Consider the following 57,671-nt stretch of genomic DNA (forward strand, 5'->3'; position numbering starts at 1 on the left):
AAGACCATGCTACAACCTGCACGCAAACCTCGGTGGGAGGTTAACCACCTTCCATGGCCTAAAGACCATGCTACAAATAAGATGATTTCCCCTACCCTGTAGGCGGTGGCTTTAGCCCCGCATCATCGGAACATAACAACGGGCTGAAGCCCGTCCTACAGTGGTGGATTAAACCGAAAGCGGGACTAATCGACCTAGTGGTTCGTCTAATGATTTAGGGGGTTCGGTGAACCAATGGGCTTGTTTATCCCCCATGTAAAGACAATCCTCTAAACGCACACCAAACTCGCCGGGGATATAAATTCCGGGCTCATTCGACAAGCACATACCTTTATTTAGTGGCGTTGTTTCACCTGTAACAAAGTTGACACTTTCATGACCTTCCATGCCGATGCCGTGCCCTGTTCGGTGTGACAAACCAGGTAGCTTGTAAAGTGGCCCATAACCTTGTTTTTCGTAATACGCTCTCACCTCGTCGTCCACTTTACCCGCAGCAGTGCCAACTAGAGCGGTTTCGTATGCTATTTTTTGGCCTTTTTTGACCGTTTCCCAAACTGCGCGCTGCTTTTTAGATGCTTCGCCAAAAACCAAGGTTCGACTGATATCTGATTGATAACCATAAACACTGCAACCGCTGTCCATTAAAATGACTGAGCCTTGTTTAATAACCTGCGACTGCCCAGTGCCATGTGGATATGCACTTGCTTCATTAAACAGCGCTAAACACCAAATATTTGTGCCGCCAAGCTGCGCTTGGGTAGCGTCCATCAATTGTTTTACATCGTGTTGCGTCATGCCCAGTTGAAGCTGAGAAAACACATGTTCATAGGCCATCAAGGTCACTTCATTGGCTTTATGCATAAGCGTCAATTCATGTGCAGATTTATACATGCGGCAAGCTAAGGTGACCGGTTCGGCGCTGACGTGATTCATATCAGGTAGCAAAGCCATTACGCCATCAAGGACGAAGTATCTAAGCGTAGACTCAAAACCCAACTTGCCTTTTCTTATGCCTCGGTCTTGCAAAACCTGTTTGATTAGCTCAAAGGGACTTTCATGCTCTTGCCAAACTCGAACATCATCACCAAGTTTTAAAGACTCACGAATACTTGGCTCTTCAAAAAAGGGACAAACAACGGCAATATCACCGCTTTGAGGAATGACAACGCCGGTAAGCCTTTCACTTCGCCACCACTGAATTCCAGTAAAGTAATCCATAGCCGCACCAGGCTCTAGAATAATGGCATCTATTTTTTGTTCTGCCATATGCTTCTGCGCCGCAGCAATACGCAGCTTTCTCTCTTGCACTGAAATCGGTTGAACGTTGCCAGTAACCTTTGACAGTTTGGTTGATGTAACAGGTGCTGCCGCGGTCTCCAACGACAAACCATTAAATGCAATAGATGCCATTCCGAAAGAGGATAATTTTAAGAAAGTTCTTTTTTGCACAATAATATAAGCCCAAGACGTTTTTATTTATAATATGTGCAAAAAACACGCAACACAATATTGCTACTCTAGACTTCCTTCAATCTCTATCGCGAAGCCCTGCTATGAAACGTTTAAGGCAAATAACTTATCGAAAAGCATACGGTCTACAATATTTGAAAACGATTCAGTCATGTACAAAGCATAACTTTATCGGCAAACTCAATTAGGTACACCTAAAATTAAAACTAAAAACGTAAAATGGACTTATTTTATGAACACTGATTCAATCTCAAAAACATATGCATTTTTTATTAAAAATACGTTTTTCATTCTTCTGTTAAGCGTATTTTCAAATTTGAGCAACGCCCAACAAATGGGTGGGAACAACGAAAACTCGGTTTTCGCACAACAATCCGCACAGAGCGCCATTAAATTTGCTGAAGCACTGAATAATCACGATATAGATAGTTTAGGAGAAATGACCGACACGAAAAATTTAGGGCAAATTGTTGGCAGTGCGTTATTTTCCAAACAAAGTGAAATAAATGATTTTGTGCGTGGATTTTCGGCGGAACGCACACGGAAAACCTTAATCAATAATCTTTTTGCACAATTTTTCAATGAAGAATCAAACTCTAGCTTTATACGCATGCTTGACGAGCAAGGAGCCCTGCGCCCCCTTGTCCGCATCGACTACGCGACAGGTGGGCATGAATACCTCATTTTATTTCTCAACGAAGAACAAAAAGTTTTTGATTTCCATATCGCCAGCAAAGGCGCTCAATTTAGTGACTCCTTAACCCAAGCAACGGCATTGATGATATCTACTGATGATTCTTTTTTTGGCAAAATGTTTGGTAAAGAAAAAATTAACAAAGATGTGGTGGAGAAATTCCAACGAATTGGCAGCTTACGTCAATCAGGGCAATTTCTAGAAGCTTATAAATTGCTTTTAAGTATGCCGGAAGATATGAAAAAGCAACGAGTCATGATTGATACTGGTGTTGGCCTTGCGCAAAATATTAATGATGAAGAATATCTCGCACAACTTAGTTTGTTAGACAAATACTTTGGTCACCTACCCTCTACCCAATTTATGCTGCTAGATTATTATGTGATGACTGAGAATAACGTCAAAGTCATGCAAGCGATGGAGAACGTCATTAAACGCTTTGGAATGGATGGAGCCCTTGGCGAGCTGAGTGCAAATTTATATTACAACGCGGGAGAAATGAATGAAGCATTAAAATATGCCTACCTAGGTGTCAATGCTGAGCCAAATTTTGAACCTCCCTACTGGACCTTGTTAACCATTTATAATGAACAACAAAACTACCAAGGAGTAGCTGATACATTGAATCTGATCAGTGAACGATTGTATTACGAATTTACTCCTGAGAGTTTGGGAAGTGAACCCGCGTTTGCCGGATTCCTAGCCTCAGAAGAATACCAAGTGTGGTTACAAAACTAACTAAATAACCGATAAAAACAGCAAATTAATAAGTACTAACTTGCTGAATCTAAGCTGGTATCTATATTTGCCAGCTTAGGTAAATTGCCCTCAATTCCAACTGCTTGTTTAATAATATCGTTTTTTAACGGCGATAACTGATTTGTCGCTGATAACCCTATATCTCTGATCAACTTTTTCACCGGGTTGGCACCACTAAAAAGTCGCTTGAAGCTCTCCATGACGGCAATCATTTGCAGTGCTTCTGATTTACGCCAACGCTCAAATGAACGCAGGTTTTTAGCCAAACCTATATCTTTATTTTGCTGTTGCAATTCAACCAGCACTTCGGCTAATGCAGCTGCATCAGCAATACCTAAGTTTGCGCCCTGCCCTGCTAAAGGATGTATGGTATGAGCAGCATCTCCAATCAAAACAATACGGTCACTCACCCACTTGCGACAATAACGCATTTTTAACGGATAACTGGCTCGTTTACTCACAAGCTTCACTTGTCCTAAACGCGTGTCACTGGCGGCACTCAAGGCATGATTAAATGCTCGATCATCCAATTTTAACAGAGACTCTGCCTTTTCGACTCTTTGTGACCAAACAATTGAGCACAAGTTTTTTTCATACAATGGCAACAACGCCAGAGGTCCGTCAGGGGTAAACACTTGTCGCGCCACATTTTCGTGCGCGAATTCTGTTTCAATAGTGGCAACGATAGCAATCTGATCGTAATCCCAAAAAGTCAGCGGTAAATTTGCCACTTTACGCACCAACGAATTCGCGCCATCAGCACCAACCACTAGTTTACTGCTGACATGATTGCCATTTTCTAGACTAATAAAACTTTCTGATTGACCAATGGAAATATTGGCGATTTTGGCACTAGCCGCAATTTCTACATTAGCGACTTGTTTGAGTTGTTGCATCAAACCTAAGCGGATGGCTTGATTTTCAATAATACTCCCTAGGTGTGTTTGCTGAATATCCGATGCCCAAAAATCAATTTTGGCAAAACTATCCTGTTCCCACACTTGCATGTGTTGATAAGCCTGCAATCGTTGCTCGCAAATGCCTTGCCAAGCCCCTAAATTGCAAAAAATGTTCTGACTAGCAAGATTAATTGCACTTACTCGTAACTCTGGATCTTGACTGAGGGGCTGATCCGCCGGCTCAGAATCGATAACCACAACACGCAAATCAGTATTCTGCAACGCCAGTGCAGCCGTTAAGCCAATAATGCCTGCGCCAATAATTGCTACGTCATAATTTTGCATGGAGTTTTCCTGATGTGCCGTGAAAGCCCATGGCATGGTGAGCTAAAATTTGTTTTATCCTAGGATGACAATCTAAAATACCAAGGGCTAGATTACGCCCTAAAACTAACGGAGGATAAAGATTAGAAAAAGTATGAACCAATAAATCCGTTGCACTAATTAAGCGGCCTTGGTCATTTTTGCGATTTTGTTGGTAGCGCTGTAGAGTTCGATATTGACCGATATCCAGAGTTTCTTCAGCTAATATAATATGCACAAGTTCATCAACATCTCTTAGCCCCAAGTTCAATCCTTGCCCTGCAATGGGATGTAAGGTTTGGCAAGCATTTCCCAATAACGCGGTGCGATGGTGAATGTGTTGTAACGCTTTACTTTGAATCAATGGAAAAGCACTGCGCCTGCCGACGGCTTTTATTTTCCCTAATCGATAACCGAACTCATCTTGTAAACGCGCAATAAACTCCTCATCGCTTAACGCCAATACGTCCTCACATTGCTTTTGCGACAACGTCCAGACTAACGAACTTCGATACGAATCGGCTTGTTGCAATGGAGTCGTTAAAGGTAACAAAGCCAAAGGGCCATATTGGGTAAAACGTTCGAATGCAGTGTTGTTATGGTCTTCATACAGCGCAACATTGGCTACGATCGCTGATTGCTGATAATCTTTGAGCTGAATTTCGATGCCTGATTTTTCGCGAGTTGGGGAATTCCCTCCTTCCGCAATTGCCAATAGCGACGCACTCAATCGTTGTTCATCACCTAGAATTACATCTATCTGCCCCGAAGATTTATGAAGCTGTTCAATTGTTTGACCATAAAAAAAGGTAACTTGTTTTGCGTATCGGTGGATTTCGTTTTGCAATAAATTCACCAACACGGGTAATTCAATCACCTGCCCCAAAGCATCCAGTTGGTAATCTTGCGCAGCTAAGGTACTGCTCCCCAAATGACCTTGATCTGACACATGTATATGCGAAATTGGGCAAGCAAATTCAGATAATCCCGTTAAGCCTAACGCGGTTAACATCTGGTTTGACTGGGCAGAAAGAGCAACACTGCGCAAATCTAAATAGCTTGAATCGTCACCGCTAGAATACTCTGAACGGGGCGTCGCCGCTTCAGGGCTCTGATTAGCCTCTATCACGGCAACCTTAAGCTGACTTTGTTTCACAATCGCCAACGCTAAGCTAAGACCCACGGCCCCGCCACCAGCGATCACCAAATCAAATGATTGTTCAGCTTTGTTCATTATTGCTAGTTCGCCATCAAATTTTCAATATCTGCAATGGTCTTTGGCACCTTATCGGTTAACACTTCATACCCATCTTCGGTAATCACAATATTATCTTCAATACGAATACCAATGCCTTTCCATTTAGGATCAACCTCAGCCGTTTCAGACACATACAAACCAGGTTCAACAGTCATAACCATGCCAGGTTCAAACTCCCGATCTGCACCTGCCACTTTATAGTTACCCACATCATGTACATCCAAGCCAAGCCAATGTCCAAGTCCATGCATGAAGAACTGACGGTAATTTTGTTGTTCAATGTTGTCTTCTAAGTCACCACTCAACAATCCCAATTCAATTAGTCCCCTCGTGAGGACTTCAATGGCTTTATCAGATGCGGCTTTGAAGGTACTTCCAGGTTTAAACATGGCAAAAGACGCCAATTGTGCATCCAACACCAGTTGATATAACGCTTTTTGTGGTTCGCTAAATCGACCATTTACCGGAAACGTGCGAGTAATGTCCGCTGCATATCCTTGCAATTCAGCACCGGCATCGATCAGCACTAAGTTATTGTCTTGTAGCTCACAATTATTTTCGGTGTAATGCAAAATACACCCATTGTCGCCGCTACCAACAATAGTTGAGTAAGCAGGTGACTTTGCACCATGCATGGCAAAATGGTGATGAATCGTGGCTTCTAAATGAAATTCATTTTTGCCCACTTCGCTGTATTTCATTGCGGCGATATGCGCATCACAAGAAATTTCGGCAGCTTGGCGCATAATTGAAATTTCAAAGTCAGATTTAAATAGGCGCATTTCATGTAGCAGTAAGCGAATATCGAATTCGCAACTAGGAGCGATTTTCGATTGTTTTGGTGCATTGCGTAAGTTGGCGAGTACTTCATCCATTAACGCATCACTAGGGCCATGATGACCGCGAGCGAAATACAGATTTTCGTGACCATTTAGGTAACTTGTTAAACCTACTAGGATATCGTCTAGGGGGTGAGCAATGTCGACTTCATAATCAGCTGGTGCCGCCTCGGCTCCAATCCGTCTGCCTTGCCAAATTTCTGCTAATTCATCTTTAGGTAAACAAAATAAAGCGCTGAATACATCGCCCATCAATGGACTATTACTAATCACTAAATAGGCATCGGCTTCTGGAAAGCCTGACAAATAATGAAAATCACTGTCTTGGCGAAAAGGAAACTCAGTATCATTGCTGCGGGTTACCATGTTTGCTGCAGGTATGACGGCAATACTGTTTGGCAACATTCGCTCACGTAAAATTTGTCGGCGTTTAGTGCACTCTTTAATTAATTCTGATGACATCAATGTACCGTCTTAGGTTCAGTTTGTGCTTGGTCAGCTGAATGACCCAATTCATTGAAACATAACATGCAAGAAACTCGAACGTATTCGATGACTTCGAACAAGGCTTTTTCTGCTTCCTCATTTTCTGGCATGGTTTCGTCCATACGAGAAATCTCATAGAAATCTTCTAACGCTTCTTTCACGTCGGCAGAACAGGCAGTTAAATCAGCTTGGTGCAAACCAAACCCCAACATAAAACCTTGAATCCAATTGATTAATGCTTTGCCTCTTTCGTTAATTGGAGCTGAGTCATCGGGCATACATAAGGTTAAAGTGAAATCGGTTTCTAATAACTGTTGGCAGGTATCATTGTAAAGCGCGGTTAATTGCACTTGAACCTCATTAGGTAAAGCGTCACCTTGATTTATTGAATCATTAAGCGCAACTGACCATTCCTGACTTTCTAACGCCATTCCACCCGATAACATACCGCAAAAAATGCCATGTACTTCAGATGCATCAGTGAGAATATTGTGCTGTTCCAATAAAGTAGACAACTCTTCATAATTTAAATGCGATGGATTCAATTTTGTTTCCTTTATTTTCCATTAGTGCCATTTCCACTCAAGAACTGACACAAGATAGGGCTTTGAGATCGTATCACTACCAAAGGTGCCTGCCTAGAGCATGATGAGGCTTTAGTAAAGCTTTGTCATTTTGATAGCGGTGACTGTGTTGAAATTTCGCCACTTAGTGCAGTTTATAAGCAACTAAAAATGAATTACCAGTTTTCGATTTTATTTTAGCGCCGCTATGCTAAAATTCGTAATTCTCCTGGGGTGTTTGCCAGTTCAGTTTTGTCCCTGGCCGATGCTATTTAACCTGGAAATTGATTCCACTACTATTGTGCAAGCTTGGCTAGTATCAAGACGCCTACGGTAGTGATGATGTTTCCGCCCTGAACTTTCGGTTCACGGGCCCACACCGAACAGCGGCATTTTGGGAGATTCTAATTTCATAGGGCGAGGTGTCAATTTATTTGACACCTCGCTTTTTTATGCACCCTCCAAAATTCACAACCCATTGTTTTATAAGAATATAAAAGTTGTCGGTTCATAAATTGCAGGTTATTCTAATACTGTTGATTGGACGGAAAACAGGCGTTATACAAAATACTTCAGGCACACAGGGAATTGGCCGATACAGTGCGCTAGCAGTTTCTTAGTGAAAACCACTAAACTTTTAAAATTAACGTTGAAAAGAATAATAATGTGATGAAAGTGCCACCGACTGAACAACAGGCAATGCGTGAAGCTTGTCCTGAATTTTTTGACGACCTAGACCATCAAATCGAATGGAAGTGGGACGAGCATTTTGGCTGTCTTCTCGCTGAGTTTTCCGTGGACCATGCACAGCACGTTTATTCAATAGCCAAAAAACATTTTCCCCATATTTGGGATAAGAAGCAGTTTAAAAAAGCCAATCCGTTTCTCAAACACCGCGCAGGATTTTTCGGCATTCTCGAGAAAAAACAACAATTGCTTACCAAAGATGACAATGGGCAAAATGACTTAATGCTGTCTTGGTGGCCCTGGGGACACGGTGCGACTATATCTGTTCGTTTGTTTCAAGCTAACGAGCAACCATTTGTGGAAACTCAAGGTTTATTCGACAAAATTGCGTCTATCTTTTCTCGATAGCCTAGCAATCTCGAAGTGCAGAAATTTTCAGCAATAAGTTATCAATAGTTAAAAAATAACCTTTAGGCCGTCAAAGCTGACCAAATGGTCAGGTTAAACTGTTCTTTTTAGCGTTAACTTATGGTACAAACGCATTTCTTTGTAATCTCATAGCGCTAAATTGGAACTTTTATGGCTGTTATTAATTTCGGTTCAATCAATATTGATCATGTTTATCAGGTCGATCATTTTGTTCAACCCGGTGAAACCTTATCCTCAACAGATTATCAACAATTATTAGGAGGTAAGGGAGCAAACCAGTCAATCGCGTTAGCGAAAGCGGGTTCCGATGTTAGGCATGTGGGAAAAATTAACGAACATGACGCCCATTTTAAGCAAGCAATGATTAAACAAGGTGTTGACTGCAAATATGTGCAGTGCACCGACTCCCCTACTGGCCATGCAATAATTCAAGTGGCCTCTTCAGGTGAAAATGCCATTGTTTTATTTGGTGGCGCGAACCTTGAAATTGAAAATCAGGATGTTCTCAAAGCCCTTGATGGCGCTGATGAATCTGCTTGGGTACTAACTCAAAATGAAACAAGCTCCATAGACATTGTGTTTCAAGAGGCTAAAAAGTTAGGGTTAAAAGTGGCTTTTAATCCAGCGCCAATGACTGATTCAGTGAAACAGCTCCCCCATGACTGTATCGATCTACTGATTGTTAATGAAGTGGAAGCAGCTGCAATTAGCGGAGTCGACGATATTGATCAAATGGAAGAATATTTCCGTCGCGAATGGTCCCATGCAGAGGTATTAATTACCTTAGGTAAACAAGGAGTGCGATTTGTATTGGCTGAAGAAACCATCACAGTTCCTGCATTCTCGGTTGAAACAGTAGATACGACCGCAGCTGGTGATACCTTTATTGGTTATTTTCTAGCGGCATACAGTCGACGTCATAAACCCAAGGATGCGTTAGTGCGCGCGTGCGCAGCTTCAGCAATAGCAGTGACACGTAGTGGCGCTGCCCAATCAATTCCGAATACTGAAGAGGTTGATCTTTTCCTCAGTCAGCATCAAGCTTAACCACAATTTATCATTAAAGAGAACGATTATATGGCTCATAAAATAATTCTCGATACCGATCCAGGTATTGATGACGCAATGGCAATATTTTTTGCCTTTCAATCTCCTGATATCGAGGTATTGGGATTAACCACAGTATACGGAAACGTACCTGTTACTATGTCGGCTCAAAATGCACTCACGTTATGTGAATTAGCTGATCAAGACATTCCAGTAACCAAGGGTGTGGGTATGCCTTGGGTTGGTCCTGAGTCAGGTTATGCGCATTTTGTGCATGGTGATGATGGTTTTGGCAATATCGATTTTCCATCTTCAAAGCGCGAACTCGATCCTCGCAGCTCAGCCCAATATATTGTCGATATGGCTCGTCAACATCCAGGTGAAATCACCTTAGTGGCAATTGGCCCGCTAGGTAATCTGGCCTTAGCATTGCGTTTAGAACCTGAACTCCCCAACTTGGTAAAAGGAGTGGTCATTATGGGTGGCGCTGCTTTTGTGAAGGGTAATGTGACTCCTGTAGCTGAAGCTAACATATGGAACGATGCGTATGCCGCTGAGATAGTGTTTGCAGCGCCATGGGATCTGAAAATGTTTGGTTTGGATGTGACTAATGATGTGCCTTTCACGTTAGATTTTCTTGATGAATTAGAAATCAAAAACCCTAAGCTGGGTGGATTCGTGAAAAAGTCATCTCAGTTCTACGTGGACTTTTATTCACAAGATAGAGACGACCGTGTTTGTTTCTTCCATGATGCGATGCCACTGGCTTATTTAGTAGACCCCAGTTTATTTGAATTTACTCGCGGTCATGCCAGAGTTTCCACTGATCCACTTAACCGCGGACAGACAACAGTAGCACCAGAAGGTAGTACTGCCAGCCCTCTTTGGTTAGACGCCCAGCAAATCGACGTTGCCACCAAAGTTGATCATGATCGACTGCGTAAATTGTACATCGACACCTACTCGCTGTAATCACAATATCCCCTATCGAAAATGGTAATTAAGGTTACCATTTTCGTTTTAAACGCTTAATTTATCGATCTTAAGCTCTGAATACACAACTTCACCTGTGTCTCATCATTTAACTAAATTTAATCCTAAAATTTACTCACCAAGCTGATAGAAAAGAACCGAGTTATTGGTATACTGAACAGATATTGTTGTGCTTAATCTGTGTTTTCAAAGGTGTCTTTGCGTTGTTAGAAAACAAATCCCATTTACGTAAACAATTTCGTCAATTGCGCCGCAACCTATCTGCAGAGCAACAAAAACTAGCTAGTCGAGACGCGCTTCAGACTGTTATCAAATACCAAATACTGGAGCAAGCCAATCACATTGCACTTTACCTTGACCAAGACGGAGAGTTGTCTTGTACCGACATTATTGATTGGTGTTGGCAAAATGGTAAAACAACCTATTTGCCTGTTTTAGATCCATCCCGTGAGAATTATCTAATATTTATTCGATATGCTGCGGATACTAAAATGCGTAAAAATCGATTTAATATTCCTGAACCAGTTATCTCATCATCACAAGTTAAAGCAGTGCCACAACTCGATTGTATATTTTTGCCTTTAGTCGCGTTTGATGAAACTGGCAATAGGTTGGGTATGGGCGGTGGATTTTATGATAGAACACTTGCTGAAATAACCTCCTCTCCGGTAAAACCGCAGCTTATTGGATACGCCCATGACTGTCAGCAAGCGTCCAATTTAAGCACAGAAAGTTGGGATATTCCGGTCCACAAAATAGTCACCCCCAGTCGCGTTATTTCAACCTAAATAACCTCAAATCAAGATATACAGTGTTTGTAGCCGCGTGGGAGCTAAGTGCGGTATACTCTGCGCAGATTTTTTGAATGTATTTAACATTGCCAATTAATAGGATCAAACATGACTCAAGATGAAAAAAAACGAGCCGCTGCCGAAGCCGCGATCAAATTTGTTACTGACGATAGTGTTATTGGTGTAGGCACGGGATCAACCGTGCATTATTTTATAAGCGCACTGGAAAAAGTAAAACACAAGATTAAAGGTGCGGTTTCTAGCTCTGATGATTCAACGGCAAAACTGAAGGCAATGGGAATCGAAGTGTTTGATCTCAACTCAGTAGACAATTTTGACATTTATGTTGATGGGGCAGATGAAATAACCAAACATAAACATATGATCAAAGGCGGTGGTGCAGCGTTAACAAGAGAAAAAATTGTGGCCGCTGTAGCTAAAAAGTTTGTCTGTATTATTGATGACAGCAAACAAGTGCCGGTTTTAGGTGCCTTTCCATTGCCAGTTGAGGTAATCCCGATGGCACGTTCGTTTGTTGCCCGAGAGTTAGTAAAATTGGGTGGCGATCCTGAATACCGTCAAGGTGTGATTACCGATAATGGTAACGTCATTCTTGATGTGCACAATTTAAAAATTCTTAATCCAGTTGAATTGGAAAAACAAATTAATCAGATTCCAGGGGTTGTCACCAATGGACTGTTCGCCATGCGTGCAGCAGATATCGTATTAGTCGCCACAGACACCGAAGTAATTGAGATTGATTAGACCAAATAAATATAACAGGCTCTTTCTTATTTGAAAAAGTTCTGGTATTTTTCACATTCAAATAGACGTCCAGATGTCTCTTAATTCAGATATCTTTAACTAACGATCATGTACGGGAACATTAATGAGCAAAGTATCACTGCCCAAAGAAAAAATTAAGATATTGTTGCTTGAGGGTTTACACCAAAGTTCAGTGGAAACCCTTGAAGCCAATGGCTATACCAATATTGAATATATTAAGACGTCGTTATCAGAAGAAGAGTTAATCGAAAAGATTGCAGATGTTCACTTTATTGGTATTCGTTCTCGTACACAGCTCACTGCAAATGTTATAGATGCTGCGCAAAAACTCGTAGCGGTTGGTTGTTTTTGTATTGGTACTAATCAAGTCGACCTTAAAGCAACACAAAAACGCGGTATTCCGGTGTTCAATGCGCCCTTCTCTAACACCCGTTCAGTTGCAGAGTTGGCCCTAGGCCAAATCATTTTATTACTTCGTGGTGTACCAAGTAAAAATGCCAAAGCCCATCGCGGTGTATGGGAAAAAAGCGCAGTAGGATCATATGAAGCGCGAGGCAAAACCTTAGGTATTATTGGTTATGGCCACATTGGTACTCAGCTAAGCATCTTGGCAGAGCACTTAGGTATGCGAGTCCAGTTTTTTGATATAGAAGATAAATTGGTTTTGGGTAACTCAACTCAAGTTAAAACCCTTAAGCAATTACTCAGTACTTCAGATGTTGTTTCTTTGCATGTGCCTGAAACTGAACAGACGCAAAATATGATTGGCAAAAAAGAACTGGCGATGATGAAAGATGGCGCTATCTTAATGAATGCTGCCAGAGGCACCGTAATTGATATTGATGCATTGGCAGAAGCCATGGAATCAGGCAAGTTGAACGGCGCTGCTATTGATGTTTTCCCAGTAGAGCCAAAATCAAATGACGAAGAGTTTGTTTCGCCTTTGAGAAAATTTGATAACGTGATTCTTACTCCTCACGTAGGTGGAAGTACCCAAGAAGCACAACAAAATATCGGTATTGAAGTTGCGGGTAAATTGGCCAAATACAGTGACAACGGGTCGACGCTTTCAGCGGTTAACTTCCCTGAAGTATCCTTGCCATCACATATAAATCGTTCTCGTTTGTTACACATCCACGTCAATGCGCCTGGTGTTTTAACTCAGATCAACCAAGCATTTGCAGCTCACAACATTAATATCGCTGCACAATATCTACAAACAAATGAAAATATTGGTTATGTGGTAATTGACGTTGAGACAGACGATGCGAAAGAAGCATTTGAGCAACTCACTAAAATCGACGGGACAATTAAAACTCGTATTTTACACTAATCGTTTAACACTTCCCGATAGCCACTCTATCGGGAAGTGCTGTTTATTTTATGCGCCATTCAACGTCACCTTAAACGGGTTTCATTTGCCCCTCAGAACTGAACAACCAATCAAGCCATCAATTAAAATGTAACCTTGCCCATAACAAGGTATATTAATAAGAAATTTATTGGTTAAAAACTCGTTCTACTGGTATTAATTATAATGCCAACGAGATTTGGGAAGTACTTAGATGCATAAGATATTCTGGGTTTGCACTGTGTTTGTTAGCCTTAAAGCGTTCGCGATACCGGTAACAATTGACGTTGTGAGTCATAACAATACCCCTGTTTTCCAAACTGTCGTTTACCTAGAGCCTGAAGACGATGTTGCCGTTGCCGAAATTAGCAAAGATATTGCGGTCATGGATCAAGTAGACCGTCAATTTATGCCACACATTTTAGCGGTTCAAAAAGGCAGTAAAGTAGTATTTCCTAATTCTGATTCAATCAAACACCATGTTTACTCCTTTTCTCCAACTAAACAATTTGAGTTAAAGTTGTATAAAGGATCAAACGCCGACCCATTGCTGTTTGATAATCAAGGTGAAGTAGAACTCGGTTGTAATGTTCATGATTGGATGCTTGCTTATATTTGGGTGGTAGATACGCCTTATTTTGCAAAAACCACTCAAGATGGAAAAGTAACAATAGACGTTCCTAAAGGTCATTACAAAGTCAAAATTTGGCATCCTAGAATTCAAGATGATTTCGACGCTTTGACCCAAATGATTAATGTTGATGCTCCAACTAGTGCGCGCTTTTCTCTAAAAGAAAAGCTATTACAAGACCTTAGTTTTTATGATCAACAAGCAGATAAACTAACCGATTACGAATAGAGTGTAATGCTAATCAACATGGAACTTTGCTATTGATAGTTAAAAATTACCTTTTGTGCAAAACGTTGATTGCCAACTTTGTGTTTAGCTTGTTGGTATGTATAAGTGTTGTAACACCAGCCGTGGCAAATCAGATTGGCGGCCTAATGCAAATTTACCTTGCTGATGCTGACAGTTGGCAATCGTACCAACATCAAGGTACCGGTATTCTTCGTCACGATGAAAGTAAATTAGGTATTCAACAAGCTCTGTTGCACACAAATTTAGACATAACCTCCAGCGTAAGTGTAGATGCCGTGGCGAATTATTATGCTGACGGTGAACAACATTTCGGGTTTTCTCAAGCGTTTTTAAACTATAAACCTTTAAGCCCTGAAAAAATCAAATTCAAAGGGCGAGCTGGCTTTTTTTACCCACGCTTGTCATTGGAAAATGTCGATGCAGGCTGGCTATCTCCCTACACCTATACCCAATCGGCAATCAATAGCTGGGTAGGAGAAGAAATGCGAACGCTAGGTCTAGAGCTATCATTTTATAGCCCTGGCAGAGCAAGAAGAAGCCCTTGGACGTGGGAGATTGTTGCGGCGACTTTCAAAGGTAATGATCCTCTTGGAACCTTAATAAGTTGGCGCGGCTTTGCGATGCACGACCGACAGTCTCTTAACAATGACAGAGTCAACTTTGCTGCCTACCCGACGGTGATTGATACTGACTTTATATTTCATCCTGACTATGTAGAACCTTTCCATGAACTAGACCGACGTTGGGGGTTTTATACAGGCTTGCATCTGAGCTATTTCAACCAATCAAGCTTTCGTTATTATTATTACGATAATCAAGCTGATCCGTTAGCTGTTAACAGTCAACGACTTTATGGTTGGCGCACTAAATTCCATTCGTTTTCCATGCAACATAAATTAGACGCCAATACACGGCTGATTAGCCAAATTATGACCGGCAGTACTGTAATGGGCGTAAAGTATGTTTACGTGGATTTTGATGCTTGGTATTTAATGCTTAGCCATACAGTATCACAGCACCGAATAAGCCTGCGTTATGACAGGTTTATAGTATCTGAAGATGATGTTTTCCCCACCGACATGAATAACAGTGATGGCTACGGGCTAACTTTAGCTTGGCGCTACGATATTGATGAAAATTGGCAGTTAGGTATAGAGCAGCATTTCAACAAGAATACAGCACAAAACAGAGCCCAATTAGACCTTTCGATAGATGCAAATCAGCAGCAAACTCTATTGGTGGCGCAATTTCGTTGGTAAACGCCTTGCGTAAAACATAAAAAAGCCGGCGTAAAAAGCCGGCTTCAAGCAAATATCAAACAAGCAGGGATTAGAAAAAGGTATAAACCAAAGTGACTGCAGTTTGTGTATCTAGTTTTTCAGTATCATCAGATGCACCAGAGTTATGATCCAAAGTCACACTGAATTTCATAGACAAAGAACCATTTATTGCTGCAGATAACGACGTCACAGATTTAGATTTTGTATTATCTTCACCAACTTCTGTTGATAACAACTGTTTAAAAGTAGCGGTATCTGAGATTTTCCACTGATAATCTAATGCACCACGTACAATCAGACCTTTCTCAGTCTCACCCGCTACAAAATTTCCATCCGCGTCTTCAGTGCTCTGAGTCTTAGAATAAGAATAACCAGGACCGATACTGTATTCAAATGACGACGTTTCGTCTGCCCACAATTTTTGGTTCCAACCTACAGCGACGGTAGATTGATAATCATAACTGCTAAAACGGTCATCTTCGTAAGAACCAAAACCAAATAAACGATGGTCTGGGTTTTCTAGTTTATAGTTAGCCTGACCAGATACGAACCACTTCTGTGCCGTGGTTTGTGTAACAGTTTCTTCATCAACTGTTACTTGGTCTTTTTTGTATAACCCTTCAATAATGAAGTCGTTACTCCATTCTTCTAGTTCTTGATGAGCAGACAACTTACCTTTAACGGAAGTAGTTTCAGTATTACCAGAAGTGACGATTAAGCCAAACTCGCCATCCATGGTAAAAGGTTTAGTTTCTTCTGCGCTTACATTTGCTGCTAGGGCGCAAAATATAACTGAACATAAAACTGATTTTTTCATTCGACTTTCCTGATTTTAATTAAAATAAAAACAGCTGATATTATTATTGTTTTACTGAATATTGGTTGAAACGTTTCAAACCACCAAGATGGTAAACACAAAATGTACCAAGTTGCTGATTCATGGTTATTTTTAGCAATTCAATTAAAAAAACTGATATACCAATGTGACGGAAGTTTGAGTATCTAGTGGTTCGTCCAACTCTTGAGGTGAACGATTATGGGTCATATTAAAAGACAACTTCATAGCCAAAGAACCATTAATTTTTGCCGCCAAAGAAGTTTCCGAAAAAGAGCGTGAAAACTCATCGTCGGTTTCAGTGCTTAAATATTGCCTGAACGTTGCCATATCATTGAATTTTTTCTCGTATTCCATTGCCGCGCGGATTATAACACCAGTTTGATCTAACACATCAGTATTTTCTTTGGCAATCGAGCGCGCATACCCTGGCCCGACACTGTAGGTAAACTCACTCTCTTTATCAGACCATAATTGCTCTGTATAACCCACAGCTAAAGCGGCTTGGTAACGATATGAATTAAATCGATCATCTTCGTATTCACCGTACATGAATAGACGGTTAGTGGGATTTTTTAATTTAAAATCTGATTGCATTGAAACGAAAACATTCTGTGCGCTGGTAACTAATTCACTATTTTCATCAATAACTTGTTCGTTTTGTTTATACAGTACTTTTGCCACGTAACGGTGATGCCATTTAAGCAGATCTTGTTTAGCATTTAACTTACCGGTAACCGTAGTACCTGTGGTATTTCCATCGGCATAGATAACTCCGAACTCACCGTTCATGGTGAAAGAGTCGTGATGTTCAGCAGTCGCATCACCATGAAAAGGTGCATCAGCGAGAAAAAGTGCTCGAATTACATCAGTGCGTGCACTACTGGAAAAACTGATGAAAAGGCAAATGGTGGCGCAAATTAACTTCATATAAACCGATCTAAATTAGAATTTGTTCTATTTTTGCGACATTGTATATAATAACGTAACAATATGCAGCACTAAAATAGATTAAAAATCAAACAAATGCTACTTTCAACCCGTTCCTACATTGCATATCAAAGATATGTCTGCTTTTAGCGACAAGCTTGACGATGTTTAATGCTAGCGAGTTAGTAAGGACTGAAGATAGACATCATTTGGTTTATTTCCTGCTTACTGAAAGTGATAGCATCAACAAGTACTTCAACATCCAAATCTACACTTGCTAAGATCGCTGGATTAATTGTTTCAGGCAGGTTTCCTGGGAAGTTCGTCGCCAGCATATATCCTGCAATGGCAGCCACATGCATAATAGCGACCTCTTTGTTACCCATAGCATAATCTTCATCGGTGATATGCATGATGGGCAATGAAATTTGCGTCGGTAGTTGCCAAAGTTGCAAAATCGTTGAGCTACATTGTGGATAAGTAAATCCGAGTATATTTTTTTGCAGCGCAAATGGCACTGTTGCCTGATCTGCTGGAATACATTTAGCAGCTAACTCAGGACTCTCTTTCGTCACCACCAATTCTGCTAAATTATGCAGTAAACCCAACAAAAAGAACCGATCAGAACCTCTAACTCGCGCTAATTTGGCTAAATGCTTAGCCACTAAACCAGTGAATAAACTCTGTTTCCAAAATCGCTTCAGATCCACATTTTCATCACTCAAAGAGTCGAATGCATCTTTCGCAGTTTCAGCCATAACTAAATTATATAGTGCTTCGCCACCTAGTATGTTTACTGCTTTACCAATGTTATCGACCTGAGAGCGGAATCTAAACAATGGACTATTGGCTAATTTAAGTAATTTGGATGCAAGTGATGGATCTAAGCTAACAAGGTTTCCGATATCTTCGACGTCTGATTGATGATCATCTAACATTTGCCGAATACGCAGACAAATGTCTGGCAGGGCAAATGAGGTGCTAGCTTTTTTTGCGTAATCAATTGCTTGCATAAATACGAATACTTTTGGATGAGATGTGATTGATAGTAGTGGACATTATAGTCATGCTGAACTCAAATTGCGGTTTTTTTTTGTGCATAGTTATGGGTTTTCATATTTAACCAAGGCTTCAGCCGCACTGCTTATCCAACCACAAAAAAAAGTTGATATTTACGTTGTTAGGCGTACGGTATATTTATAACGGTTTGTTAACAGGGAAGCAGGATGGAAGAACTCTCAGGTTTAGATGCAACTTTTCTATTTTTAGAAACTGAAAAAGTCCCGATGCATATAGGTGGCGTATGCATAATGGAAGGATCGATGAAATTCGAAGAGTTTTACGAATTTATGGAAAAACGTATCCATCTAGTTTCAAAGCTCACCGAAAGACTGGTTACCGTTCCCCTAAGCCTAGATAGACCTTACTGGATTGAAGATCCCAATTTCGATTTGAGTTTACATATACGACACATGAAATTACCTGCGCCGGGTTCTTGGAAGGAACTGCGTTATGCTGCATCTCAGCATTTTTCAACATGTCTAGATAGGAGCAGACCGCTTTGGGAATTTATTTTTGTTGAAGGCTTAGACAACGTATCGCAAGTACCGAAAGGATCTGTCGCGATAATAACTAAAGTACACCATTCTGGTTTCGATGGTAAATCAGGTGCAGATTTAATGGCCATGATGTGGGATGTCACTCCCAAACCTCGGCCGGTCCCCGCGAAAGTATCCAAACCCCAAGAAAAGATCCCTGGCGCGATGAACCTTATGGCTCGTAGTGCGTATAACTTAGTTACTATTCCGGGAAAATTGCCGGGATTGTTATGGGATACAGGCAAGGCCACCTTAAAAGCCAGTTATCTGTCCCGTGTACATGGCATTAAAATGCCAACCCTGCCCTTCCGCGCTCCAAAAACGCCATTTAATGGGGTGGTTGAGCAAGAACGTAAATGGAATTCCGCTTTACTCGAAATTGATCGGGTAAAGGCAATACGTAAAGTGGTTGATGGGGCTACCCTAAACGATGTGATATTGGCTATTTGTGGCGGTGCGTTGCGCCAATACCTATTAGCTAAAGGGGAATTGCCTGAGCAACCATTGGTAGCTATGGTGCCTGTCTCTACCCGTTCGAAAGATGAAAAGAACGCGATGGGAAATCAGGTATCAGCCATGTACATCCAATTGGCTACAAATGAGGCAGACCCGATTAAGCGTTTGGAGAAAATCCATGTTAATACCCTAGTTGGTAAGCTGTACCAAGAAGCAATAGACGCTAAAAGTCTAATGGGATACGCAGACTTAATTCCATTCGGTTTAGCTGGTGTAGCTTCACGATTTTATACACGATCAGCGTTAGCCAAGTGGCATAAACCATTTTTCAACTTGGTAATTACAAACGTGCCGGGGCCAAATATTCCGTTGTATCTAGGCGGACACAAGTTACTTACCAATATGGGAACCGGGCCCATTTTTGATGGTATGGGGTTAATTATGCCAGTGCTAAGCTACGACGGGACGATCACAATCAGTCCAACAAGTTCAGCCAATTTGATGCCCGATATAGATGTTTTAACTAAATGCATATTAGATTCCGCTAATGAATTGGAAGCTGCCGTGCAGAAGAAGCAAGCCAACATGGCTGCGTTTAACGCTTTGTTAAATGAAAAATAAAGCACGAAGTATATAACCAAAGAAGTAGAGAGTTTATATGAATAACGAAATAGCGACACTGCCAAACAATCGTCCCAAAAAGCGCCATATGCTCTCGGAGGGCAGATCGCTTTTCGAATTCGGTACAACCAGTTTATTGATGCCTTTATTGCTGCAAGCTCCTCGTGGTGACAAACATCCTGTGATGGTTTTGCCTGGCTTCTTAGCCTCGGATATTTCGACTAAACCTCTACGTACCTTTCTCAAAATGAAAGGTTATAAACCTCATGGTTGGGGCTTAGGAAGAAACCTAGGCACCCACATTGTAGGTGGACAGCATATCGTGAGTGACCAGTTACTCAATAAAGTCATTGAGTTGCATGTCAAACACGATGCCAAGGTCAGCCTTGTGGGCTGGAGTTTGGGTGGCATTTTGGCAAGAGAAATTGCCCGTGTAATTCCTGATTGTGTACGACAAGTTATTTCGTTAGGCAGTCCATTTAATGGCCCTCAGGGTTCTGCCCCCGTAGCGGCTAAAATGTTTGAGATGATAAATGGCGATTTAAATCAACGAGAACCAGATGCAGCACAACGAATTATTCCCCCACCACAGGTTCCAAGTTCAGCTATTTTTTCCCGTAGTGACGGCGTAGCTCACTGGCAATCATGTATCAACTCAAATGAACATTTGCATCCACAATCGGAAAATATTGAGGTGAAAGGTAGCCATATGGGCTTAGGACATAATTCTCAGGTATTGTGGATTGTCGCCAATCGATTAGCGCAAAAAGAAGGCCAATGGCAGCCATTCAGACAAAAAACCTTACATAGAGTTCTGTATCCAAATCCTGATAGGGCATAAATTTGAGTGAAGTAACTAATAGCGAAGAGCTGTTCGCGGACGTAAACGGAATTACGTTGTGTTACCAAACCTTTGGTAACCCAAAAGACAAACCCCTATTGTTGATAATGGGCCTAGCAACTCAAATGATTCATTGGGATCCACGATTTTGTCAAAAATTGGTGGACCAAGGGTATTGGGTGATCCGTTTCGACAATCGCGACATTGGCAGAAGTACCTTATTACAAGGTCAAAAAAAGCCAACCATTTTTTCAGTCGCGGCCAATCAATTGTTTGGTAAAAAGCTGCACGTTCCTTACGATTTACATACGATGGCCGGTGATGCAGTTGCATTATTAGATCATCTAAACATTGCTACCTGCCATTTAGTAGGAGTATCTATGGGTGGAATGATCGCCCAATGTATCGCCATAGATTATCCAAATAGGGTGGCCAGTTTAACCTCTATTATGTCTACTACCGGTAACCGAACGCTACCTAAACCCAAAAAGTCGGTAATGTTAAAAATCATACAGCCGCCGCCTAAAGATCCTAAAGCTTACCTACATTATTCTTTAAAATTATGGAAAATGCTCAATGGTGACTATTTCAATTTTGATAAAAAGAAGATAGCAACACTTATGCAGCACGCCAGAGAACGCTCATTTAACCCTGATGGCGTGTGGCGACAGACCTGTGCAATATTAGCCTCACCTGATCGAACCTCAGCGTTACATAAGATTAAATTACCGAGCCTGGTGATCCATGGTGATTGTGATCCGCTTGTTCCCGTCGAGTGTGGGATAGCCACAGCCGCAGCCATCGAAAATTGTGAACTAGTTATTATTAAAGGTATGGGGCACACATTGCCTGAAGAGGCTTGGGATCAAATCATCAGCAGTATCGCTAAGTTAGCCAATTAACATACAATTACCGCAGTTGAAGTCTGTGGGAAAGGCCGTTACTCATCAAACATGTCTGTTTGCTGAGGTGTTGTTGTTTTAGCATCGCCGTTTTTCCTGCGTGAGGCTATGGCTTTGCGTCTCTGACAAGCTTTTATAATAACCCTTTTGGCATAAGGTGTAGTCTGATTCCAATACAGCCTTTCGTCCCTGCTGCGGAAACATCCCGTACAATAGCCCCCTTTACCTGATTGGCAAACACCGATGCAGGGGCTAGGGATGTCAAAAAACTCGAGTTGATCCACAGTGGCGACTTTTATTCATAAATTCAGATCATTTCCTATAGTTTACACCCTTATTCAAAAGTAGGCGAAATACCAATTATGATTTTAATAATGATCTGAATTCAATTAATCCAATACTATTCTGGATATTGGGCAAATTTAGGTGCCGCTTGGCCATCATCGTACCAAGCAAATTTTTCTTCCCAAAATATATTCGCTTGGGGCGTAATATCTGGAACGCCATCTAAGAAGCCAGCAGGTATGCACAGCATACTGCCATCACGGGTTAAATAAGGCACTTGTGAGCCGCAATCAGAGCAAAAAACATTACTAAAGCGCACCGCATTTGGTAGATCAAAACGTTTTATTTTATCTTCACCACTGTGCCATTGGATATTGTCAGGATCGGTAAATATTAGTGAAGCGAACGCTGAGCCAGTTTTCTTTTGACAGCGATCACAATGACATTGATAAAAACGTTTGTAAGGTCCATGAACCTGACCGGTCACTGCACCACATAAGCAGCTACCTTTAATTTCTTGCGGCATAATAATTCCTCTTATAATAATTTTATTTAGCAAAACGAATCTAGCTCATCCCCCCGCCTAATTATAGAAGCATAAGCTCAGGTGATGATAAAACCAGATAAAACCTGCAGACATAAAAAATGCCAGTTTGCTCAACGCAGACTGGCATTCTTTGTATCGTTCAGAGAATTACTTTTTCTTTGCTTTTGGGTTTGGCAAATCAGTAATACTTCCTTCAAATATTTCAGAAGCTAAACCAATTGATTCATTTAACGTTGGGTGAGCATGAATTGTCAAAGCAACATCTTCAGCATCAGCGCCCATTTCAATGGCTAAACCAATTTCACCTAACATTTCACCCGCATTGATACCGATAATTGCGCCACCGATTACACGGTTAGTGTCTTTTTCGAATATCATTTTAGTCATACCTTCAGTACGACCAGAAGCAATAGCTCGGCCTGAAGCAGCCCAAGGGAAAGAGGCAGTTTCATAACTTACGCCTTGCTCTTTAGCTTCTTTTTCAGTTAATCCTACCCAAGCGACTTCTGGGTCAGTGTAGGCAACTGAAGGAATACATTTAGGATCAAAGTAATGCTTCTTACCAGCAATAACTTCTGCAGCAACATGACCTTCATGTACCGCTTTGTGAGCAAGCATAGGTTGGCCAACAAGGTCACCAATCGCATAGATGTTGCTAACGTTGGTACGCATTTGCTTATCAACGTTAATGAAACCGCGCTCATCTACTTTCACGCCAGCTTTATCGGCTGCAACTAAACTGCCATTTGGACGACGTCCAACTGCCACTAGTACTTTATCGTATCTAACTGGCTCAGCAGGTGCTTGTTTACCTTCAAAAGTAACGTATAAACCGTCGTCTTTAGCTTCAACAGCTGTTACTTTTGTTTCCAACATGACGTTAAATTTGTTTTTAACGTATTTTTGATAAATTTTGATGACGTCTTTGTCAGCAGCTGGAATCAACTGGTCTAAAAACTCAACCACATCAATTTGCGAACCTAGAGAACGATAAACAGTCCCCATTTCCAAACCAATGATACCGCCACCCAAAACTAACATTTTTTCAGGGATATCTTTCATTTCCAACGCGCCTGTAGAATCGATTACTCGATCATCATCGTTTGGAATGAAGGGAAGTGAAACTGGCTCTGAACCAGCAGCTATAATCGCGTTATCAAAAGTAATGGTTGTTTTACCGTCTTTCCCTTCTACTTCAAGGGTATTAGAACCGGTGAATTTACCGTAACCTTGCACAAATTTAACTTTGCGCATTTTAGACATGCCTGACAAACCTTTAGTAAGTTGCCCTACTACACTGTCTTTCCAGCCACGTACTTTATCTAAATCAATTTTAGGCTCACCGAACACAACGCCGTGTGAAGCCATTTCTTTCGCATCATCAATTACTTTAGCTACGTGAAGTAACGCTTTAGAAGGGATACAGCCTACGTTAAGACATACTCCACCTAAGGTTTCACGGGAGTCAATGATGACTGTTTCAATACCTAAATCGGCAGCTCTAAACGCTGCTGAATAACCACCAGGTCCTGCACCTAGCACAACCAGTTGAGTTTTAATTTCGCTCATTATGACCTCAAATTTCGAATTCTATTCTGACAGACCTGTAAAATACTACCTTTGCGACTTTATGTTAGCAAAGTAAAGCACGACTAAACACGAAAAATATCAAAAAAGTGCGCTTCAACATGATTTAAGCAAAAGCGCACTTAATTATGACCTAAAGTAGAATTTGGCGAAGATCAGCCAACACGTTGCTCAAATGAACCGCAAAACGTGCAGCTACAGCACCATCAATCACACGGTGATCGTAAGATAATGACAGCGGTAACATGAGTCTTGGCTCAAAATCTTTACCATTCCACTTTGGTTTCATTTCACTTTTCGAAACACCTAAAATAGCCACATCAGGCGCATTTACGATAGGCGTAAATGCAGTACCACCAATGCCGCCTAAACTAGAGATAGTAAAACAGCTGCCCTGCATATCCGGACCTTTAAGTTTTCCATCTCTGGCTTTGATACTAATTTCAGTAAGTTCTCGAGAAAGTTCGACAATACCTTTTTTATCCACATCACGTACTACAGGAACAACAAGTCCTCCTGGAGTCTCAACAGCAATACCAATATGGTAATACTTTTTCTGGATAAGTGATTCGCCAGATTCAGACAAAGACGTATTGAATACCGGATACGCTTTAAGCGCATCGGCTACCGCTTTCATCATAAAGACTAAAGGTGTAATTTTAACCCCTAGTTTACGTTTTTCAGCGATGACGTTTTGCTCTTTACGGAATTTTTCCAATTCCGTTATATCGGCTTCTTCAAATTGCGTAACATGTGGAATCGTTACCCAATTGCGGTGCAGGTTTGGTCCAGAGATTTTCTGAATTCGCGTTAGTGGAACTTCTTCCACCTCACCAAACTTAGCAAAATCAACTTTCGGTGGAGCTAGTACTTGCAAACCACCTGAACCACTTCCAACAGATGACCCAGGGGTCATTTTAGGACGTGATAATTCGTATTTAACAAAAGATTGCACATCTTCTTTTAAAATACGTTTTTTAGGACCGCTACCAGCAACCTGTGTTAAATCTACACCAAATTCTCTCGCTAAGCGACGCACCGACGGTGAAGCATGAACTTTACCACTGGATTTTTTGTCGGCCGCAGATGGATGATGCGGAACCGGTGGCTTACGGGTATTCTCAGCTCTGGCAGGTGCTGCAGGTGCCGCTTCTTGTTGAGCAGGTGCAGGTGCTGGAGCAGCTGCTTTGGGTGCTGATTTTTCAGTTACCTCTAATGTGATAACCAAACTACCTTCAGATACTTTATCGCCAACCTTTAATTCGACACTTTTAACCGTACCACTTTTCGGTGACGGTACATCCATGGTGGCTTTATCGGTTTCCAAAGTCACCAAGCCTGCTTCAGCTTCTATTTCATCGCCAACCGCAACCAATACTTCAATGACATCAACATCAGTATCACCACCGATGTCAGGTACTTTTACATCAATCACTGAGGTGCTCTGTTCACCCGAGTCAACTTCTTCAGCTGCAGGGGCTTCTGGCGCAGATGCTTGTTGTGCTGGTGCTGGCGATGGTGCCGATTCAGCAGCGCTAGGCGCAGTATCCGCGGCAGAATCTGATGCACCTTGAGTTTCTAATTCAAGTATCAAAGTTCCTTCAGAGACTTTGTCTCCGACTTTGATTTTAAGCGACTTCACCACACCTGCAGCAGGCGAAGGTACGTCCATGGTCGCCTTATCAGTTTCCAAGGTGATTAAACCCGTTTCTGCATCAATCTTATCGCCTTCGGCGACCAGTACCTCAATCACATCAACATCAGTGTCACCACCAATATCAGGCACCTTAACTTCAATCACTTCACTGCTAGCACTTGCAGCAGCGGCTTTAGGTTGTTCTGCCGTTGGTTCTGGTGCTGACTCTGAAGCAGCCGCTTCAGAGGACGCGCCCGCAGCGGCAAGTTTCATGATCAAAGTGTCTTGACTGACTTTGTCACCTACCTTCACCAAAATATCTGCAACCGAACCTGCAAACGGCGCCGGAATATCCATACTGGACTTATCACTTTCAACCGTTATCAGCGACGTTTCTGCTTCGACATCGTCACCTACAGAAACACAGATTTCAATGACTTCAACTTCTTCACCGCCCACATCGGGGACCAATACATCTTTTAAATCTGACATTTTGAGTCCTCCCAATTACGCGTAAAGCGGATTAAGTTTATCGCCATCAATACCAAACTCTTTGATAGCATCTAGCACAACTTTCTTATCAATATCACCGGCTTTGCTTAACTCAGTTAACGCTGCAAGGGCGATAAACTTAGCATCAACCTCGAAATGATGACGCAAGTTAGGACGACTATCAGAACGACCGAAACCGTCGGTCCCTAGTACTTTATATTGACCTGGCACAAATGCACGAACTTGGTCAGCATAGTTTTTAACGTAGTCGGTCGCAGCAATAGTCGGGCCGTCAAACCCTTCTTCAAGCACGCTAGTGATATAAGGTACTTTGGCTTTTTTGTCTGGGTTTAGCATATTAAAGTGTTCGCAGTCTAAACCATCACGAGCCAATTCATTAAATGAAGGTACACTGAATACTTCAGAGGCAACTGAGAACTTATCTTTCAACAGTTGCGCAGCTTCACGAACTTGCAACAAAATAGTACCAGAACCAAGCAACTTAACTTTCTTCTTGCTCTTAGCTGTACCTACTTTTTCAAGAGAATAAATACCTTTAATAATTCCCTCTTCGGCACCCTTAGGCATTTCTGGCTGAACGTAGTTTTCGTTCATTACGGTTAGGTAATAGAATACATTCTCATGATTCTCACCCATGCGACGTAAACCGTCTTGCACAATCACAGCTACTTCATAACCATAAGTTGGATCGTAAGTTACACAGTTTGGAATCAAAGCCGCTTGTACATGGCTGTGTCCATCTTGGTGTTGCAGACCTTCACCATTTAGTGTGGTTCTACCTGCTGTTCCACCAACTAAGAAACCTCTAGCCTGACTATCACCCGCAGCCCAAGCCATATCACCCACACGTTGGAAACCAAACATGGAGTAATAAATGTAGACCGGAATCATAGGTAGGTTATTGGTTGAATAAGAAGTACCGGCAGCTAACCAAGATGCCATAGCACCAAGTTCGTTAATACCTTCTTGTAACACCTGACCTTTTTTATCTTCGCGATAATAGGCTACTTGATCGGCATCTTGAGGAACGTATTTTTGTCCCTGACTAGAATAGATACCTACCTGGCGGAACAAACCTTCCATACCAAAAGTACGGGCTTCATCTGGAATAATTGGTACGATACGGCTACCAATTTGTTTGTCTTTGAGCATCACGGTTAATACGCGAACAAACGCCATAGTAGTGGAGATTTCACGCTCCCCTGACCCTTTAGTGATTGCTTCAAACGCTTTTAACGGTATCGCTGGTAAATCTTCAGTACTGTCCGCTAAACGGGTTGGCATATAACCAAACAGCTTTTCTCTACGGCGTCTGAGATAAGTCAATTCAGGGCTATCTTCAGAAAACTTGTAATAAGGTAAGTTTTCAAGATCGTCATCAGCAACTGGAATATTGAAACGGTCGCGATATTGACGAACCGCATCTATGTCCATTTTCTTGACGTTGTGAGCAATGTTTTTGCCTTCACCAGCTGAACCTAAACCGTAACCTTTAACGGTTTTAGCTAGGATAACCTGAGGACGACCTTGTGTTTCTGAAGCACGTTTGTATGCAGCATAAACTTTTACTGGGTCGTGTCCACCACGATTCAAGCGCCAAATATCGTCATCTGACATGTTTGACACCATGTCTTTTAACTCTGGGTACTTACCAAAGAAGTTTTCGCGAGTGTAAGCGCCACCTTTGGCTTTGTAATTCTGGTATTCACCGTCGACAGTTTCATTCATTACATCGAGTAACTTGCCAGAGGTATCCCGTGCCAATAGAGGATCCCAATAACGTCCCCAAATGACTTTAATCACTTCCCAACCAGCACCGCGGAAAGTCCCTTCTAATTCTTGGATAATTTTACCATTACCACGAACAGGACCATCAAGACGTTGCAAATTACAGTTGATGACAAATGTTAAGTTATCTAGCCCTTCACGAGAGGCTAGACCAATAGCACCTAAACTTTCAGGCTCATCAACTTCACCATCGCCCATGAAACACCATACACGCTGTTCTGAACAATCTTTTAGTCCACGATTAGTGAGGTATTTTAAGAAGCGAGCTAGATAGATAGCCTGCATTGGACCTAAGCCCATAGATACAGTTGGGAACTGCCAAAAATCAGGCATTAACTTAGGATGAGGATAAGAGGAGATCCCCTTGCCATCCACTTCCTGACGGAAACCATCAAGCTGATCTTCAGTTAAACGACCTTCAATGTATGCGCGAGAATAAATTCCAGGAGAAACATGGCCCTGAACAAATAAATAGTCGCCGCCATCTTTTTCGTTTGGCGCACGGAAAAAGTGGTTAAAACCGACATCATAAAGCATAGCTGAAGATGCAAAACTTGATATATGGCCACCTAGCTCCAAATCTTTCTTAGAGCCGCGTAAAACCATCATCATTGCATTCCAACGAATTGCTTGACGAATTTTAGCTTCAATCGTTTGATCCCCAGGCATGGTCGGTTCTTGACCTGCGGGAATGGTGTTTATATAGGCAGTGGTAGCTGTGTACGGCAGGTAAGCACCATTACGGCGAGCCTTTTCGATCAAGCTTTCTAATAAGTAGTGAGCGCGTTCCACACCCTCTTCTTCAAGTACTGCGTCTAGTGCTTCTATCCATTCCTGGGTTTCTTGTGGATCCACATCCGGATGCATCATATCAGCCATGGTGCTTTCCTTTAGTTAGTTTAAAGTTAAAATTTACTGACCGAGAAAATAAAGAATAGTTTAAATTTATATTCTTTTCTTTCAGTTCAGTAAGTAAATTACATAAATTAGCAATATTAACAATGCCAATAAGGTTATTTCTGTATTTCAATTCTTCTAAGTGCCCGTTGAATTCTGGTATCTTGTCGGTTTATTTCTAACAAGATATCTTCAATGAACGCCAAGTGTTCATTGCTTGCTTGCCTAGCAGTTTCCGGGTCACGAGAAACTATTCCAGCCAATATTTTTTCACGTTGTTTATGAATGATGTCAGTGACATCGTCTCTAATCGCTAACATTTCAAAGTTAGCTTTAATATTTTCCTGCAACATCGACTTCAAGCTACGCATAACATGCACTAACACCAAATTGTGTGAGGCTTTAGCCATGGCGAGATAAAAATCTACCAAGGCTTTAGATAAATCTGTTTTGTCTGATTTTTTAGAAAGCTCCGAAATGGACGCTAGTGCTTCTTCTAATTTAACGTAGTCTTCTGGCTGGCCTCGCAGCGCAGCATAATATGCAGCCATGCCTTCTAAAGCATGACGAAATTCGAGTAAATCAAATTGAGTTTCAGGTCGTTTAGCAATTAGATCCAGAAGAGGATCGGTAACCGATGCAGTAAGATTACGCTTAACAAAGGTACCACCGCCTTGCTTGCGTAACAGCAAACCGCGAGCTTCTAAATTTTGAATCGCTTCACGTAATGACGGTCTAGATACGGCGAAATTCTCGGCGAGCTCACGTTCCGAAGGTAACTTTTGACCAGCTAATAAACGCCCATCAATGATCATCGATTCAAGCTGTTCAGTGATCACATCAGAAAGTTTTCTCGACTGTATGCGTTGCATATTTGCGTGTGCTTCCTCAAAAAATGTTAGGACCTGCCATATTTTTAGGACTCGCCATAGTGTTAATTAGCAAAAAACTTAGTTTGCTACACCCCACACTGCAAATTGGTAAGACCATTTTACCTAATAGGTTAGACTAGTTATTTAATTACGTAAACCTTTTACCTAAAAAACTTGTTCAATGATTCTGTTAATTAAATTCGAAAATTGTTAAACAACGTATTTTTAAAGGCCTTTAAAGCGAGGTCAGACCATTACATTCAATGATAGCATTTAGGGTGTTTAATTTACCTCAACCAACCAGAAAGCGATAACACTGATATTAAGACCACTAAAAACATCACATTTCGTTTGGCTAAACGCACCAAAGTGCAAGGCTCTTCAGTATAGTCCTCTTTGTTAATATCGACTTCTTCTGCGGCGTCGGCGACTTTGCATAAAAGTTCTTTTGCCGAAACATTAAGGTCAAATAAATACTTCAACCAAATTGGCAATGCGCGAGAAAAGTGCCCCATCAGCAACAACCCTAAAGCGGTAATTCTTGCAGGTAGCCAATCAAGAATAGCCATTAATTGTTGGGCTATGCTTAATTCATTTTGAAACTCTGTTTTGTAAGCATGAGTTGTGCTTCTTGCCAAAACATACATAACCGCACCCGCAGGGCCAAGCAACGCGAACCAAATAATCACCGCCGCATAATGTTGATAGTTCAACCATACCAATTCTTGGCCAAATGAGCCTGGGCTGTCTCCACTGTGGCCCAACTGATCGGCATACATAGTACAAGCCTGAAAATCACCTCGATTAGCCGCTTGCAGATAACATTTGTACACATCTCGCAAATTGGGACAGCCTATACATACCATCAAAATCGCGGTATCAAGAATGAGTCTAGTCAAAGCGTTATCAACGCTATTGATTAATATTAGAAGGATTAGCGCAGGAAGAATAACCACCGCTAAAAAACTGGCAGTGGACATATCTTCAGAAAAGATATTTTTTCTCATTAAAAAACGTTGATAAAGGCCATTATAGAAACTCTCTCGCCAATACTTGGTTTGAGTGGCTACACGTTCTGCCATCAAAACCACAATCAAGCTAATTAATGTCATGTAACTTCCTTCTATTTATTATATTCATTATAAAAAAGTGTTTGCTGCAAAAAAGCGCTGCAGGCCTCGGCCTTATATGCTCTTGCTGAAACTAATCTGTTGCCTAAAGCCTGGCCAATCAAAACTCACCCCAGGATCAGTTTTACGTCCTGGAGCAATATCATTATGGCCGACGATTCTACCTATAGTAATTAATGGGTATTTTTCAACAATAACGTTAGTGACTTGAATCAATGCTGCATATTGCTGTTCACTATATGCGGTATTATCTGTCCCTTCCAACTCAATGCCAATTGAAAAATCATTGCATCTGGTACGACCTTGAAAGGACGAAACACCAGCATGCCAAGCGCGTTCTTCGAATCCTACAAATTGGATAATTTGACCGTCTCGTCGAATCAACAAATGAGATGACACCCGCATCTGATATATTTGTTCAAATATAGGATGGCTGTGAGGCTGAAGTTTTCCAGCAAAAAAATCTAAAATATGCGGGCCGCCGAATTCACCGGGAGGCAATGATATATTGTGGATTACCAATAGACTGATATCATGGTTCGCTGGTCTGCAATCAAAATGCTCACATTCAGAACGTTGAACCGAATCTAGCCAACCCGCGTTTATTTGCAATCTGGTGTCTGAGACCATATATAAAAATAGCCGTTAATATATAAGCGATAAAGAAGCAGCATAGCAGGGTATAGAATGGAACAAAATCAATCACCAGCGGAAAACTCCACTAAAATAGGAAAATGGATGTTTTTTGCGTTTTGGATAGTCGGTCTGTTGCTGCTATCGCTATTTTTTGGTGATCGTTTAGAAAAACAAAAAAATCCAAATCAAAATCCGCAAAGTCAGCTAAACAACGGTGCCGCTGAAGTTAAGCTCAAGCGCAATCGTATGGGCCATTATGTAGCCAGTGGCCTGATTAATGGACAACCTGTTACCTTTTTATTAGATACAGGCGCAACCAATGTATCTGTTCCAGCTCATTTGGCCAATGAATTAGGTTTAGTCGGTGGCGCTAGATACTCCGTTTCAACCGCTAACGGCAATGTGACTGTAGCGCAAACTAACATCCAACAACTTGACTTAGGCTCGATCCGAATAAACGACGTGCGTGCCAGTATCAACCCCGGTATGTTAAGTGATGAAATTCTGTTAGGTATGAGTGTACTCAAACAGTTGGAATTTACTCAACGTGGTGATTGGTTAATACTGCGACATTAACGATATTAAATAGATTACCTCTTGGCTAATCTGCGATTACTTTACTTGTGTGACTTATATATGAATCAAAACTCGATAATAAAAGATGTTGAGCAAGCGCTTGACGAGGATTTAAATGGCTTAGGCCCAATAGATGGAGACATTACCGCGGCATTAATTAGTAATGATGTGATGGTAAAAGCATCTATTCTAACCCGAGAAGACTGTACAATATGCGGTATACAATGGGCAACTGAAACCTTTAGACAAGTTAACCCAGACATTACAGTCAATTGGTTAGTGGCCGACGGAGATGTGTGTGAGGCCAATCAAATATTCTGTGAGCTCTCCGGTTCTGCCCGTTCCATACTAACCGCTGAACGTACTGCGCTTAATTTTTTACAAACATTATCTGGAACTGCAACCACGGCGAAAGCCTACGTTGATTTACTCGCGGGTAGCGGGATTACCTTATTAGACACCCGTAAAACCATACCTGGTATGCGCATGGCACAGAAATATGCGGTAAAATGCGGTGGTGCCGAAAATCATCGTATTGGTTTATTTGATGCTTTCCTTATAAAAGAAAACCACATATTGGCGTGCGGCTCTATTGCCAACGCAGTTAAACAAGCGCGCCAAAATATGCCGCAAGCCAAGGTGGAAGTGGAAGTGGAAAGCCTCGAAGAGCTGAAACAGGCGATAGATGCAAGGGCAGATATTGTGATGTTGGATAATTTTGATCACGAAATGCTTAGTCAAGCAGTATTGATCAATCAAAAAACAGTGAAATTGGAAGTTTCGGGCAATATAACCGAAGAAAAATTGCATAATTTGCGGGGAATAGGTATAGATTTTGTGTCATCAGGGGCTTTAACCAAGGATGTCAAATCAATTGATTTATCTCTTAGAATCAATTAGTTAACTATTTATAGACGGCAAAATTGTTTGATGAAAGAGACTTGAGTATATTTCTGCATACTTGTCAGTAACGGATCTCGTTCTATACTGATTATGAATTCAACGAGGACGCCATCAAACGCAAACGTAGTTGTGGCAACAAACAACTTAACTAATTATTTTACAGTAACTTAAATCGCACTCAATGGTGCAGGAGATAAATACCATGAAAATGACTCAAATGACTAACAACAAAGGTTTTACACTAATTGAATTGATGATCGTTGTAGCGATTATCGGTATTCTTGCAGCCATCGCATTACCTGCTTACCAAGGGTACACAGATAAAGCGAAATTCTCAGAAATTACTAACTCAACTGCTGCAGCAAAATCAGCTGTTGAAGTATGTGCTCAAGTAAATAACTCAGTAACTGGTTGTACTGGTGGTACTAATGGTATCCCAACTAACATAACAGCTACAGCAACTCTAAACGGGTTAGTTACTACAGACGGCGAAATTGTTGCAACATTTAAAGCTGATAGTTCATCATTAGCTGGTAGTACATTCACTATGACCCCTACCCTTGCCAGTGGTCGTGTTGAATGGACTGCAGTATGTAACCCAACTACTCTTTGCTAATACATAGCTAGTCGAATAAGATTTAAAGCCCAGGTTGTCTGGGCTTTTTGGTTTAAACAATAGGGTATTTAGGTGTAACAATGGCTAAGACTGCGGAAATTTATACCTGGAATGGGGTCGATAAAAAAGGCCACAACCGTAAAGGTGAGATCAGCGCTGTTTCTTTATCTGAAGCAAAAAATATGCTGCGCCGCCAAGGCGTTTCTGCCACCAAGGTCAAAAAGCTAGCCAAACCCTTATTTGGTAAAAAAGATAAAGTTTCTGCCCAAGATATCAGTGTCGTATCTCGGCAAATCGCCACCATGCTTGGGGCGGGTGTTACATTAATTCAAACCATCGACATGATCGCCCAAGGTCACGCAAAACAGAGCATGCGTCGAATGCTTACCGAGATTGCCGATGAAGTAAAAGCCGGCAATCCGTTATCTAGCGCACTTAGGAAACATCCAAATCAATTCGAAGACTTGTATTGTGATTTGGTTGAAACCGGTGAACAATCCGGTGCACTTGAAACCATCTATGACCGTATTGCTACCTACAAAGAAAAAGCCGAAGCGCTAAAATCGAAAATCAAAAAAGCCATGTTCTACCCTATTGCGGTAGTAGTAGTCGCCTTTATTGTGACCACTATTTTGCTGGTATTTGTGGTACCTCAATTTGAAGAGATTTTTAGCAGTTTTGGTGCAGAGCTACCGGCATTTACCCTTTTTGTATTGGCTATTTCCCAGTTTGTGCAGGATTTTGGTATTTTTATCGCCGCCGGTGTCGCGATTGCCGCGGTGCTCTTTATCCGCGCCCATAAAAAGTCACGAAACTTACGAGACAGTGTCGATAAAAAAATACTGAAAATTCCGGTAATTGGTGAAATCCTGAAAAAAGCCTCAATCGCTCGATTTACCCGTACACTTGCAACCACCTTTGCTGCTGGTGTGCCTTTGATTGGCGCATTGGACTCAGCTGCTGGCGCTTCGGGCAATGCAGTTTTTCGGGATGCTATATTATTTATTAAGCGGGAAGTTGCTGGCGGTATGCAAATGAACACCGCGATGCGCGCAACAGGCGTGTTTCCAGACATGGTGACGCAAATGATTGCCATCGGTGAAGAGTCTGGGGCAGTGGATGATATGCTCAGTAAAATTGCTACTATTTACGAAGCCGAAGTAGATGACATGGTTGACGGCTTAACCAGTTTGTTAGAGCCGATGATTATGGCTGTTTTAGGGGTGGTCATTGGTGGTTTGATTGTCGCTATGTATTTACCAATCTTCCAAATGGGTAACGTGGTTTAGCAAAAGCCAGACTCACGTTATATAATTCGTATTATGATTGCTAGAAAGGTTTCTACCTAAAGACTTTTCTGGCAAGCTTAAACAAAATGATTTTTCATAATAATAAAGTGCCTATATATGCCTGCGATGTTTGAGCTCTTAGCCGATTCACCCCTATTTTTTGTTAGTTTTGTCTTTGTCGTCAGTTTATTGGTAGGCAGTTTTTTAAATGTGGTTATTTACCGCTTGCCGGTAATGATGGAAAGAGGTTGGAAACAAGAGTATCAACAATATTTCCAGCCAGAATCAGCAGAACAAGCCTCTTCAGAAACGTTCAATTTAATTAAACCTGACTCAACTTGCCCTAAGTGCCAACATAAAATAAGAGCTTGGGAGAATATTCCAGTGATTAGCTGGCTTTTTCTTAAGGGAAAATGCAGCCAGTGCAAAAATCCAATTTCATTTCGCTACCCTGCCGTTGAGTTGCTGACTGCTTTAGCCAGCATGGCAATAGCCTGGCATTTTGGTTTCGGATGGCAAGCCGCCGCCGCAGTGTTACTGACTTGGTGCCTGATTGCGTTAATTTTTATTGATATCGATAAAATGTTGTTACCGGATCAAATTACCCTGCCAGTTTTATGGTTAGGTCTAGTATTCAGTACCACGGGCTTATTTGTAAGTCCTATCGACGCCATAATTGGAGCGGCAGCAGGTTACCTAAGTCTGTGGAGTGTTTACTGGCTGTTTAAGTTACTCACAGGCAAAGAAGGAATGGGTTACGGTGATTTTAAATTGCTCGCAGCCTTAGGTGCTTGGGTGGGTTGGCAATACCTTCCGATCATCATATTACTTTCATCTTTTGTTGGTGCAATTATAGGAATTAGCTATTTATTGATCAAAGGAAAAGATAAAGGCAGCCATATTCCTTTTGGTCCGTACTTGGCGATTGCCGGTTGGCTGACGTTAATTTATGGCAAAGATATAGCTAACTGGTATTGGAGTTGGGCAATAGCATGAGTGATTACGTAGTTGGATTGACTGGCGGAATTGGCAGTGGCAAAACCGCCGTTTCAGATTTATTTGCTGATTTAGGCATCGATGTAATAGACGCTGATGTGTTGGCCCGTCAAGTGGTTGAACTAGGTAGTCCGGCTTTGCATTTGATTGCGCAAAAATTTGGGAAAGATTCGCTTTTAAGTGACGGAAATCTAAACCGCCAATATATTCGAGAGATAGTATTTTCTGATCCCTTATTGAAAACTTGGTTAGATAACCTACTGCATCCATTAATTCGCCAAAATATGCAACGTCAATTAAAACAGGCTAAGTCTCCATATTGTATCCTTGCCGTTCCCTTGTTGATCGAAAATAACATGATGGCAATGGTCAATCGGGTTTTGGTGGTCGATGTTAGTGAAGACATTCAGTTGCAACGGGCAGCAAACCGAGACCAACAGTCTCAACAGCAAATTAAAAACATAATGGCTAACCAAGTCTCTCGTAAGGTGCGGTTAAAGCATGCCGACGATGTAATCGATAATAATGGCCCAGTTGATAATTTAACAAACCAAGTAAGCCAATTGCACAAGCAATATTTATTGCAAGCGAACAATCAACTGGCCTTGATTTAAACAAATAAAACATTGACAGTACTGTGTATTAAAAACCAAATATTGACTCAGACCAATTTTGTTATGTTATTCTTCTAACTGCTGCTTTACCAATTGCCCCCCAAATTATCTAATGGCGCTAATGTGACTTGATGGCAACTTTATTATCTTGGGGTTGAAATCTGATGCGTTTTGCGGTGTAGTTCCGGTTATAATAATCATTCAATAGTCAGTTCTAACTATTTGATTTACTATTTTTAAGAACATTAAATCTTCCGTCTGCGTATAATTTCTTTAGGATAATCAATGTCATTAGCTGTTTATGAGTTTCCATTAAACGAAAAAGTCAGGACCTATTTGCGTCTTGAACAGTTGTTTATACAACTCAAACAAAGCGCACAAGCCCAAGAAGATTGGCAGTTTATGAGTTTTTTTGAGGCCCTATTCACTTTACTTGATCTTTTAGAACGACTGGATATTCGTAGTGACATTCTAAAAGACATCGAAGTTCACGAAAAAAACTTAGTATTTTGGTCGCAACATCCAAAGATTGATTCAGAAGCATTGCAAGCTGCGTTACAAAAAATACTTCGCCTTCGAGACCAACTCAAACACTCGAAAAAAGTCGGAGCGAGTTTAAAAGAAGACAAATTTTTAAGCTCGATAAGACAACGTTTTTCCATTCCAGGTGGTACCTGCAGCTTCGATTTACCCAATTTACACTATTGGATCAAACAACCGTTGGATTTAATTCGTAGCGATATTAATAATTGGTTATCGGAATTCGATTTGATCAACGAAGCTATCGATATTACTTTAGCCTTTTTGCGAGAAAGAGGCCGATTTACCACTATTACCGCAGAAAATGGTTTTTACCAAGGCATCGCTGATGACAAAAGTGAATTAATACGCATTCAGAGTCTGACCGATGAGGGCTACTACCCAATGTTGAGTGGTAACAAATACCGCTATGCAATCCGATTTATGTTATTTACAGCCAATGAAAATGGCAGTACTCAAGTCAATGAATCAGTTCAGTTTAATATTGCCAGTTGTTAGGAGTTTAACGTTACGATGGAAGTATCCTGCCCCACTTGTGCAAAAAAAGTAGAATGGAATGAAAAAAGTCTGTTCCGACCATTTTGTTGTAAGCGTTGCCAACTGATTGATTTGGGCGAGTGGTCGAATGAAGAAAAAGTTATTGCGACTGAAAAACCAAGTAGTAATGATGCAAATACCTCACTTCCTGATATTGAAGACATAGAGGCGATGTTGGCTCAGCAGAATCAAGACTTTTTTAAAGAATAGGCTCTAATGCTTCTACCATCAGTTGCAAGCTAACTCGTCCTCTAAACTCATTGATATCCAACTTGTAAGCAATGTGAATTTGCTTGCAACTAGGGTTGGGCCAAAGCTGCGGATCAATATTAAACGCAATTGCATCCACTAATACGCCCGATTCTGCCTTCAACATTAGTTTGAGGTGTTTACCGCCCAATAATTTTTGATCTACTGGCGTAAAAATGCCATCAAAAATAGGCTCAGGAAAGCCCTGTCCCCATGGACCTGAATCTTTAAGTTGTTGCGCAAATTCAAGTGAGAATTCTTGATGAGAGAGCTCACCATCACTTAATATCTGCCCACTTAAATCACGATCTTTTAAAAGTTCGTGGCTAACTTGCTCAAAAACACGCTTAAATCCAGCAAACTTGTCAGCATGAATGGTTAAGCCTGCGGCCATAGCATGACCACCAAATTTGACTATCACATCGGGATAGCGACTGTTGATCTCTTCTAATAAATCGCGAATATGCAGACCAGCGATTGATCTTGCTGACCCTTTGAGAGTGTCATCGTCTTGATGGGCGAAGGCGATAGTTGGACGATTGTATTTTTCTTTGATTTTACCTGCAACAATACCAATAACCCCCTGATGGAAGTCAGCTTGATAAACAATAATCCCATTTTTAGTTTGATCGCCATCAATCGCTAACGTTTCTAAACTGGCTAACGCTTGGTCTTGCATAGACTGCTGAATTTCTCTGCGCTCTCGATTTAATGAGTCGAGCTCCACGGCCATTTGGCGAGCTTTGCTATGGTCTGCAGCTAACAGACATTCTATTCCCAAAGACATATCATCTAGCCTACCCGCTGCATTGAGTCGTGGACCGAGTACAAATCCCAAATCACTGGACACCATTCTTTCGGGGCTTTTACCAGCAACTTCCACTAAAGCTTTGATACCGGGTCGACATTTACCACTACGAATTCGTTGCAGTCCTTGATAAACCAACACACGATTATTACTGTCTAACGGCACCACATCAGCAACTGTTCCCAAAGCGACAATATCTAAAAACTCAGCTAGATTGGGTTCCGGAATGGCTTTTTTGTCAAACCACTGGGTTTGTTTAAGGTGATTTCTCAGGGCTAACATCAAATAAAATGCCACCCCTACTCCCGCCAAGTTTTTCGATAAAAACTCACAACCAGGTTGATTAGGATTCACGATCGCGTCAGCTTGAGGTAAACGGTCTGCAGCTAAATGGTGGTCGGTGACCAGCACTTTTATCCCCAGTTCTTTGGCCTTATCTACACCATCAAAACAGGCTATGCCATTATCGACAGTGATAATCAGTTGCGCACCTTGTTGATGAGCCACTTGTACTATTTCTGGACTTAGACCGTAACCAAAATCAAATCGATTAGGTACTAGGTAAGAATGTCCACTGGCACCCATTTTAGCCAAGCACAACATTGTCAACGCGGTACTGGTGGCTCCATCGGCATCGAAATCTCCAACGATGATAATTTTTAGCTGTTTTTCAAGCGCTTCACTCAGCACCTGAACCGCAGCATCCATTCCTGAAAGGTGTTGATAATGTAATAACGCTTTAGCACGTTTATCTAACTGACTCGCATCTTCTATTCCGCGACTAGCAAAAATTTGTCGAATAATAGGCTGGGAAATATGTGATAAGTGGGAGTCAGATACGGTTTCGCGACGGACAATTTTGGCAGACATATGATATCGTTTTTTGAGGTGAGCAGAGTAACACTGGAAAATAAAAGGCTCAAAACAGTTTATGTTTCGAGCCCAAATTTCTTCAACTTATATTTGCGATAATTTCTCTAGTAACGCATCAGCAGGCATGTAGCCACCAACCAATGAACCATCGGGTAAGATGATATTTGGGGTACCATTGACGCCGATACGAGTTCCAAATGCATATTCATCAGCAACTTTGTTACTACAAGTGCTGCCATCAACATCAGCCCCTGTTTTTGCCGCGGTTAGTGCACCTTGTTTATCATCAGCACACCATACTGCAACCATATCGTAATAAGTTTGGGTATTAAGACCACCTCGAGGAAATGCTAAATAACGAACGGTAATCCCTTTGTCATTGTAATCGTCAATTTCACGATGCAGTTTACGGCAATAACCGCAAGTAATATCAGTGAAGACGTTAATCACATACTTTTCATCTTTTGCCTTGAATTCAATGACGTCTTCATCAGAAAAATCAGAAATACCTTCTATACGCAATTCAGCTAATTTTACATCAGTTTCGTTACGCATTCCGGCATCGACATTGAAAATTCGACCACTTACTAGGTATTTACCGTTTTCACTGGCATAAAATAGACCTTGATTGGTCGACACCTGAGCTAAGTTAGGCACTGGCGAATCACCAATAGCCAACACTTTAAGGCCCAAAACACTTTCTAATTTCTGTTTAGTCTTGGCGTAGTCTGGACTACCCACATCTGCTTTTAGTTTTGACCCTACTTTGGGAGTAGTGTCAGCCTGATCTTTGACCATCACTTTTGCAGTATCAAGGTTAGCAGAAGCGCTTTCTTTGTCTGTCATCATTGCATAAGCTGATACGGCAGCAACACACAAGGTCACCAAAATTACGGGTGGTTTTATCCAGTTTTTCATTTACCTTCCTATTAATTAACAATTATTAACGGTGTTACTAATTGTTAGACCTGCGAAATGAGTAATAAATTGCATCTAATCAGTTAATTTTACCTTTCAATATTGTTCGTTAGTTTATAACGAATGCGACGCCAATCCAATCAAACCTAAACCTACATAGGCATATATTTTCAGGTTTTCTAATAAAATCATGTTTCTGGAAAGCAAACATTACAAATTAACGAATTAGCCTCTAGGATGGTGCTCTTCCACCAGCATTTGCAATCTTTGTGTGGCCACATGTGTATAGATTTGGGTTGTCGATAAATCGCTGTGACCTAACAGCATTTGCACTACTCGTAAGTCAGCCCCATGATTGAGCAAGTGGGTAGCAAACGCATGGCGTAACGTATGCGGAGACAAATGGGTTTGAATACCAGCAACAAGGGCATAGTGTTTTATCCTGTGCCAAAAAGTTTGCCTTGTCATCATCACACCACGGTTACTTGGGAAGACAATATCCGATTCGGTTTTTAACAAGTTTCCACGCGCTAATTTTATAAATCTCAATAACCATTCAATCGCTTCTTCGCCAAGGGGCACTAATCGTTCTTTGTTACCTTTCCCCCTGACTCTTATTACCCCTTGCTGCAAGCCCATTTGTTCCATACGCAATGATACTAATTCGGATACACGCAGACCTGTGGCATACAAAACCTCCAACATGGCCTTATCTCTAAACTCAATTGGATTATCTATATTGGGCGCATTGAGTAAATCATCTACCTGCTCTTCACTCAGGGTTTTAGGCAGTGATTGCGGTAACTTAGGATTGCGCATTTGTGCAATAGGGTCATCGTCTCGTAATTTCGATTGCAACAGATAAATATTGAACATCCGCAAACTACTTAGAAAACGCGCGATACTGCGCTCAGACATGCCTAAATCGTATTGGTGGGCTAAGTATTGGTCTAAATCAGATTTGCTAAAGTGGCTAAGTTTAAAATCAGCTAAGTGTTTTTCAGCAAAAATAACGAACTTCAATAAGTCGGAACGATAGGCATTTAAGGTATGCTCACTGAGCCCTTTTTCTATCCAAATAGAATCAATAAAGGTCTCGACTAATGCTAAATGATCATCTTGTACTGCCAATTTACTGCTCCTTAAGCATCATTTAACGCAAATTCTTCAGCATCAATTTAGCTTCTTTTGAGCCTTGTTCTACCGCTTTTTTGAGCCATATTTTGGCCTTTTTAGGATCAGATTTAGTCCCAAGACCTTGTATATAAGCTTTGGCGGTTGCCACCATCCCTTCTACCGATCCCCATTTAGCACTTTGTTCATAATAAACCGTGGACAAAACGAGATCTTTTTTAAGACCTTTTTCGGTCTCATGCAATTGCGCTAATCCGAAAGCGGCATCGGGATTTTGCATCGCATAGGCAATAATGTAATAGGATTCTGATTTTTGTGGATCTGCAGCAACCACCTCGCCACTGGCGTATATATAACCGAGTTCAACAAGGGCATTTTGATTATTTTTTGCAGCGCTTTGTTCAAATAATTTTAGGCCTTTATCAATATTTTGTTCTCGGCCTTCGCCATAAAAATAACAATATCCAACATCATACAAAACATGCTCAACACCAAACTCAACCGCTTTTTCATAATAATCACAGGCTTGTTTGTAATCGGACTCCCCTAACTCCCCAAAATAGTAAATATCCGCTAAGTTCTCCGCGGCATAACCATTTCGTTGACTGACGGACTTTTGATACCACTCGACGGCGGCCTTAAGGTCTTTCTCTACACCATTTCCGTATCGCAACGACGTGGCGTAATTGTTCTGTCCGGTAGAATTGCCTCCGTTGGCTGAAAATTGGTAAAAACTCGCCGCTTTTTCATAATCCACCGCCACACTTTCGCCATGCTCATACATATAACCTAAATTTGCAGCGGCTCGAAAACTTCCGTGATTGACAGCTTGTACATAATACTCAATCGATTGAGATATGCTTTTTTCAACAAGCTCACCTTCACGATAAATAATACCCAATTCAAACATCGCGTCTTTGTCACCTAAACTCGCCGCTTGTTTAAAGCGATTAATTCCTTGCGCTATATCCTGGTAATGATCAATCTCAATAAATGCCAAACCATAGGCACAACTGGCCACTTCGTTAGCATTACTTTCAGGATCATCAATGACTTGCTTATAAAATTGGGTAGCTAAATCATAATTGCGGATTTCCACCTCATCGGCATACAGATCACCTAAGCGGCAACCGGCCAAGTGAAACCCCGCGTCCATCGATTTTTGAAAGTATTCAATTGCTTGTGACAAGTCTCTGCTAACCCCTCGTGCAAAGCGATATGCAAGAGCCACATTATAGAGTGCGTTGGGATCACCTTGCTCTGCTGCTTGTTGATACCAATAAAAAGCTTTATCTCGATCTTTAGCCAAACCAAAGTGAGAAAACGTATATAAAATCCCATAATCTAATTGTGCACTGGCATAACCTTGCTCGGCCAGTTGCGCGATAATGGCTAATCCAGCGTCGCTATCTTGCTGATTATTCCAACCACCTTTCAATAAAATATGTGCATAATCTAATTTTGCTCGAGGATATCTTTCACCTAAACGCTGAAGCAAATACGTTAGCTTTTGATTAACTAATGGGGTTATCAAACCAAAGGTGGTGTTATAACGATTGATAGCATTTCGCCAATAGCTAAAATACTCATCATTCAAATTATCTAATAATAAATCGAATAATGGACCGTTATTAGGTTGATTTAAAAAGCCGTCTAACCAAGCATTAGTTGCCTCTTGGGCCCCTAAATTTTTGACATTATATCGATATAGCTGTGCCGCTTCGCTCACCTCAAAAGGGTCTTGGGTTGACAACATATACTGTCCAAAGACCGCGCTAGCATCAACAAATCCATTTTCAGAATAGGTGAGTAAGTCATCAATTCTAAATTCGAGTTCATCGGTGTTTTGGGTATGTAAGTAAGCGTAAGCTAACGCAACAGAGGCTACCGCGCCTAGATTGTCGGAACTTTCCAATGACTGAATAACCAACTCTGGGTGATCATTTCTAAGCCAATTGCCAAATTGCCAAAGAAAAGCCGCTACGCTTCCAGTCTGAAAACGGCTTTCCATTTGAATTTTAGCGAGCTGTTTGCTTTTTCCATTTTGCGGGATCAGAAGATTACGTTGGCGCGCGAAAAACTCAGTATTTTCTACGTAGTACACTGAGTATTTAGAATTTAGCCTATCCATTGTATGTACTTTGTATACGACTTGATTCGCTAGACGAACCATTTCCATATCGAATACGCTGATACCAACCCAATTAAAAATAATTTGAGCTTCGTAAAGGTCCCTAATTTTAATTGCTTGTTGCGGCGTTTCGCCGTTTCCGGATTGCAGTAAAAGACCTGAAATGAGGTCGATTTTGTGTTTAATTTGCTGGCTTTTCTCGTCATTTGAAGCCATATCTGCACAATGAAGCGCAACCCGATAAGCCATTAAACTGGTATTATTTAACGCCAAAGTATCGTCGATGATTTGCTGATGTGCTTGACTGCAAAAATCGGCTTCAGGCCAAGAATTCAAGCTCTCTAACAGGGTTGTGTAGGGTGTGACAACCGAATCAACATCAGCGATGAAAAACTGGTTTATTTGCTGCAACCAATATTTTGTATCCGCATCCATATTAGAAGTATCAAAATCCAAAACAATGGGCGGTTGAATATCTTGAGACTGTTCCTTTGTCGTAGTTGCACATCCTGTCAACCCTCCACCAATTAACAAGATGGAAGATAAAATACTCAACAAATATACCCTATTTTGTTTCATATCATTTGAACCCTTTGACTTGTTTAACCAAATCATATGCTGATTGAATATCTTGGGCCTTATTTTTTGCGATCTCAATAGCTTGTTTCGGTAAACCTTTGGAAACTAATTTATCCGGATGGTATTCGGTCATAAGTTTACGATAAGCCTTTTTGATAGTCTTGCCATCATCACTTTCTTTCACCCCTAAAATCTTATACGCATCTTGAAGCGATTGCTGTTGTGAATAGTGAGGTTGTTGCGAGTGTGAGCGCCCGCGGTTGCCGTTGCCGCGTCCTTGACCGCTACGAAAGCGAATTTCCGCTTCGTACATGGAAAGTAAATACAGAAATTCATGCTCTTTGAATCCCAAATGACGAGCGGCCTTTTCCAACAAATGCTGCTCTTTTTTATCTAATTTTCCATCAACAAAAGCGGCTTGGATAAGAATTTCTAGAAACACCTGCAATACATCGCGTCTGCCATGGCAAGAAGCTTTAAATTCGCGCAACACTTCATCCACAGGGAAATCATTTGCTTTACCTTCACGAAAAGCTTGCTGCGCTTCTTTACGAGTATCGCCCTGCAGATTCATTTGGTCCATCAAAGCGGTTGCCATGCGTATTTCCGAATCAGTTACCTGACCGTCTGCTTTGGCTATGTGCCCCATCAGGGAAAACAAAGCGTGAAAAAATATGGCTTGGGACTTCAGCTCATCTTGACTGGTAAAAAAGCGGCTGAACCCTCCCATTTGATTAAAATCGCGACTGTACCCCTTATCAAAAAAGTGACCTATTATAAATCCAATCACAGCTCCAATTGGGCCACGGAACATAAACCCAAACACAGTTCCTAATACTTTTCCCCAAATCGGCATTGTTAACCTTCCATCTTATTAATTTGTTCTAAACGTTGCGGAGTACCTATATCAAACCAAATGCCTGTATGGTGCTGACCAGTAAGTTGACCTTTTTCTGCTAAATCAAAAAGTAGTGGTGCCAATGGTGATTTTCGCCCATCAAGATTAGCGAACAAACCGACATCATAAACAGCTATTCCACTGAAGGTGAATTGATTTTGTGGCTGACGCACGACTTTGTGGTCAATTACATTAAAGTCGCCCTTTAGATTATGTGGGGGGTTATTAACTAAAACCAAATGCCCTTTGCTGCCATCTAACTCATTAGGTAGGCAACTAAACTCAAAATCTGAATAAATATCAGCATTTATAACGGTAAAGTAACGTTGCTGTTGTAAACACGACTTCAGCAGTGGCAAGGCATTGATAATTCCACCAGCGGTTTCTAGTGCGCTGGTTTCTGCTGAATAATGAATCTGCAGGTTGTAACGCTCACCATTACCCAAAAATGCGACTATTTGCTCTCCAAGCCAAGCATGATTTATCACCACATGTTGAAAACCAGCTAAGGCCAACTTTTCCAAATGCAATTCAATTAATGCTTTACCTTTTACAGTTAACAGTGGTTTAGGTGTGGTATCCGTGAGGGGGCGCATTCGCTCTCCCCGCCCGGCAGCCAAAATCATTGCTACTTTCACTTAGTCAACTCCAATAATTTGGGTTTAATGGTGTTTTCTATTAATCCAACCAAGTCTGCTAATGCTGGATAATTTGCCCCCACTTCAAGAATATAATCTAAGGTTCGTGGAATGTGTGACAGATAGCCATCTTTGCCATCACGATGAAAAAGCCGACAGAATATCCCGCTAGCCTTGAGGTGTCGCTGAATTCCAGTGAGATCAAACCAATAGGTAAAATCTTGCCATTGATATTGAGAATAAAATTGTTGGTGAAAGTGGCGCAGTAACAATTCAACCTGATCTGGTGGCCATTTTTGATAACAATCTCTCAATAACGAAACTGCATCATAAGTAATTGGGCCGATTACCGCATCTTGAAAATCAATGACACCAATATCGCCGTTGGCTAATAACATCAAGTTTCTACTATGAAAATCTCTGTGTACGCCTGCTTGTGGTTGAGATTTGAATGCTTGATGCAAAAATTCATAGGATTTATCGACGCTATCCATTTGGCTTTTTGTTAGCTTGATGTTTAAATGCACCTCAATTAGCCAATGGGTAAAGATGTATTTTTCTTTCCGCAACAATTCGTCGTCATAAAATGGTAAAGATTGTCCATTTGCAACGACACAAGACTGAATTGCAGGAATTTGATTAAGGGCATTGGTGTATAACACCTGCATGGTATCCGGATTTAATGCTTGACTGAATTGCTTATCACCAAAATCTTGTAAGCAATAAAAACCAAGTTCAGGATTATGCGCTAACACTTTTGGTACTATGACATGATGTTGAAAATAGGCATTGGCAAGATTAACAAATTTTGAACTGTCTTCGTATTCTGGCGGTGCATCTACGGCAATGATTGAGGTATGACTCAATTCATCCCAAAAGCGAAAATAGCGACGAAAACTTGCATCGCCAAAAATCATTTCTATTTTCTGACATCTAAACTCTGTGGAAGAATTTATCCATTGTAACAATGCCTTCTTGGTTTGCACTATTTGTGTCACGTTTTACCTCATATTTGTGGTATAAATATAGCCAATGCGAAAGCATAATAGATCAAAGGAAATCCATTGTGGTGTATTTTTTGGGAAGTTTATTGGTAAATCATGTTCAAGCACTTAAAATTTACACTTTTAATGTCGATTATCGACCTCTACATGGCAATTTAACTTAGACCCTGTATGCAAATTAACCAGATCACTTCTTTACTCCTGACCTGCGCTGTCGGGAGTGTTGCAGCTCAAGTTCAGCCAACCTCCTCCTGTGCAATTAGTACCGAGGATTTTGTTGCTGACCAAACTATTTCAGCCGATCAGATAAGAGTTAAGGCCAATCGTGCCCAAATCAACCAAAATCGCTACGCCACTTTCGAAGGCGATATCACCATTGATAATGAAAAAGCTCGAATTCTGGCCGACAACGCAACAATAGACAAAGACAAAACGGAATTGAAAGCCTCGGGGGATGTTAGCTACAACGATGATTTGATGGTAGTGCAAAGTCGCGACGTTAGATTGAATACCACCTCCGGTCAGTTATCAATGAATGATACTAAATACCACCTCCGCCAATTTGGTGGCAGAGGTTCTGCGGGTGTCATAGATATCGATCAGCAAGTGGGATTAGAATTAACTGACGTGAGTTATACCACCTGCCCTGAGGGTTCTGAGGACTGGAAAATAAATGCCAGCAGCATCAAAATTGAAGAGGATGCACTTTGGGGAGAAGCGGTAAACACAGTTTTTTACTTGAAAGATATTCCTGTTTTTTATTTACCCTATTTCGTTTTTCCAGTCTCAGATCAGCGTCAAACCGGATTGTTGTTTCCCGAAATCACTACTTCGAGCACCACAGGTTTAGATTATGAGCAACCGTTTTATTGGAATATTGCGGAAAATTACGATGCGACTTTGACTCCTCGCTTGATGACAGACTTAGGGTTGATGTTAAAAACTGAATTCAGGTACCTAACTGATAATAGCAACGGACAAATAAATATTGAATATTTGGACGATGACAAAAGCACAAGTGACAGTGACGCTAGATATTTTTATCGATTACTGAACTCCACCAGCATTGGCGATAATTGGAACCTAAATATTGATTACAACGCGTTGAGCGATGATAACTATATCGTCGACTTTGGTTCAGATTTTTACAATCGCGCAGATACTCACTTGTATCAAACAATGGCGTTAAACTACTACAGTGATAACTTAGATTTTTCCCTTAGTTTCAGAGATTTTGAAATAATAGGCGACCATCCGACAAATTATCGTGCAATGCCTGAATTGAAGTTAAACTATCAAACAGATATGTTTGCCGGCTTGGAATTTCGCATTGCTTCAGAATTAGCCTATTTTGAGAACCAACAATCTGACTTACCGCAAGCAACACGATTGCATTTTGCGCCCAGCCTGGCCTTACCGTTACGTGCTCATTGGGGCGAATTTTTAGCAGAAGCTACCTTGTTTAACACCTATTATCGCCAAGATAATATCGAAGGAACCGAGCTTGCAGAGCGCACTAACCGCTCATTAGCCCAAGGGCGTTTATTTGGTGCGTTACATTTCGAAAAAGATATTGAGTGGTTTGACAATGAATTGCGGCAAACATTAGAACCAAAAATTCAGTACTTGTATACTAGTTACGAAGACCAAAACCAAATAGGATTGTATGACACAACTCGCTTACTGAATGACTTTAATGGTTTGTTCCGTGGACAAGAATTTACAGGTCTCGACAGAATTAGTGACAACAATCAGGTAACGGTAGGTTTAACCACTAGAATTTTAGATGAAAATAGTCGGGAACAATTTGCCCTTAGTTTAGGTCAAATTTTCTATCTCAAAGATAACCGTGTTGTCGCGGCCAGCAAAGATGAAGATAAATCTGCGTTGGCATCTGAGTTGGATTGGCAAATTGGCAGTAAATGGTTTGCACATTCAGAAATACAGATTGCGACTAAAACTGATAAGGTAGAGCGCAGCAGTATTTCATTGGAATATCAATTAAGCGAAGATAAAATATTTCAATTGAATCACAGGTTTGTGCGTAATTTATCGGGCGAAAAAATTGATCAAATGGGGCTCACTGCGAGCTGGCCATTAGCAAAAAATTGGCATTGGGTCGGTAGATGGTATAAAGATTTAAACACTCAACGTACCATCGAAACATACACTGGTATTCAGTACGAGTCTTGTTGTTGGGCAATTAGCATTGTTGGACAAAGGTACTTAAGTAACCGATATGATGACAGTGGATTAGAAGATACACAGGAATTTGAGACCAGTGTTAATTTGAAATTTAGCTTTAAATTCACCGGTGGTGAAGCACGAACGAGTCGCCGAGATATGCTCGAAGATGGTCTTTTTGGTTATCGCCAATCTTACCTGATAAATTAATAACAGATATAATGTCCAAATTGAGGGCATTTTCACAACGTTTTGAGTAAAAGTAATAAACATGAAATTATTAGTCGTCGCTATAGCTTTAACCACACTTCTTACCTTTCAAAGTGTGGCACAACAGGTTTCGTTAGATAAAGTAGCCGTTATTGTCGATCAAGGTGTCATTTTAGAAAGTGAAATAGATGCATTGGTAGAACAAGTGAAACGCAATGCAGAAACCAATAATCAAACTTTACCGTCAGACCGTGCTCTGCGCACGCAAGCTATTGAAAAATTAGTCACTGATAACTTACAAACTCAAATGGCTGAAAAAATGGGGATACAAATCAGTGATCCTCAACTTGATCAAACCATTGCCGGCATTGCGTCAAATAACAATTTGTCGATGGAGCAGTTTAGAGCAGCTATTGCCAAAGATGGTATTCCTTTTGAAGTCTATCGTGAAGACATCCGCAAAGAGCTGATTACCCAAGAAGTTAGACGTGCAAATGTACGCAGAAGAGTTTATATCACACCACAAGAAATCGAAAACCTAGTCAAGTTAATTGATGAACAAGGCGCAGAACAGGCAGAATACAACTTAGGGCACATTTTGATTGGATTTCCTCCTCAGCCTACAGACGAAGACATTGCAAAAGCGAAATCAACCGCAGATAAAGTACTGGAGTTACTCAACAGTGGCTCTGACTTCACACGGATTGCGATAGCCTCTTCTTCTGGTTCAAAAGCACTAGAAGGCGGTGACTTAGGTTGGATGAACATCAACTCTATGCCAACACTTTTCGCTGAAGCGGTTCAAGATAAAGGCAAAGATGAAATCGTTGGGCCGATTCGAAGTGGTGCAGGGTTCCATATCTTAAAAGTAAAAGATTTACGTGGAATCGAAGTTGTCAAAGTACAAGAGGTCAACGCTAGACATATTCTAATCAAACCTTCAGTAATCTTAAGTGACGAAAAAGCGAAACAAAAATTAGAAGAGTATCGTAAACAAATCATCGCCGGTGATGCTACATTTGAAGAGCTTGCTAAAGAACATTCAGCAGATCCTGGCTCAGCGATTAAAGGTGGTGAACTAGGATGGAACGATCCAAATATATACGTTCCAGCATTTAGAGATGCTTTAGCTAATTTAGAAGCAGATGAAATTGGTCAACCTTTCCGCTCTTCACACGGCTGGCACTTAGTACAAATGATTGGTAAACGTGTTGACGATGCGACCGATAAACGTAAAGAAGACAAAGCTTATCAGCTTATCTTTAATCGTAAATTTTCTGAAGAAACGGATGCTTGGTTAAGGGAAATGCGCGACGCTGCTTACATAGAAGTGTTAGACCCTTCAAATGAATTAGGAAGTTAAATTGCCTTTCAAGATTGCGATCACGCCAGGTGAACCTGCCGGAGTAGGGCCAGATCTGATTATTCAGCTGGCTCAAAATAAATGGGATGCCCAATTAGTTGTTTTTGCTGACCGTACGATGTTAACCGAACGTGCGGCTATGCTTAACCTACCTTTGACTTTGCTCAACTACAAAAGCGATGTAGTCCAAGTGCAAGCACCTGGTCAACTGTACATCATCGATATCCCGACCAAATCTAAAGTCGTGGCGGGGCAATTGGACGCCAAAAATGGTTTATACGTTGTAGAAACATTGCGCCAAGCTTGTGCTAAAAATATGAACCAAGAGTTTGACGCGGTAGTAACAGGTCCAGTAAACAAAGGCATCATCAATGAGGCCGGTATTTCATTTAGTGGACATACAGAGTATTTTGCTAGTCAATCAAACACCCAAGACGTAGTTATGATGCTATCTACTGAGGGGCTGAGAGTAGTATTGGCTACCACTCATATCCCATTAGCCTATGTAGCAAAAGCAATCACTCGAGAAAGACTGCATAAAGTATTACACATTGTGCACACTGATATGAAGCTCAAGTTTGGGATACCCACTCCACATATTTTTGTTTGTGGATTGAATCCCCACGCTGGTGAAGATGGGCATCTAGGACGCGAAGAAATAGATATTATTATTCCAGCGTTAGATGAATTACGCGAACAAGGACTTAAAATCACCGGCCCATTGCCAGCAGATACAATGTTTCAAGAAAAGTACATGCAGCAAGCAGACGTTATCTTAACCATGTTTCATGACCAAGGCTTACCCGTATTGAAATACAAAGGGTTTGGCAAATCAGTTAACACCACCTTGGGTCTCCCCTTCATTCGCACATCTGTTGACCATGGCACTGCTTTAGATTTAGCTGGAACAGGTGAAGCAAACTCTGGAAGTTTTGAGTGTGCGATTAATGACGCGTTAAAATTGGCAGTAAAACGTATATGAGTAAACAACACTTAGGCCACACCGCCCGTAAGCGCTTTGGGCAAAACTTTCTACATGATGCTTACATTATTGATCAGATTGTTTCGGCAATTCATCCCCAAGAGGGAGAGAACTTAGTTGAAATAGGTCCTGGATTGGCGGCACTTACTGAACCTGTGTGTGAGCACATCAGCAAACTCAATGTAGTCGAACTAGACCGAGATTTGGCAAACCGACTCAGATCACATCCATTTATTTCGAAAAAATTGAATGTGATCGAGGCTGATGCACTTAAATTTGATTTCTCCGAATTATGTGATGAGCAAAATCCACTGCGTGTTTTTGGGAACTTGCCCTATAACATATCAACTCCTCTAATGTTTCATCTCTTCTCTTTTGCCAACAAAATCAAAGATATGCACTTTATGTTGCAAAAAGAAGTAGTGAATAGATTAGCGGCTAAGGCCGGTGAAAAAAACTATGGCAGATTGTCTGTTATGGCGCAATATCACTGCCAAGTTATTCCCGTTTTACATGTACCGCCTAGCGCTTTCAATCCTCCTCCGAAGGTCGATTCGGCTGTGGTACGACTGTTACCTCATACCCAAAAACCGGTTGAGGTCATCGAACAGAAAATGCTAAACCAAGTGTGCGCTCAAGCATTTAACCAGCGCAGAAAAACCATCCGTAATAGTTTAAAAAAATTAATTGAAGAAAAACAGCTTGAAGGCCTAGGTATCAATCCTGAGTTAAGAGCAGAAAACCTAAGTCTTGCAGACTTCGCAACCGTGGCCAACTTCCTTTCTCAACAAGAGTCTTAAAAAATAATGGATGCTAATGATATTTGCATTGATGTGCACACTCAATATCTTGAAGATAGATTTCCTGAAACCGAGGAAAAATATGCGTTTGCGTACAAAATAACGATCACTAATAACAGTAAAGATGAAGTTACCCTACTAAATCGCTACTGGTTAATTACTGATGGAAATGGGGATATATCGGAAGTTTCAGGCAAAGGTGTTGTCGGAGAACAACCGGTAATAAAACCAGGCGAACATTATCAATACACCAGCGGTGCTATTTTAGACACGCCAGTGGGCACTATGCAGGGGCACTACGAATTTAAAGATGCACAGAATGAATTGGTTAAAGTACCTATAGACGTATTTAGATTAGCTGATTCAAACGTTCTTAATTAATAGTCAAACAGGCTCTTCGCAAAACTTATGTCTAATTACGTAGTTGGTGATATTCAAGGTTGTTACTCTGGTCTTCGGCAACTGCTTGATAAAGTAAAGTTTGACCCTGCCAATGACAAACTTTGGGCGGTAGGCGATCTTGTTGCTAGAGGACCCGACTCTCTTGACACCTTAATGTTTCTCAACTCTCTTGGTGAAGCATTCGATACGGTTTTAGGCAATCACGACTTACATTTCCTTGCGATTTTAGGACAATTAAAAGTAGCTAAGCGGAGTGACTTTTTAGGTCCCCTACTACGCTCTGACAAAGCACAGGAACTCGCTAACTGGTTAAGAACAAAACCATTGGCCTTGCGCATCAATAAAGAGACATTAATAAGTCATGCCGGTTTATATCCTGAGTGGTCTTTTAAAAAAGCCGTAGAGTTAAGTGATGAGGTTTCTGCTGTTCTCGCCGGTCCTGACTACTTACATATGCTAGCATCTATGTATGGCGCTGAACCAAATCGTTGGAATGAGCAATTATTGGGCATGGATAGACTAAGGTTTATCATCAATGCTTTTACTCGTATGCGCTATCTTAAAAAACTTAACACCTTAGAATTTGAAACTAAGTGCGCGCCTAACAAATTCAACACATCATTAAAACCTTGGTTTGCAGTAGATAATCAAAAACTCAAAAAAAGTCAGCGTGTTATTTTTGGACATTGGGCAACGTTAATGGGACAAACCCAATCGAAACAATTTATCGGTTTAGACACAGGCTTCGTATGGGGAAACACCATGACATTATATTGTCTGGAGAGCGAACAAAGAATTAGTGTTCAAAATACAAATCGTTAACTCTGCCGACTCATGCACAAATTTCCTTTCTAAAGAATCATATACAAATGTCGATAATTGAAGACAGCATCAGATTTAGTTAATAACATGGAGTTTGGTTGAGATATCAATATCTTTGCAAAGGCTTTTAAGCCGCCGATGACTGGCGAGAATACCAAACTCAGCAACAAAAAAAGTGTGCAGATTATACTTAATAATCATTTGATGTACGTATCAAATCATTTAGTCATTATGTTTGTGGAAAACCAGTGATAAACTGATTTTACTTGTTAAAAAGTTGTGTAACTAAATTTATGACATTTCTGTCAAAATTTGACACACTTAATGCAGAATTGTTAACAATTTGATCTTCACGAATATTAGAATAAAAAGATCAATAAAACAGAGGAATTACTAAATGAAAATATCAGTCGCAATGAGGGTAATAGGCGGATTTACGCTTATTTCTGTTTTACTACTGGTGATAGGTGTTTCCTCGCTATTTAATTTTAATTCGATTGATTCTGCAACTGATGAAGTAAACACCTTAGCCATCCCCACTTTAAACGCCAGTAATCAACTTAAAATTTCGTTTCTAAATATGGGTAGACTGACGGTTGCTGGTTATTACGAAACCAATTCCGAAGCCTTAAACACACAACTAGAAAATTTGCGTACAAGTGAATCTAATTTCCAAAACGAAGTGACGATGATCAAAGGTAAAGTCAGTAAAGACCCAATTTTTAGTCAAGCATTGCAAAACGTAGAAGGCATTTACCAACAATATACTAGCAATGTCAGTAATATGTTTGAAAGCCGAAAAGCCTATTTAGACGAAGGGGCAAGACTTGGCGATATCGTAGAAAGTGTTGAAGACAATTCAGATGACTCTTCCATGTTATTGCTAGATTTTGCTGATTTAGATAGTGTGCAATCCAACGCTCAATTAAGCGAAGCTGCTGAGATTGGCAGTAAATTAGAAACCTCATTATTATCACTTCTAACGGTGAGTGCAGATTATATCAAAACCGAAAATTTGGTTCGCGCCGACACTATTGGTAATGAAGTAGAGTTAGTCATAGGCCAAATTTCAGACCAGTTAGCAGAAATGCAATCACTAGCAGGAAACCGAGATGACAGCGGCACTATGCAAGAAATCACCAACCTGGTTAATTCTGTTATTAGCTCAGTCACTGCTTCAGACGGTTTACTTAACACCCAAGTCACTCGATTAAACAGTCAGTTAGCGGCATCTGAGGCGTTAGCGTCTTCAGAAGAAAATATTCAACAAGCAATTGCAGAATTAGATGCGCTGCTTAAAGTAGCTGAAGAAAAAACCAACGAGATGAAAGATCAAGTTGCAAATCGTGTGGCCCTGGGTACAACTGTGATTATTGTGCTAATAATCGTTTCTGCCGTTTTAGCAGCATGGATAGGATGGGCCAGCGTAAGAGCCATAACAGTGCCACTTAGAAAGGTCAATGAAGTTCTACATGTCGTCTCTTCAGGTGACTTAACCCGCAAGTTAGACGATAGTTCAGATGACGAATTCGGAGAATTGGCCACCAGCGTCAACAACCTAATCGATAGCCTAAAAACGTTAATCACTGGAATAAGTACACGCGCATCTCAATTGGCCGCAGCATCAGAAGAAACGTCGACAGTGACCGCACAAACCACGCACTCGATTCAGAATCAGAAATCTCAAGTTGCTCAAGTGGCCGCAGCAACCACAGAAATGCACAGCACATCTCAAATGGTTACGCAAAGCGCTGAAGATACCTTGAATCAAATTCGCCATGCCGATGTTGAAGCTGAAAAAGTAAAAGGTATTTCGTTAAACAATAAAATGACCATTGAAAAGCTTGCAGTTGATGTCGACGATGCTGCTAATGTAATTAATAAACTTCATCAAGATAGCGCGAGCATAGGTGGTATCTTAGACGTAATTCGCGGTGTAGCTGACCAAACTAACCTACTAGCATTGAACGCGGCGATAGAGGCAGCTAGAGCCGGAGAGCATGGTAGAGGTTTTGCGGTAGTGGCTGACGAAGTTCGTACGTTAGCGAGTCGTACGCAAAAGTCTACGCAAGAAATTAACGACATGATTGAAGTTCTGCAAGCAGGCGCTGAAAAAGCGGTGATGGTAATGAACCAAGGCAAAGAACAAACAACTGTCTGTGTAGAGGAAACAGAAAAAGCGACCCAAGCTCTTGATCTAATTACCGAAGCTGTGCATAGAGCACATGATGTAAGTAGCCAAATTGAGCAATCTGCTAGAGAACAGAACGTGGTATCTCAAGAAATTAGTGAGAAGCTGGAAAATATTGTTGGGATTGCTGAAGAAACCTCGATTGGCGCACAGCAAACCGCAGACTCAAGTGAAGAAGTTGCCCGTTTAGCTGAAGAATTGCAGGCTTCTATTCAACAATTTAGAGTCTAAAATGGCAAACTAAAATCAGACGATACAAAAATAAAAACGCTGCATAAAATGCAGCGTTTTTTTTATTTCAGTTTATTAATTGCTAAACCATCATTCGAATAGTGAACGATGCAATTCCTTGACAATTTCAGTACTGTCATCCTGATGCACTAGGAATGACATATTGTGGGGGTTAGCACCGTAGCAAATCATCCGTAAATTATAATCTCTAACCGAAGAAAATATTTTTGCGGATACGCCAGCGGCACTATGCATATTGTTACCCACCACTGTTACTAAATCATAATCGCTTTCAACCACCACCTCACAGAAGTCACGCAATTCATCAAGTGTTTCGCGATTAAGTCTTTCCGCAACGGAGTTAGTTGGATTATCTAAGGTAAAGGATACTGCTATTTCAGAAGTAGTTACCAAATCGACACTTAAGCTGTGCTTAGCAATAATAGTGAATACCTGCTGCAAGAAACCTTGAGCATGCATCATTTTAGGTGTTTTCACAGTCACCATCACTTGTTGCTTACGACGTGTAATAGCGCGATAAGGCGGCTCATTTACACAATCTCGTACTATCCAAGTTCCGCCTTTCTCTGGTTCTTTGCTTGAGCCTACAAACACCTTAATGTTTTTACGCAGCGCTGGCTCCATGGTAGCAGGATGCAACACTTTGGCACCGAAGTTGGCCATTTCGGCCGCTTCATCGAAACTCAATTCTGGAAGTGGTCTGGCTGCATCAGTAATTCGTGGATCTGTTGTGAACACACCAACAACATCTGTCCAAATTTCGCAACTAACCGCATCCAAAGCTTCAGCTAATAAAGCCGCAGTGAAATCACTTCCTCCGCGACCTAAAGTGGTAGTTCGGCCTTGCTCATCAGCACCAATAAACCCCTGAGTGACATAAACTTTTTCAGCTAACTCAGACTTCATTACTTGGCTTGCTAAAGATTTAATTTCATCGATTTGTGGAACAGCTTCACCAAATACGGAATTGGTTCGCAGAACATTGCGGGCATCAAAGTTTTCCGCATTCACGCCCTGCTCTTTTAATACTTCGGTAATCAATAAAGATGACATACGTTCGCCAAATGATAACAAACCATCTTTCAGATCATCGCGATGCAACAACTCTTCGTGAAAAGCTAATGCTTCCATAGCGTCAAATAAAGAGCTTAATTTTTCAGTTACTTCATCTGGTTTAGCAAGCTGAGCAACAATTCCATTTTCAATCGTTTTGATCTGCTCAAGAATTTGCGCTATCTGTGCATGAGTCAATGCTGTATTTGATAAGCTAACTAGATGATTGGTAACACCAGCAGACGCACTAACAACTACCACGCGAGTAGAAGGGTTAGCAGCGATAATCTTTGCACAGTTTTGCATTGCGGCATAATTTGCCACACTAGTGCCACCAAACTTGGCGATGTTAAGGTCAGGAATTGTCACGCTAGATCCTCTTTGAAAATAATCGCAGTAAATTAACAGATATAAACTTATTTAAAAGTAATAAATAGCAATTTCCTTCGATTAGTTTTGA

51 protein-coding genes and 1 other RNA gene are annotated in these 57,671 nt (G+C 41.1%); 28 read left to right on the plus strand and 24 right to left on the minus strand.

Going from position 1 to position 57,671, the window contains the following annotated elements; all coding sequences use genetic code 11:
- Positions 1 to 168: 168 nt before the first annotated feature.
- Entirely contained in the window at positions 169 to 1,455 is a 1,287-nt protein-coding gene (locus KO530_RS04385; protein WP_354667863.1) for a M24 family metallopeptidase, read from the minus strand.
- A gap of 247 nt (positions 1,456 to 1,702) precedes the next feature.
- Between KO530_RS04385 and KO530_RS04390 the strand changes: the two genes are divergently transcribed.
- Positions 1,703 to 2,902 (plus strand): hypothetical protein, encoded by a 1,200-nt coding sequence (locus KO530_RS04390; protein WP_216047185.1) that lies wholly within the window; start codon positions 1,703 to 1,705, stop codon positions 2,900 to 2,902.
- Positions 2,903 to 2,937: 35 nt separating this feature from the next.
- On the opposite strand, the gene KO530_RS04395 is transcribed toward KO530_RS04390, so the two are convergent.
- The 4 genes from KO530_RS04395 to KO530_RS04410 are packed head-to-tail and all read right to left on the minus strand — an operon-like array spanning position 2,938 to position 7,313.
- Positions 2,938 to 4,167 carry an FAD-dependent oxidoreductase gene (locus KO530_RS04395; protein ID WP_216047186.1) on the minus strand — a complete coding sequence of 410 codons (1,230 nt, stop codon included), beginning with the start codon at positions 4,165 to 4,167 and terminating at the stop codon, positions 2,938 to 2,940.
- Positions 4,154 to 5,419 (minus strand): 2-octaprenyl-6-methoxyphenyl hydroxylase, encoded by a 1,266-nt coding sequence (gene ubiH / locus KO530_RS04400; protein WP_216047187.1) that lies wholly within the window; start codon positions 5,417 to 5,419, stop codon positions 4,154 to 4,156. Before ubiH ends, KO530_RS04395 begins: the two co-directional genes overlap by 14 nt.
- Positions 5,420 to 5,424: 5 nt before the next feature.
- Positions 5,425 to 6,744 (minus strand): Xaa-Pro aminopeptidase, encoded by a 1,320-nt coding sequence (pepP, locus tag KO530_RS04405; RefSeq protein WP_216047188.1) that lies wholly within the window; start codon positions 6,742 to 6,744, stop codon positions 5,425 to 5,427.
- Complete coding sequence (locus KO530_RS04410) at positions 6,744 to 7,313, minus strand: UPF0149 family protein (protein ID WP_216047189.1); 570 nt, start codon at positions 7,311 to 7,313, stop codon at positions 6,744 to 6,746. Before KO530_RS04410 ends, pepP begins: the two co-directional genes overlap by 1 nt.
- 241 nt (positions 7,314 to 7,554) lie before the next feature.
- Between KO530_RS04410 and ssrS the strand changes: the two genes are divergently transcribed.
- The 9 genes from ssrS to KO530_RS04455 all read left to right on the plus strand — a co-directional run bounded on the left by ssrS (position 7,555) and on the right by KO530_RS04455 (position 15,554).
- Positions 7,555 to 7,736: non-coding RNA, 6S RNA (gene ssrS, locus KO530_RS04415), on the plus strand.
- Between the two features lie 264 nt (positions 7,737 to 8,000).
- A complete protein-coding gene (locus KO530_RS04420; protein ID WP_216047190.1) occupies positions 8,001 to 8,426 on the plus strand; it encodes a hypothetical protein in 426 nt (141 codons plus the stop codon).
- A 171-nt stretch (positions 8,427 to 8,597) separates the two neighbouring features.
- Positions 8,598 to 9,494 (plus strand): ribokinase, encoded by an 897-nt coding sequence (locus KO530_RS04425; protein WP_216047192.1) that lies wholly within the window; start codon positions 8,598 to 8,600, stop codon positions 9,492 to 9,494.
- A 30-nt stretch (positions 9,495 to 9,524) separates the two neighbouring features.
- Positions 9,525 to 10,466: a nucleoside hydrolase gene (locus tag KO530_RS04430; protein WP_216047193.1), complete on the plus strand. Its 942-nt coding sequence runs from the start codon at positions 9,525 to 9,527 to the stop codon at positions 10,464 to 10,466.
- A gap of 224 nt (positions 10,467 to 10,690) precedes the next feature.
- Positions 10,691 to 11,275, plus strand: coding sequence for a 5-formyltetrahydrofolate cyclo-ligase (locus tag KO530_RS04435; protein WP_216047194.1), 585 nt, complete (start codon positions 10,691 to 10,693; stop codon positions 11,273 to 11,275).
- A 111-nt stretch (positions 11,276 to 11,386) separates the two neighbouring features.
- Entirely contained in the window at positions 11,387 to 12,043 is a 657-nt protein-coding gene (rpiA, locus tag KO530_RS04440) for a ribose-5-phosphate isomerase RpiA (RefSeq protein WP_216047195.1), read from the plus strand.
- A gap of 124 nt (positions 12,044 to 12,167) precedes the next feature.
- Positions 12,168 to 13,397, plus strand: a complete 1,230-nt coding sequence (serA, locus tag KO530_RS04445) for a phosphoglycerate dehydrogenase (protein ID WP_216047196.1) — start codon at positions 12,168 to 12,170, stop codon at positions 13,395 to 13,397.
- 232 nt (positions 13,398 to 13,629) lie between these two features.
- Positions 13,630 to 14,274 (plus strand): methylamine utilization protein, encoded by a 645-nt coding sequence (locus tag KO530_RS04450; protein WP_216047197.1) that lies wholly within the window; start codon positions 13,630 to 13,632, stop codon positions 14,272 to 14,274.
- Positions 14,275 to 14,420: 146 nt separating this feature from the next.
- Positions 14,421 to 15,554 carry a hypothetical protein gene (locus KO530_RS04455; protein WP_252728825.1) on the plus strand — a complete coding sequence of 378 codons (1,134 nt, stop codon included), beginning with the start codon at positions 14,421 to 14,423 and terminating at the stop codon, positions 15,552 to 15,554.
- Positions 15,555 to 15,624: 70 nt separating this feature from the next.
- On the opposite strand, the gene KO530_RS04460 is transcribed toward KO530_RS04455, so the two are convergent.
- The 3 genes from KO530_RS04460 to KO530_RS04470 form a co-directional block, all read right to left on the minus strand.
- A complete protein-coding gene (locus tag KO530_RS04460; RefSeq protein ID WP_216047198.1) occupies positions 15,625 to 16,392 on the minus strand; it encodes a DUF481 domain-containing protein in 768 nt (255 codons plus the stop codon).
- Between the two features lie 144 nt (positions 16,393 to 16,536).
- A complete protein-coding gene (locus KO530_RS04465; protein WP_216047199.1) occupies positions 16,537 to 17,340 on the minus strand; it encodes a DUF481 domain-containing protein in 804 nt (267 codons plus the stop codon).
- Between the two features lie 182 nt (positions 17,341 to 17,522).
- Positions 17,523 to 18,353, minus strand: a complete 831-nt coding sequence (locus KO530_RS04470; protein WP_216047200.1) for an HDOD domain-containing protein — start codon at positions 18,351 to 18,353, stop codon at positions 17,523 to 17,525.
- Positions 18,354 to 18,566: 213 nt separating this feature from the next.
- Here KO530_RS04470 and KO530_RS04475 point away from each other — a divergent pair, with 213 nt between their 5' ends.
- Genes KO530_RS04475 through KO530_RS04485 form a run of 3 tightly spaced genes read left to right on the plus strand, consistent with a single transcriptional unit; the run spans position 18,567 to position 21,758 of the window.
- Positions 18,567 to 20,015, plus strand: coding sequence for a WS/DGAT/MGAT family O-acyltransferase (locus KO530_RS04475; protein WP_216047201.1), 1,449 nt, complete (start codon positions 18,567 to 18,569; stop codon positions 20,013 to 20,015).
- 37 nt (positions 20,016 to 20,052) lie between these two features.
- Positions 20,053 to 20,856 carry a hypothetical protein gene (locus KO530_RS04480; RefSeq protein ID WP_216047202.1) on the plus strand — a complete coding sequence of 268 codons (804 nt, stop codon included), beginning with the start codon at positions 20,053 to 20,055 and terminating at the stop codon, positions 20,854 to 20,856.
- Between the two features lie 2 nt (positions 20,857 to 20,858).
- Complete coding sequence (locus KO530_RS04485; protein WP_252728827.1) at positions 20,859 to 21,758, plus strand: alpha/beta fold hydrolase; 900 nt, start codon at positions 20,859 to 20,861, stop codon at positions 21,756 to 21,758.
- A 38-nt stretch (positions 21,759 to 21,796) separates the two neighbouring features.
- Here KO530_RS04485 and KO530_RS04490 read toward each other — a convergent pair whose 3' ends face one another.
- The 8 genes from KO530_RS04490 to ampD form a co-directional block, all read right to left on the minus strand.
- Entirely contained in the window at positions 21,797 to 22,042 is a 246-nt protein-coding gene (locus KO530_RS04490) for a DUF1289 domain-containing protein (RefSeq protein ID WP_216047203.1), read from the minus strand.
- A 116-nt stretch (positions 22,043 to 22,158) separates the two neighbouring features.
- Positions 22,159 to 22,569 carry a GFA family protein gene (locus tag KO530_RS04495; protein WP_216047204.1) on the minus strand — a complete coding sequence of 137 codons (411 nt, stop codon included), beginning with the start codon at positions 22,567 to 22,569 and terminating at the stop codon, positions 22,159 to 22,161.
- A 168-nt stretch (positions 22,570 to 22,737) separates the two neighbouring features.
- Complete coding sequence (gene lpdA, locus KO530_RS04500) at positions 22,738 to 24,159, minus strand: dihydrolipoyl dehydrogenase (RefSeq protein WP_216047205.1); 1,422 nt, start codon at positions 24,157 to 24,159, stop codon at positions 22,738 to 22,740.
- 151 nt (positions 24,160 to 24,310) lie between these two features.
- Positions 24,311 to 26,305, minus strand: a complete 1,995-nt coding sequence (gene aceF / locus KO530_RS04505; protein ID WP_216047206.1) for a dihydrolipoyllysine-residue acetyltransferase — start codon at positions 26,303 to 26,305, stop codon at positions 24,311 to 24,313.
- Positions 26,306 to 26,320: 15 nt separating this feature from the next.
- Complete coding sequence (gene aceE / locus KO530_RS04510; protein ID WP_216047207.1) at positions 26,321 to 28,993, minus strand: pyruvate dehydrogenase (acetyl-transferring), homodimeric type; 2,673 nt, start codon at positions 28,991 to 28,993, stop codon at positions 26,321 to 26,323.
- Between the two features lie 134 nt (positions 28,994 to 29,127).
- Entirely contained in the window at positions 29,128 to 29,883 is a 756-nt protein-coding gene (gene pdhR / locus KO530_RS04515; RefSeq protein ID WP_216047208.1) for a pyruvate dehydrogenase complex transcriptional repressor PdhR, read from the minus strand.
- A 287-nt stretch (positions 29,884 to 30,170) separates the two neighbouring features.
- The gene (gene ampE / locus KO530_RS04520) at positions 30,171 to 30,995 is read right to left on the minus strand and encodes a beta-lactamase regulator AmpE (protein ID WP_216047210.1); all 825 of its coding nucleotides are present in this window, start codon (positions 30,993 to 30,995) and stop codon (positions 30,171 to 30,173) included.
- Between the two features lie 72 nt (positions 30,996 to 31,067).
- Positions 31,068 to 31,643, minus strand: a complete 576-nt coding sequence (gene ampD, locus KO530_RS04525) for a 1,6-anhydro-N-acetylmuramyl-L-alanine amidase AmpD (protein WP_216047211.1) — start codon at positions 31,641 to 31,643, stop codon at positions 31,068 to 31,070.
- Between the two features lie 57 nt (positions 31,644 to 31,700).
- On the opposite strand from ampD, the gene KO530_RS04530 reads away from it, so the two are divergent.
- From KO530_RS04530 to yacG, 8 genes are all read left to right on the plus strand, one after another.
- The gene (locus tag KO530_RS04530) at positions 31,701 to 32,225 is read left to right on the plus strand and encodes a retropepsin-like aspartic protease family protein (protein ID WP_216047212.1); all 525 of its coding nucleotides are present in this window, start codon (positions 31,701 to 31,703) and stop codon (positions 32,223 to 32,225) included.
- 60 nt (positions 32,226 to 32,285) lie between these two features.
- On the plus strand, positions 32,286 to 33,125 hold the full coding sequence (gene nadC / locus KO530_RS04535; protein ID WP_216047213.1) for a carboxylating nicotinate-nucleotide diphosphorylase: 840 nt from the start codon (positions 32,286 to 32,288) through the stop codon (positions 33,123 to 33,125).
- A 205-nt stretch (positions 33,126 to 33,330) separates the two neighbouring features.
- On the plus strand, positions 33,331 to 33,744 hold the full coding sequence (locus KO530_RS04540; protein ID WP_289847860.1) for a pilin: 414 nt from the start codon (positions 33,331 to 33,333) through the stop codon (positions 33,742 to 33,744).
- Between the two features lie 80 nt (positions 33,745 to 33,824).
- Positions 33,825 to 35,033 carry a type II secretion system F family protein gene (locus KO530_RS04545; RefSeq protein ID WP_216047214.1) on the plus strand — a complete coding sequence of 403 codons (1,209 nt, stop codon included), beginning with the start codon at positions 33,825 to 33,827 and terminating at the stop codon, positions 35,031 to 35,033.
- Positions 35,034 to 35,150: 117 nt separating this feature from the next.
- Positions 35,151 to 36,029, plus strand: a complete 879-nt coding sequence (locus KO530_RS04550) for a prepilin peptidase (RefSeq protein WP_216047215.1) — start codon at positions 35,151 to 35,153, stop codon at positions 36,027 to 36,029.
- The gene (gene coaE, locus KO530_RS04555) at positions 36,026 to 36,643 is read left to right on the plus strand and encodes a dephospho-CoA kinase (protein WP_216047217.1); all 618 of its coding nucleotides are present in this window, start codon (positions 36,026 to 36,028) and stop codon (positions 36,641 to 36,643) included. The genes KO530_RS04550 and coaE overlap by 4 nt, the downstream gene beginning before the upstream one ends.
- Before the next feature lie 285 nt (positions 36,644 to 36,928).
- Complete coding sequence (zapD, locus tag KO530_RS04560) at positions 36,929 to 37,681, plus strand: cell division protein ZapD (RefSeq protein ID WP_216047218.1); 753 nt, start codon at positions 36,929 to 36,931, stop codon at positions 37,679 to 37,681.
- A 15-nt stretch (positions 37,682 to 37,696) separates the two neighbouring features.
- The gene (gene yacG, locus KO530_RS04565) at positions 37,697 to 37,930 is read left to right on the plus strand and encodes a DNA gyrase inhibitor YacG (protein WP_216047219.1); all 234 of its coding nucleotides are present in this window, start codon (positions 37,697 to 37,699) and stop codon (positions 37,928 to 37,930) included.
- On the opposite strand, the gene recJ is transcribed toward yacG, so the two are convergent.
- The 7 genes from recJ to KO530_RS04600 all read right to left on the minus strand — a co-directional run bounded on the left by recJ (position 37,920) and on the right by KO530_RS04600 (position 46,946).
- Positions 37,920 to 39,647 (minus strand): single-stranded-DNA-specific exonuclease RecJ, encoded by a 1,728-nt coding sequence (gene recJ / locus KO530_RS04570; protein WP_216047220.1) that lies wholly within the window; start codon positions 39,645 to 39,647, stop codon positions 37,920 to 37,922. The two genes, yacG and recJ, sit on opposite strands and share 11 nt — an antisense overlap.
- Positions 39,648 to 39,734: 87 nt before the next feature.
- Positions 39,735 to 40,568 carry a thioredoxin fold domain-containing protein gene (locus tag KO530_RS04575; protein ID WP_216047221.1) on the minus strand — a complete coding sequence of 278 codons (834 nt, stop codon included), beginning with the start codon at positions 40,566 to 40,568 and terminating at the stop codon, positions 39,735 to 39,737.
- A gap of 225 nt (positions 40,569 to 40,793) precedes the next feature.
- Positions 40,794 to 41,699: a site-specific tyrosine recombinase XerD gene (gene xerD, locus KO530_RS04580; RefSeq protein ID WP_216047222.1), complete on the minus strand. Its 906-nt coding sequence runs from the start codon at positions 41,697 to 41,699 to the stop codon at positions 40,794 to 40,796.
- 22 nt (positions 41,700 to 41,721) lie between these two features.
- On the minus strand, positions 41,722 to 44,412 hold the full coding sequence (locus KO530_RS04585) for an SEL1-like repeat protein (RefSeq protein ID WP_216047223.1): 2,691 nt from the start codon (positions 44,410 to 44,412) through the stop codon (positions 41,722 to 41,724).
- 1 nt (position 44,413) lies between these two features.
- Entirely contained in the window at positions 44,414 to 45,268 is an 855-nt protein-coding gene (gene djlA / locus KO530_RS04590; protein ID WP_216047224.1) for a co-chaperone DjlA, read from the minus strand.
- Positions 45,269 to 45,270: 2 nt separating this feature from the next.
- Positions 45,271 to 45,936 (minus strand): N-acetylmuramate alpha-1-phosphate uridylyltransferase MurU, encoded by a 666-nt coding sequence (gene murU, locus KO530_RS04595; RefSeq protein WP_216047258.1) that lies wholly within the window; start codon positions 45,934 to 45,936, stop codon positions 45,271 to 45,273.
- 8 nt (positions 45,937 to 45,944) lie between these two features.
- Complete coding sequence (locus KO530_RS04600) at positions 45,945 to 46,946, minus strand: aminoglycoside phosphotransferase family protein (protein WP_216047225.1); 1,002 nt, start codon at positions 46,944 to 46,946, stop codon at positions 45,945 to 45,947.
- A gap of 177 nt (positions 46,947 to 47,123) precedes the next feature.
- On the opposite strand from KO530_RS04600, the gene KO530_RS04605 reads away from it, so the two are divergent.
- The 7 genes from KO530_RS04605 to KO530_RS04635 all read left to right on the plus strand — a co-directional run bounded on the left by KO530_RS04605 (position 47,124) and on the right by KO530_RS04635 (position 56,137).
- Positions 47,124 to 49,346 (plus strand): LPS-assembly protein LptD, encoded by a 2,223-nt coding sequence (locus KO530_RS04605; protein WP_216047226.1) that lies wholly within the window; start codon positions 47,124 to 47,126, stop codon positions 49,344 to 49,346.
- Positions 49,347 to 49,407: 61 nt separating this feature from the next.
- Positions 49,408 to 50,709, plus strand: coding sequence for a peptidylprolyl isomerase SurA (gene surA, locus KO530_RS04610; RefSeq protein ID WP_216047227.1), 1,302 nt, complete (start codon positions 49,408 to 49,410; stop codon positions 50,707 to 50,709).
- Between the two features lies 1 nt (position 50,710).
- Positions 50,711 to 51,691, plus strand: a complete 981-nt coding sequence (gene pdxA, locus KO530_RS04615; protein WP_216047228.1) for a 4-hydroxythreonine-4-phosphate dehydrogenase PdxA — start codon at positions 50,711 to 50,713, stop codon at positions 51,689 to 51,691.
- Positions 51,688 to 52,491 (plus strand): 16S rRNA (adenine(1518)-N(6)/adenine(1519)-N(6))-dimethyltransferase RsmA, encoded by an 804-nt coding sequence (gene rsmA / locus KO530_RS04620; protein ID WP_216047229.1) that lies wholly within the window; start codon positions 51,688 to 51,690, stop codon positions 52,489 to 52,491. Before pdxA ends, rsmA begins: the two co-directional genes overlap by 4 nt.
- A 6-nt stretch (positions 52,492 to 52,497) precedes the next feature.
- Entirely contained in the window at positions 52,498 to 52,872 is a 375-nt protein-coding gene (gene apaG, locus KO530_RS04625; protein ID WP_216047230.1) for a Co2+/Mg2+ efflux protein ApaG, read from the plus strand.
- A 27-nt stretch (positions 52,873 to 52,899) separates the two neighbouring features.
- Positions 52,900 to 53,715 (plus strand): symmetrical bis(5'-nucleosyl)-tetraphosphatase, encoded by an 816-nt coding sequence (locus tag KO530_RS04630; protein WP_216047231.1) that lies wholly within the window; start codon positions 52,900 to 52,902, stop codon positions 53,713 to 53,715.
- Positions 53,716 to 54,112: 397 nt separating this feature from the next.
- On the plus strand, positions 54,113 to 56,137 hold the full coding sequence (locus KO530_RS04635; RefSeq protein ID WP_216047232.1) for a methyl-accepting chemotaxis protein: 2,025 nt from the start codon (positions 54,113 to 54,115) through the stop codon (positions 56,135 to 56,137).
- A gap of 90 nt (positions 56,138 to 56,227) precedes the next feature.
- On the opposite strand, the gene lysC is transcribed toward KO530_RS04635, so the two are convergent.
- Positions 56,228 to 57,517, minus strand: a complete 1,290-nt coding sequence (gene lysC / locus KO530_RS04640) for a lysine-sensitive aspartokinase 3 (RefSeq protein WP_252728857.1) — start codon at positions 57,515 to 57,517, stop codon at positions 56,228 to 56,230.
- Positions 57,518 to 57,671: the final 154 nt, after the last annotated feature.

Origin of the sequence: Aliiglaciecola lipolytica, assembly GCF_018860635.1 — a bacterium.
GTDB classification, from domain to species: Bacteria; Pseudomonadota; Gammaproteobacteria; order Enterobacterales; family Alteromonadaceae; genus Aliiglaciecola; species Aliiglaciecola lipolytica_A.

Excerpts from the sequence above, each read along its gene's own strand:
- nadC (WP_216047213.1), top strand. The coding sequence starts at position 32,286 with ATGAATCAAAACTCGATAATAAAAGATGTTGAGCAAGCGCTTGACGAG.
- KO530_RS04460 (WP_216047198.1), bottom strand. The coding sequence starts at position 16,392 with ATGAAAAAATCAGTTTTATGTTCAGTTATATTTTGCGCCCTAGCAGCA.
- murU (WP_216047258.1), bottom strand. The coding sequence starts at position 45,936 with ATGATTTTGGCTGCCGGGCGGGGAGAGCGAATGCGCCCCCTCACGGAT.
- KO530_RS04605 (WP_216047226.1), top strand. The coding sequence starts at position 47,124 with ATGCAAATTAACCAGATCACTTCTTTACTCCTGACCTGCGCTGTCGGG.
- aceF (WP_216047206.1), bottom strand. The coding sequence starts at position 26,305 with ATGTCAGATTTAAAAGATGTATTGGTCCCCGATGTGGGCGGTGAAGAA.
- rpiA (WP_216047195.1), top strand. The coding sequence starts at position 11,387 with ATGACTCAAGATGAAAAAAAACGAGCCGCTGCCGAAGCCGCGATCAAA.
- KO530_RS04450 (WP_216047197.1), top strand. The coding sequence starts at position 13,630 with ATGCATAAGATATTCTGGGTTTGCACTGTGTTTGTTAGCCTTAAAGCG.
- KO530_RS04420 (WP_216047190.1), top strand. The coding sequence starts at position 8,001 with ATGAAAGTGCCACCGACTGAACAACAGGCAATGCGTGAAGCTTGTCCT.
- KO530_RS04465 (WP_216047199.1), bottom strand. The coding sequence starts at position 17,340 with ATGAAGTTAATTTGCGCCACCATTTGCCTTTTCATCAGTTTTTCCAGT.
- yacG (WP_216047219.1), top strand. The coding sequence starts at position 37,697 with ATGGAAGTATCCTGCCCCACTTGTGCAAAAAAAGTAGAATGGAATGAA.
- pdhR (WP_216047208.1), bottom strand. The coding sequence starts at position 29,883 with ATGCAACGCATACAGTCGAGAAAACTTTCTGATGTGATCACTGAACAG.
- recJ (WP_216047220.1), bottom strand. The coding sequence starts at position 39,647 with ATGTCTGCCAAAATTGTCCGTCGCGAAACCGTATCTGACTCCCACTTA.
- KO530_RS04630 (WP_216047231.1), top strand. The coding sequence starts at position 52,900 with ATGTCTAATTACGTAGTTGGTGATATTCAAGGTTGTTACTCTGGTCTT.
- KO530_RS04430 (WP_216047193.1), top strand. The coding sequence starts at position 9,525 with ATGGCTCATAAAATAATTCTCGATACCGATCCAGGTATTGATGACGCA.
- surA (WP_216047227.1), top strand. The coding sequence starts at position 49,408 with ATGAAATTATTAGTCGTCGCTATAGCTTTAACCACACTTCTTACCTTT.
- apaG (WP_216047230.1), top strand. The coding sequence starts at position 52,498 with ATGGATGCTAATGATATTTGCATTGATGTGCACACTCAATATCTTGAA.
- rsmA (WP_216047229.1), top strand. The coding sequence starts at position 51,688 with ATGAGTAAACAACACTTAGGCCACACCGCCCGTAAGCGCTTTGGGCAA.
- zapD (WP_216047218.1), top strand. The coding sequence starts at position 36,929 with ATGTCATTAGCTGTTTATGAGTTTCCATTAAACGAAAAAGTCAGGACC.
- KO530_RS04395 (WP_216047186.1), bottom strand. The coding sequence starts at position 4,167 with ATGCAAAATTATGACGTAGCAATTATTGGCGCAGGCATTATTGGCTTA.
- aceE (WP_216047207.1), bottom strand. The coding sequence starts at position 28,993 with ATGGCTGATATGATGCATCCGGATGTGGATCCACAAGAAACCCAGGAA.
- KO530_RS04455 (WP_252728825.1), top strand. The coding sequence starts at position 14,421 with ATGCAAATTTACCTTGCTGATGCTGACAGTTGGCAATCGTACCAACAT.
- KO530_RS04470 (WP_216047200.1), bottom strand. The coding sequence starts at position 18,353 with ATGCAAGCAATTGATTACGCAAAAAAAGCTAGCACCTCATTTGCCCTG.
- coaE (WP_216047217.1), top strand. The coding sequence starts at position 36,026 with ATGAGTGATTACGTAGTTGGATTGACTGGCGGAATTGGCAGTGGCAAA.
- KO530_RS04425 (WP_216047192.1), top strand. The coding sequence starts at position 8,598 with ATGGCTGTTATTAATTTCGGTTCAATCAATATTGATCATGTTTATCAG.
- ubiH (WP_216047187.1), bottom strand. The coding sequence starts at position 5,419 with ATGAACAAAGCTGAACAATCATTTGATTTGGTGATCGCTGGTGGCGGG.
- KO530_RS04585 (WP_216047223.1), bottom strand. The coding sequence starts at position 44,412 with ATGAAACAAAATAGGGTATATTTGTTGAGTATTTTATCTTCCATCTTG.
- KO530_RS04575 (WP_216047221.1), bottom strand. The coding sequence starts at position 40,568 with ATGAAAAACTGGATAAAACCACCCGTAATTTTGGTGACCTTGTGTGTT.
- serA (WP_216047196.1), top strand. The coding sequence starts at position 12,168 with ATGAGCAAAGTATCACTGCCCAAAGAAAAAATTAAGATATTGTTGCTT.
- KO530_RS04390 (WP_216047185.1), top strand. The coding sequence starts at position 1,703 with ATGAACACTGATTCAATCTCAAAAACATATGCATTTTTTATTAAAAAT.
- lysC (WP_252728857.1), bottom strand. The coding sequence starts at position 57,517 with ATGCAAAACTGTGCAAAGATTATCGCTGCTAACCCTTCTACTCGCGTG.
- KO530_RS04540 (WP_289847860.1), top strand. The coding sequence starts at position 33,331 with ATGAAAATGACTCAAATGACTAACAACAAAGGTTTTACACTAATTGAA.
- KO530_RS04475 (WP_216047201.1), top strand. The coding sequence starts at position 18,567 with ATGGAAGAACTCTCAGGTTTAGATGCAACTTTTCTATTTTTAGAAACT.
- KO530_RS04530 (WP_216047212.1), top strand. The coding sequence starts at position 31,701 with ATGGAACAAAATCAATCACCAGCGGAAAACTCCACTAAAATAGGAAAA.
- KO530_RS04550 (WP_216047215.1), top strand. The coding sequence starts at position 35,151 with ATGCCTGCGATGTTTGAGCTCTTAGCCGATTCACCCCTATTTTTTGTT.
- KO530_RS04480 (WP_216047202.1), top strand. The coding sequence starts at position 20,053 with ATGAATAACGAAATAGCGACACTGCCAAACAATCGTCCCAAAAAGCGC.
- pepP (WP_216047188.1), bottom strand. The coding sequence starts at position 6,744 with ATGTCATCAGAATTAATTAAAGAGTGCACTAAACGCCGACAAATTTTA.
- KO530_RS04635 (WP_216047232.1), top strand. The coding sequence starts at position 54,113 with ATGAAAATATCAGTCGCAATGAGGGTAATAGGCGGATTTACGCTTATT.
- KO530_RS04495 (WP_216047204.1), bottom strand. The coding sequence starts at position 22,569 with ATGCCGCAAGAAATTAAAGGTAGCTGCTTATGTGGTGCAGTGACCGGT.
- ampD (WP_216047211.1), bottom strand. The coding sequence starts at position 31,643 with ATGGTCTCAGACACCAGATTGCAAATAAACGCGGGTTGGCTAGATTCG.
- ampE (WP_216047210.1), bottom strand. The coding sequence starts at position 30,995 with ATGACATTAATTAGCTTGATTGTGGTTTTGATGGCAGAACGTGTAGCC.
- KO530_RS04545 (WP_216047214.1), top strand. The coding sequence starts at position 33,825 with ATGGCTAAGACTGCGGAAATTTATACCTGGAATGGGGTCGATAAAAAA.
- lpdA (WP_216047205.1), bottom strand. The coding sequence starts at position 24,159 with ATGAGCGAAATTAAAACTCAACTGGTTGTGCTAGGTGCAGGACCTGGT.
- djlA (WP_216047224.1), bottom strand. The coding sequence starts at position 45,268 with ATGCCGATTTGGGGAAAAGTATTAGGAACTGTGTTTGGGTTTATGTTC.